63 protein-coding genes and 1 tRNA gene (2 of these 64 running past the window's edge) are annotated in these 57,671 nt (G+C 44.6%); 25 read left to right on the top strand and 39 right to left on the bottom strand.

Translation table 11 applies throughout. The features are described from left to right. The 5 genes from F6K53_RS07595 to F6K53_RS07615 form a co-directional block, all read right to left on the bottom strand. On the bottom strand, positions 1-1,584 hold the 5' portion of the coding sequence (locus tag F6K53_RS07595) for an OmpA family protein (protein ID WP_293024234.1). It extends 828 nt beyond the left edge of the window; the window shows 1,584 of its 2,412 coding nt (coding positions 1-1,584); the start codon lies at positions 1,582-1,584; its stop codon lies beyond the left edge, outside the window. Between the two features lie 148 nt (positions 1,585-1,732). Next, the gene (locus F6K53_RS07600; protein ID WP_293024231.1) at positions 1,733-2,434 is read right to left on the bottom strand and encodes a hypothetical protein; all 702 of its coding nucleotides are present in this window, start codon (positions 2,432-2,434) and stop codon (positions 1,733-1,735) included. Positions 2,435-2,834: 400 nt separating this feature from the next. Next, positions 2,835-3,077 carry a TIGR02450 family Trp-rich protein gene (locus tag F6K53_RS07605; protein WP_008181697.1) on the bottom strand — a complete coding sequence of 81 codons (243 nt, stop codon included), beginning with the start codon at positions 3,075-3,077 and terminating at the stop codon, positions 2,835-2,837. Positions 3,078-3,127: 50 nt separating this feature from the next. Then, complete coding sequence (locus F6K53_RS07610) at positions 3,128-3,715, bottom strand: rhomboid family intramembrane serine protease (protein WP_293024226.1); 588 nt, start codon at positions 3,713-3,715, stop codon at positions 3,128-3,130. A 151-nt stretch (positions 3,716-3,866) separates the two neighbouring features. Continuing rightward, positions 3,867-5,804 (bottom strand): S9 family peptidase, encoded by a 1,938-nt coding sequence (locus F6K53_RS07615; protein ID WP_293024224.1) that lies wholly within the window; start codon positions 5,802-5,804, stop codon positions 3,867-3,869. Positions 5,805-6,079: 275 nt separating this feature from the next. Here F6K53_RS07615 and F6K53_RS07620 point away from each other — a divergent pair, with 275 nt between their 5' ends. After that, complete coding sequence (locus F6K53_RS07620; RefSeq protein ID WP_071103068.1) at positions 6,080-6,298, top strand: DUF4327 family protein; 219 nt, start codon at positions 6,080-6,082, stop codon at positions 6,296-6,298. A gap of 382 nt (positions 6,299-6,680) precedes the next feature. Here F6K53_RS07620 and F6K53_RS07625 read toward each other — a convergent pair whose 3' ends face one another. Together F6K53_RS07625 and F6K53_RS07630 are read right to left on the bottom strand one after the other, a co-directional pair. After that, complete coding sequence (locus tag F6K53_RS07625; RefSeq protein WP_293024221.1) at positions 6,681-7,904, bottom strand: protein kinase; 1,224 nt, start codon at positions 7,902-7,904, stop codon at positions 6,681-6,683. A gap of 200 nt (positions 7,905-8,104) precedes the next feature. Continuing rightward, entirely contained in the window at positions 8,105-10,426 is a 2,322-nt protein-coding gene (locus tag F6K53_RS07630; RefSeq protein WP_293024219.1) for a serine/threonine phosphatase, read from the bottom strand. 421 nt (positions 10,427-10,847) lie between these two features. Here F6K53_RS07630 and F6K53_RS07635 point away from each other — a divergent pair, with 421 nt between their 5' ends. Then, a complete protein-coding gene (locus F6K53_RS07635; protein WP_293068043.1) occupies positions 10,848-11,567 on the top strand; it encodes a pentapeptide repeat-containing protein in 720 nt (239 codons plus the stop codon). Positions 11,568-11,745: 178 nt separating this feature from the next. Here F6K53_RS07635 and F6K53_RS07640 read toward each other — a convergent pair whose 3' ends face one another. Both F6K53_RS07640 and F6K53_RS07645 read right to left on the bottom strand, forming a co-directional pair. After that, entirely contained in the window at positions 11,746-12,222 is a 477-nt protein-coding gene (locus tag F6K53_RS07640) for a TspO/MBR family protein (RefSeq protein ID WP_293024213.1), read from the bottom strand. A gap of 298 nt (positions 12,223-12,520) precedes the next feature. Then, entirely contained in the window at positions 12,521-13,423 is a 903-nt protein-coding gene (locus F6K53_RS07645) for a ParA family protein (RefSeq protein ID WP_364302603.1), read from the bottom strand. A 20-nt stretch (positions 13,424-13,443) separates the two neighbouring features. Between F6K53_RS07645 and F6K53_RS07650 the strand changes: the two genes are divergently transcribed. Beyond that, entirely contained in the window at positions 13,444-14,301 is an 858-nt protein-coding gene (locus tag F6K53_RS07650) for an AAA family ATPase (RefSeq protein WP_293040904.1), read from the top strand. Between the two features lies 1 nt (position 14,302). Here F6K53_RS07650 and F6K53_RS07655 read toward each other — a convergent pair whose 3' ends face one another. Then, entirely contained in the window at positions 14,303-14,500 is a 198-nt protein-coding gene (locus tag F6K53_RS07655; RefSeq protein ID WP_293024209.1) for a hypothetical protein, read from the bottom strand. Between the two features lie 43 nt (positions 14,501-14,543). On the opposite strand from F6K53_RS07655, the gene F6K53_RS07660 reads away from it, so the two are divergent. Beyond that, entirely contained in the window at positions 14,544-14,702 is a 159-nt protein-coding gene (locus F6K53_RS07660; protein ID WP_293024207.1) for a hypothetical protein, read from the top strand. Beyond that, complete coding sequence (locus tag F6K53_RS07665) at positions 14,650-15,276, top strand: TIGR04282 family arsenosugar biosynthesis glycosyltransferase (RefSeq protein ID WP_364302608.1); 627 nt, start codon at positions 14,650-14,652, stop codon at positions 15,274-15,276. Before F6K53_RS07660 ends, F6K53_RS07665 begins: the two co-directional genes overlap by 53 nt. On the opposite strand, the gene F6K53_RS07670 is transcribed toward F6K53_RS07665, so the two are convergent. Together F6K53_RS07670 and F6K53_RS07675 are read right to left on the bottom strand one after the other, a co-directional pair. Further along, entirely contained in the window at positions 15,244-15,366 is a 123-nt protein-coding gene (locus F6K53_RS07670; protein WP_293040908.1) for a hypothetical protein, read from the bottom strand. The two genes, F6K53_RS07665 and F6K53_RS07670, sit on opposite strands and share 33 nt — an antisense overlap. 80 nt (positions 15,367-15,446) lie before the next feature. Then, positions 15,447-16,034 (bottom strand): IS607 family transposase, encoded by a 588-nt coding sequence (locus F6K53_RS07675; protein WP_293024203.1) that lies wholly within the window; start codon positions 16,032-16,034, stop codon positions 15,447-15,449. Positions 16,035-16,196: 162 nt separating this feature from the next. Here F6K53_RS07675 and F6K53_RS07680 point away from each other — a divergent pair, with 162 nt between their 5' ends. Next, positions 16,197-16,883: a TIGR04283 family arsenosugar biosynthesis glycosyltransferase gene (locus F6K53_RS07680; protein WP_293024201.1), complete on the top strand. Its 687-nt coding sequence runs from the start codon at positions 16,197-16,199 to the stop codon at positions 16,881-16,883. Here F6K53_RS07680 and F6K53_RS07685 read toward each other — a convergent pair. Both F6K53_RS07685 and F6K53_RS07690 read right to left on the bottom strand, forming a co-directional pair. Next, positions 16,801-17,112: a hypothetical protein gene (locus tag F6K53_RS07685; protein WP_293024199.1), complete on the bottom strand. Its 312-nt coding sequence runs from the start codon at positions 17,110-17,112 to the stop codon at positions 16,801-16,803. The genes F6K53_RS07680 and F6K53_RS07685 overlap by 83 nt on opposite strands. Beyond that, the gene (locus F6K53_RS07690) at positions 17,102-17,236 is read right to left on the bottom strand and encodes a hypothetical protein (protein WP_293024196.1); all 135 of its coding nucleotides are present in this window, start codon (positions 17,234-17,236) and stop codon (positions 17,102-17,104) included. Before F6K53_RS07690 ends, F6K53_RS07685 begins: the two co-directional genes overlap by 11 nt. Positions 17,237-17,409: 173 nt before the next feature. Between F6K53_RS07690 and F6K53_RS07695 the strand changes: the two genes are divergently transcribed. Together F6K53_RS07695 and lipA are read left to right on the top strand one after the other, a co-directional pair. Next, complete coding sequence (locus F6K53_RS07695; RefSeq protein ID WP_293024193.1) at positions 17,410-17,787, top strand: four helix bundle protein; 378 nt, start codon at positions 17,410-17,412, stop codon at positions 17,785-17,787. A gap of 376 nt (positions 17,788-18,163) precedes the next feature. Continuing rightward, positions 18,164-19,072, top strand: a complete 909-nt coding sequence (gene lipA, locus F6K53_RS07700) for a lipoyl synthase (RefSeq protein WP_293046970.1) — start codon at positions 18,164-18,166, stop codon at positions 19,070-19,072. Positions 19,073-19,323: 251 nt separating this feature from the next. Here the strand turns inward: lipA and F6K53_RS07705 are convergent, their stop codons facing one another. Next, positions 19,324-19,764 (bottom strand): SRPBCC family protein, encoded by a 441-nt coding sequence (locus tag F6K53_RS07705; RefSeq protein WP_293046964.1) that lies wholly within the window; start codon positions 19,762-19,764, stop codon positions 19,324-19,326. Positions 19,765-19,786: 22 nt separating this feature from the next. Next, positions 19,787-19,927, bottom strand: a complete 141-nt coding sequence (locus F6K53_RS07710) for a hypothetical protein (protein ID WP_293068056.1) — start codon at positions 19,925-19,927, stop codon at positions 19,787-19,789. Between the two features lie 110 nt (positions 19,928-20,037). Here F6K53_RS07710 and F6K53_RS07715 point away from each other — a divergent pair, with 110 nt between their 5' ends. Beyond that, positions 20,038-20,178, top strand: a complete 141-nt coding sequence (locus F6K53_RS07715) for a hypothetical protein (protein WP_293068059.1) — start codon at positions 20,038-20,040, stop codon at positions 20,176-20,178. Here F6K53_RS07715 and zds read toward each other — a convergent pair. From zds to F6K53_RS07735, 4 genes are all read right to left on the bottom strand, one after another. Further along, the gene (zds, locus tag F6K53_RS07720; RefSeq protein WP_293046966.1) at positions 20,171-21,607 is read right to left on the bottom strand and encodes a 9,9'-di-cis-zeta-carotene desaturase; all 1,437 of its coding nucleotides are present in this window, start codon (positions 21,605-21,607) and stop codon (positions 20,171-20,173) included. The two genes, F6K53_RS07715 and zds, sit on opposite strands and share 8 nt — an antisense overlap. A 6-nt stretch (positions 21,608-21,613) precedes the next feature. Continuing rightward, a complete protein-coding gene (locus F6K53_RS07725) occupies positions 21,614-21,826 on the bottom strand; it encodes a hypothetical protein (protein WP_293024184.1) in 213 nt (70 codons plus the stop codon). Positions 21,827-22,029: 203 nt separating this feature from the next. Further along, positions 22,030-22,155 (bottom strand): type II toxin-antitoxin system prevent-host-death family antitoxin, encoded by a 126-nt coding sequence (locus F6K53_RS07730; protein ID WP_293068063.1) that lies wholly within the window; start codon positions 22,153-22,155, stop codon positions 22,030-22,032. 155 nt (positions 22,156-22,310) lie between these two features. Further along, positions 22,311-23,213 (bottom strand): Rpn family recombination-promoting nuclease/putative transposase, encoded by a 903-nt coding sequence (locus F6K53_RS07735; RefSeq protein ID WP_293068066.1) that lies wholly within the window; start codon positions 23,211-23,213, stop codon positions 22,311-22,313. A 269-nt stretch (positions 23,214-23,482) separates the two neighbouring features. Between F6K53_RS07735 and F6K53_RS07740 the strand changes: the two genes are divergently transcribed. Then, positions 23,483-23,716 (top strand): hypothetical protein, encoded by a 234-nt coding sequence (locus F6K53_RS07740; RefSeq protein WP_293024179.1) that lies wholly within the window; start codon positions 23,483-23,485, stop codon positions 23,714-23,716. A gap of 345 nt (positions 23,717-24,061) precedes the next feature. On the opposite strand, the gene F6K53_RS07745 is transcribed toward F6K53_RS07740, so the two are convergent. The 3 genes from F6K53_RS07745 to F6K53_RS07755 all read right to left on the bottom strand — a co-directional run bounded on the left by F6K53_RS07745 (position 24,062) and on the right by F6K53_RS07755 (position 26,615). Next, positions 24,062-24,556 (bottom strand): DUF3368 domain-containing protein, encoded by a 495-nt coding sequence (locus F6K53_RS07745; RefSeq protein WP_293024177.1) that lies wholly within the window; start codon positions 24,554-24,556, stop codon positions 24,062-24,064. Further along, entirely contained in the window at positions 24,553-24,801 is a 249-nt protein-coding gene (locus F6K53_RS07750; protein ID WP_293024175.1) for a UPF0175 family protein, read from the bottom strand. Before F6K53_RS07750 ends, F6K53_RS07745 begins: the two co-directional genes overlap by 4 nt. 386 nt (positions 24,802-25,187) lie before the next feature. Continuing rightward, positions 25,188-26,615: a serine/threonine-protein kinase gene (locus tag F6K53_RS07755; protein WP_293024173.1), complete on the bottom strand. Its 1,428-nt coding sequence runs from the start codon at positions 26,613-26,615 to the stop codon at positions 25,188-25,190. Positions 26,616-26,688: 73 nt separating this feature from the next. Between F6K53_RS07755 and F6K53_RS07760 the strand changes: the two genes are divergently transcribed. Together F6K53_RS07760 and F6K53_RS07765 are read left to right on the top strand one after the other, a co-directional pair. Continuing rightward, a complete protein-coding gene (locus tag F6K53_RS07760; RefSeq protein WP_293024171.1) occupies positions 26,689-26,940 on the top strand; it encodes a four helix bundle protein in 252 nt (83 codons plus the stop codon). Next, positions 26,915-27,250: a four helix bundle protein gene (locus F6K53_RS07765; RefSeq protein WP_293068072.1), complete on the top strand. Its 336-nt coding sequence runs from the start codon at positions 26,915-26,917 to the stop codon at positions 27,248-27,250. The genes F6K53_RS07760 and F6K53_RS07765 overlap by 26 nt, the downstream gene beginning before the upstream one ends. Here the strand turns inward: F6K53_RS07765 and F6K53_RS07770 are convergent. The 7 genes from F6K53_RS07770 to nagA form a co-directional block, all read right to left on the bottom strand. After that, complete coding sequence (locus F6K53_RS07770) at positions 27,219-27,377, bottom strand: hypothetical protein (protein ID WP_293024167.1); 159 nt, start codon at positions 27,375-27,377, stop codon at positions 27,219-27,221. The genes F6K53_RS07765 and F6K53_RS07770 overlap by 32 nt on opposite strands. A gap of 6 nt (positions 27,378-27,383) precedes the next feature. Then, entirely contained in the window at positions 27,384-28,355 is a 972-nt protein-coding gene (mdh, locus tag F6K53_RS07775) for a malate dehydrogenase (protein WP_293024165.1), read from the bottom strand. Between the two features lie 98 nt (positions 28,356-28,453). Next, positions 28,454-28,675, bottom strand: a complete 222-nt coding sequence (locus tag F6K53_RS07780; RefSeq protein ID WP_293024163.1) for an NAD(P)H-quinone oxidoreductase subunit O — start codon at positions 28,673-28,675, stop codon at positions 28,454-28,456. A 24-nt stretch (positions 28,676-28,699) separates the two neighbouring features. Further along, positions 28,700-28,900 carry a hypothetical protein gene (locus F6K53_RS07785; protein ID WP_293068077.1) on the bottom strand — a complete coding sequence of 67 codons (201 nt, stop codon included), beginning with the start codon at positions 28,898-28,900 and terminating at the stop codon, positions 28,700-28,702. Between the two features lie 23 nt (positions 28,901-28,923). Then, positions 28,924-29,772 (bottom strand): DNA-formamidopyrimidine glycosylase, encoded by an 849-nt coding sequence (locus tag F6K53_RS07790; protein WP_293024159.1) that lies wholly within the window; start codon positions 29,770-29,772, stop codon positions 28,924-28,926. Between the two features lie 93 nt (positions 29,773-29,865). After that, positions 29,866-30,081, bottom strand: a complete 216-nt coding sequence (locus F6K53_RS07795) for a photosystem I reaction center subunit IV (protein ID WP_293024157.1) — start codon at positions 30,079-30,081, stop codon at positions 29,866-29,868. Between the two features lie 344 nt (positions 30,082-30,425). Continuing rightward, complete coding sequence (gene nagA, locus F6K53_RS07800; protein WP_293080312.1) at positions 30,426-31,634, bottom strand: N-acetylglucosamine-6-phosphate deacetylase; 1,209 nt, start codon at positions 31,632-31,634, stop codon at positions 30,426-30,428. 46 nt (positions 31,635-31,680) lie between these two features. Here nagA and purE point away from each other — a divergent pair, with 46 nt between their 5' ends. From purE to F6K53_RS07820, 4 genes are all read left to right on the top strand, one after another. Then, on the top strand, positions 31,681-32,208 hold the full coding sequence (purE, locus tag F6K53_RS07805; protein WP_293024152.1) for a 5-(carboxyamino)imidazole ribonucleotide mutase: 528 nt from the start codon (positions 31,681-31,683) through the stop codon (positions 32,206-32,208). Positions 32,209-32,520: 312 nt separating this feature from the next. Beyond that, a complete protein-coding gene (gene cysC, locus F6K53_RS07810; RefSeq protein ID WP_293024150.1) occupies positions 32,521-33,057 on the top strand; it encodes an adenylyl-sulfate kinase in 537 nt (178 codons plus the stop codon). A 125-nt stretch (positions 33,058-33,182) separates the two neighbouring features. Then, positions 33,183-34,370 (top strand): sulfate adenylyltransferase, encoded by a 1,188-nt coding sequence (sat, locus tag F6K53_RS07815; RefSeq protein WP_293024147.1) that lies wholly within the window; start codon positions 33,183-33,185, stop codon positions 34,368-34,370. A gap of 608 nt (positions 34,371-34,978) precedes the next feature. After that, the gene (locus tag F6K53_RS07820; RefSeq protein ID WP_293066133.1) at positions 34,979-37,285 is read left to right on the top strand and encodes a caspase family protein; all 2,307 of its coding nucleotides are present in this window, start codon (positions 34,979-34,981) and stop codon (positions 37,283-37,285) included. 218 nt (positions 37,286-37,503) lie between these two features. Here F6K53_RS07820 and F6K53_RS07825 read toward each other — a convergent pair whose 3' ends face one another. From F6K53_RS07825 to F6K53_RS07840, 4 genes are all read right to left on the bottom strand, one after another. After that, positions 37,504-38,070 (bottom strand): Uma2 family endonuclease, encoded by a 567-nt coding sequence (locus tag F6K53_RS07825; RefSeq protein WP_293029288.1) that lies wholly within the window; start codon positions 38,068-38,070, stop codon positions 37,504-37,506. A 26-nt stretch (positions 38,071-38,096) separates the two neighbouring features. Then, positions 38,097-40,679: a sigma 54-interacting transcriptional regulator gene (locus F6K53_RS07830; RefSeq protein WP_293066136.1), complete on the bottom strand. Its 2,583-nt coding sequence runs from the start codon at positions 40,677-40,679 to the stop codon at positions 38,097-38,099. A 251-nt stretch (positions 40,680-40,930) separates the two neighbouring features. Then, positions 40,931-41,003 (bottom strand) — tRNA-Arg (locus tag F6K53_RS07835). A gap of 139 nt (positions 41,004-41,142) precedes the next feature. Next, positions 41,143-42,432, bottom strand: coding sequence for a peptidoglycan DD-metalloendopeptidase family protein (locus F6K53_RS07840; protein WP_293029297.1), 1,290 nt, complete (start codon positions 42,430-42,432; stop codon positions 41,143-41,145). Between the two features lie 300 nt (positions 42,433-42,732). Here F6K53_RS07840 and F6K53_RS07845 point away from each other — a divergent pair, with 300 nt between their 5' ends. Both F6K53_RS07845 and F6K53_RS07850 read left to right on the top strand, forming a co-directional pair. Next, complete coding sequence (locus F6K53_RS07845; protein ID WP_293066141.1) at positions 42,733-42,858, top strand: hypothetical protein; 126 nt, start codon at positions 42,733-42,735, stop codon at positions 42,856-42,858. Positions 42,859-43,439: 581 nt separating this feature from the next. Continuing rightward, complete coding sequence (locus F6K53_RS07850) at positions 43,440-43,703, top strand: hypothetical protein (protein ID WP_293029301.1); 264 nt, start codon at positions 43,440-43,442, stop codon at positions 43,701-43,703. Between the two features lie 668 nt (positions 43,704-44,371). Here F6K53_RS07850 and trmFO read toward each other — a convergent pair. From trmFO to F6K53_RS07865, 3 genes are all read right to left on the bottom strand, one after another. Further along, positions 44,372-45,736: an FADH(2)-oxidizing methylenetetrahydrofolate--tRNA-(uracil(54)-C(5))-methyltransferase TrmFO gene (trmFO, locus tag F6K53_RS07855; protein ID WP_293080317.1), complete on the bottom strand. Its 1,365-nt coding sequence runs from the start codon at positions 45,734-45,736 to the stop codon at positions 44,372-44,374. Continuing rightward, positions 45,729-45,920: a hypothetical protein gene (locus F6K53_RS07860; RefSeq protein WP_293066187.1), complete on the bottom strand. Its 192-nt coding sequence runs from the start codon at positions 45,918-45,920 to the stop codon at positions 45,729-45,731. Before F6K53_RS07860 ends, trmFO begins: the two co-directional genes overlap by 8 nt. Before the next feature lie 102 nt (positions 45,921-46,022). Then, on the bottom strand, positions 46,023-47,525 hold the full coding sequence (locus tag F6K53_RS07865) for a site-2 protease family protein (protein ID WP_293066147.1): 1,503 nt from the start codon (positions 47,523-47,525) through the stop codon (positions 46,023-46,025). A 50-nt stretch (positions 47,526-47,575) separates the two neighbouring features. Here F6K53_RS07865 and F6K53_RS07870 point away from each other — a divergent pair, with 50 nt between their 5' ends. Then, positions 47,576-48,280, top strand: coding sequence for an MBL fold metallo-hydrolase (locus tag F6K53_RS07870; protein WP_293047662.1), 705 nt, complete (start codon positions 47,576-47,578; stop codon positions 48,278-48,280). A 69-nt stretch (positions 48,281-48,349) separates the two neighbouring features. Here the strand turns inward: F6K53_RS07870 and ctpA are convergent, their stop codons facing one another. Further along, positions 48,350-49,585, bottom strand: coding sequence for a carboxyl-terminal processing protease CtpA (gene ctpA, locus F6K53_RS07875; RefSeq protein ID WP_293019720.1), 1,236 nt, complete (start codon positions 49,583-49,585; stop codon positions 48,350-48,352). A 220-nt stretch (positions 49,586-49,805) separates the two neighbouring features. Here ctpA and petB point away from each other — a divergent pair, with 220 nt between their 5' ends. From petB to F6K53_RS07900, 5 genes are all read left to right on the top strand, one after another. Next, positions 49,806-50,474 (top strand): cytochrome b6, encoded by a 669-nt coding sequence (petB, locus tag F6K53_RS07880; RefSeq protein WP_070391575.1) that lies wholly within the window; start codon positions 49,806-49,808, stop codon positions 50,472-50,474. Positions 50,475-50,573: 99 nt separating this feature from the next. Continuing rightward, the gene (gene petD, locus F6K53_RS07885) at positions 50,574-51,056 is read left to right on the top strand and encodes a cytochrome b6-f complex subunit IV (protein WP_075897229.1); all 483 of its coding nucleotides are present in this window, start codon (positions 50,574-50,576) and stop codon (positions 51,054-51,056) included. Between the two features lie 191 nt (positions 51,057-51,247). Then, entirely contained in the window at positions 51,248-52,594 is a 1,347-nt protein-coding gene (locus F6K53_RS07890) for a transposase (protein ID WP_293019724.1), read from the top strand. Between the two features lie 311 nt (positions 52,595-52,905). Continuing rightward, positions 52,906-54,051 (top strand): glycosyltransferase family 4 protein, encoded by a 1,146-nt coding sequence (locus F6K53_RS07895; RefSeq protein ID WP_293066153.1) that lies wholly within the window; start codon positions 52,906-52,908, stop codon positions 54,049-54,051. A 214-nt stretch (positions 54,052-54,265) separates the two neighbouring features. Continuing rightward, entirely contained in the window at positions 54,266-54,646 is a 381-nt protein-coding gene (locus F6K53_RS07900; protein WP_293065745.1) for a hypothetical protein, read from the top strand. A 115-nt stretch (positions 54,647-54,761) separates the two neighbouring features. Here F6K53_RS07900 and F6K53_RS07905 read toward each other — a convergent pair whose 3' ends face one another. Further along, complete coding sequence (locus F6K53_RS07905; protein ID WP_293019728.1) at positions 54,762-55,187, bottom strand: hypothetical protein; 426 nt, start codon at positions 55,185-55,187, stop codon at positions 54,762-54,764. Positions 55,188-55,640: 453 nt separating this feature from the next. Between F6K53_RS07905 and F6K53_RS07910 the strand changes: the two genes are divergently transcribed. Further along, positions 55,641-57,671: the 5' portion of a pentapeptide repeat-containing protein gene (locus tag F6K53_RS07910; protein WP_293066156.1), read on the top strand. It continues 189 nt past the right edge of the window; only the first 2,031 of its 2,220 coding nucleotides appear in the window; its start codon is at positions 55,641-55,643; the stop codon falls past the right edge of the window.

Here is a 57,671-nt window from a genome sequence, read left to right on the forward strand (position 1 = left end):
GCCAACCACCAATAAGGCTGGCGGTTTCTTGCCTTTTTTCCGATTTTCCTGAGTATCACGACGCCCTTGACTAAGGGATTGATCTAATAAATTTTGTAAAATTCCCTTGACTCCCACCGGGATAGTTGTATGATATCCATCAAAAGACTTGATCGGTTTACCATAATGGGTAATAATAGTTTCTAGGCTTTCCCGCAACTGATTAATGAACTGGTGGGTGGGTTCCCCTTGAACTAACACCGCCAGGTAGCAGTATCCCTCTACTTCCAGGATGATCTTGGATGTACCATAGTCAATAGCATCGATTTCTGCCACATCCCCAGACTGAGCGATACAGTCATTGACAAAGCTACGGATAGCGGTGAGCATCCCTGCTACCATATCTGACTCTAGGTGCTGGCTGTCAGAGGGTTGTACCTCAGCAATCACTAAACCAGAGTCTTTATGAATCAAAAAGATCGCTCGCGCCCGAAACAGCATCACCTCCCGAAACAGCAATTCCGCTTCAGAAACTCCCTGCACCTTAGCGCGAATCTTGCGCTTAATTGCTTCAACGCTGAGGGCATTTTCCAGTTTCTCATTGATAGCTCGGATTTCTTCTGCTAAGTATGTGGAAATGGTACTGCCAATGACCGGATACAGAGCATTTACCATGGCGTCTCGCTCAATTATAATCTGTTGCCGGATCGCTGCTGCCATTTCTGGTGCGATCGCAAACCCAACTTCCTCTGGACACTCCATGATCCGGGAGGAAATAGCTATTGGAACTGCCGGAGCGATCGCTTCTCCCACACACACTTTATCCTGTTGAGTTCTGTGGTCAATGACTTCATCAATGATGGGAGTCAGGGAATCGGTAACCGAGGTACTGAACTGAGCTACTGTGAGATCCAGGAGCTTAGCCATCACTGGTAGCAATAGATTAATCAATTCTTGAGGTTGATAAATCCGATGCTCAAGCCTGCCTTGTCTCTGGGCTAGCCTTTCTATCTGGTCACGAAACTCTGCCATTTCTGGAGATATCACCAGTTCTTGTAAAATCTCAGCCAAGGTGTCTAATTCCTGGGAGGTGTCGTGATCAGACTTTGATTGCAGGTCTTGGTTGGTTTTTGTGGTTTCGGATTGGACTAACTTCTCAGCTAATACTGGATCTTCGGAATTTTGAGGCATTTGCGGCAGATGCTCCTTTGGTGTAGGAAGCTGTGGTGATGGGTTCTGATCGGGAAAAACTTTGACACCGAAGGATTGGGGTTGATCCCTTTCTTGAGCTAATGGTTCTTTCTCCTGAACCCTAGACGGGAGGCTGCTACTCCCACGGTCAGTTTGAGGTTCAATAGCCGGAACCTCAAGGTCACCGGATGAATCGGATTGTTTAATAGTGTCTCCCTGATCAGAGGTCATCCCTTGCTGCTTAGAGTTAGGATGTTGGCTAGGTTTATCCCTGTGATCAATAATCTTGAGGTCAACGAGTAAATTAAGTAAATCCTTCAACTCGTCTTCTGTACTCGAATTGACCTCAATTGACTCTGATCTAGAATTTTCCGGCTGAGAGGCATCAGCCGGATTTTGGTTTGAAAATGCCACTGGTGGCTATCCGTTACTATTTAACCTTTTGGAAAAATCAGCGATGCTCAGCAAAGAGCCGCTACGCGAACGCACCTTGATTTAAAACTAATCTTAGCGAGAAAATCAAGTTAATTTTTGTTACTGACATTGCCGGACTGTGCCAAGTCTATTCCAAAGTCTGAGTTTGCTTGATTAACTGGAGATGCTCGTCATCATTAGTAGCAGTTTTCTCCATGACCGTACCATTATGACCTTTGGTCTGTGGTAACCCAGACCACCCATCACTAGCTTCTTTGAGTGCTGGAACCAATTCAGTCCCTTTGAGCCTCAAACCCAACTCTAACAACATGTCTCCGAGATCTGCTTTCGAGGCTTTGGCATCTTTGAGCTGTGCAAATTTAGTTTCCAGCTCGGCCAAGATCTGCTTTCTGAGATTGATCACATCTTGCTGATGCTGTTCTTTAGTTTCTGAAAGTTCCTTCTTTAGGGAGGTTGACTGCTTGTAGACTGTCTCGTCGAGCACCTCAATACTCTTAGAAAACTTTTTGTTGAGCAGCTCAACCCGCTCCTGAATCTCATTCCTCTCTTCGGCTGCAGTTAAACTAAGAGTACTTATTTTTTTTTCCAGGGAATCTACAGCAGCAGCCATTTCTTTTGAGAGAGTCGTTTTGATCTGCTCAACGCGATCGCGTATTTCCTGCTGCCACATAGATAAGTCAGACTCTATCTTCGTGAAGCGAGTATCATACTCTCGCAGCTTAGAGCCTACTATTATATCACGTATCTTCTCAAGATTTCCCAGTCTTTCCCGCATTTCTGCTTTATTGATTCCATCCATGACCATAAAACTCAAATAAACAATAAACACTTAACCATAAACAATTACTAGCTTGCCTTGAATTCAAGGAGCGTGCCATTTATGTTATCAATCAGATGCTGCTGTCAACCGGAACCGTTGTGTGACAAACATCTTTACCCCCATCACTAACGATACAAAATACTTAAAACCTATTACTATTAGCTTAAAGCCAATACCCTTAATCATCTGCACCAAGGATTTCTGCTTGACCGAGTAGGGGGTTGGTCAGGGGAAACTGGAAGCTTGTGGGATTTATGCATGGGCATGAAAGTTCCGTCTTATATCAAGTCCGGTTGAATACCCATCAATCTTGTAGATTGATGGGGAGATAGGGATATCGCCAGATGGGACAGATTTTTAGGAGATTTTGATTCAAAATCCCCGTTGATACTATATCAACGGGGATTGGTTACTCTTCGCTTTCGATTTCGGCTAAAGATTTCCAGCCTGCTTGCCACAAGCCAGGATCTTTAAGCTGTTTAGCATTCAGCCAAAAACGGACATTCGGGTCACAAGAAGCCACCATTTCAGCAAACACCCACTTTCCTTGGTTTTTACGATTGACCACTTGGAAATGCCGCCAGCCCCAAGTTTTCTGTTTAGCTGTCCATTTTGAACCCACAAGATGAGGGAATTTCTGTTTTTGAGCCATTTCCTGTATGGTCTGGTTTCACTTTCCCACTGAGCACTCACAACTTAGCACTACGAAGAGAGTTTACGCCTTGCCAGTAGACGTGCGGCTAGGATACCGCCGATAAAACCAAATAAATGTCCTTGCCAAGATACATGGGGCTGTGAAGGTAAGACACCCCAAACTAAACCACCATAGAGGAAGCCGACTAGAATTGATAGAAAAATTGAGGGTAGGTTTCGTTCAAAGAAGCCTCTAAATAGCAGAAAACCTAGGTAGCCAAAGATCAGCACACTTGCCCCAATGTGAACTGAATTGGGAGCGCCCAACAGCCAAACCCCAAGACCACCAACCACCATGGTGATGCTGGTAACTACGAAAAAGTCGCTAGTTTCTTGCAACATTACAAACCAGCCTAGGACAAGAAAAGGTATAGTGTTGGAAATCAGATGAGAAAAACCACCGTGGAGAAAAGGGGCAAATAAAATACCCCGCAGCCCAATTGGGTTGCGGGGAATGATGCCATATAGATCAAGTTTCCTTCCAAAAATGAATATATCCACCAGCTCTACAATCCACATCAGAGCGACCCATCCACCGAGAATGATTGCCTGAGTTTGTAACTCACTGGTTATTGATTGTCTTTCCTGCCTAGTCATTGTTGATGAGTTTATGGTGAACAATAATATCGAAACCAATAGACAAATACTGACATTGGCTTACTTCGCAGGTGTTGCTCCATGTCTACAGACTAACTTAATTGATCAAGGCAATTAACCAATGACTAATGACTAATAACTCAACTAATAACTAATAATTATAAATATTTACAGGTTCTATCGCCTCTGCTAGCTCAAATCCAAATACCCGGGAGTAAAAATACAACTCCCCTTCCAGAGTCCGTTTAATCGTTTCTGCTTTACGAAAACCGTGTTGCTCCCCTTCATAGGTAACATAGGCTACAGGTAACCCCTTAGCCTTCAAAGCTGCCACCATCATTTCTGCTTGGTTAGGGGGGACTACCTTGTCTTCTAGCCCCTGGAAGAAAATTACAGGACACGAAAGTTGGTCTGTGAAATGAATAGGCGATCGCTGTTGATATAAATCTTTACGTTCTGGATAAGGACCGATCAAGCCATCTAGATACCGGGATTCAAATTTGTGGGTATCCTTGGCTAGTACCTCCAAATCACTTACACCGTAGTAGCTAGCGCCAGCTTTAAACACATCTCGGAATGTCAGAGCAGCTAGAGTTGTATAACCCCCAGCACTTCCCCCTGCAATGGCCAGTCGCTCACCATCAACTAGTCCTTGCTCAGCTAGGTACTTTGCTCCATTGGTGCAGTCATCAACATCCACAATTCCCCAGTTGTTTTTAAGGCGTTGACGATAGTCCCGCCCATAGCCAGTACTGCCTCCATAGTTGACATCTAGGATGGCAAAACCACGAGAGGTCCAGTATTGAATTTTTAGGTTAAAGGTACTGGAAGTCGCTGCCGTAGGTCCACCGTGGCTTTTGACAATTAGGGGTGGTTTTTCGGAGGTTGGTGCAGTGTAGTCTTTGTTTTGTGGTGGGTAGAAGAAACCATAGGCGGTCAGTCCATTAGTTGTGGGAAATGCGATCGCTTCAGGCTGCGATAGATAGCCAGTATCGATAGCTAACTCACGCTTACTCCTCAGTACATTTATTTGTCCATTTGTCAAGTCCAACTGAACAATAGCGCTTGCTTCTGTTACAGAACCAGCGATAAAAACCGCTTGATTATCAGCTACCTTTAGGTCGGAAATACTGGTGTATGGTGTAGCAATCACCGACCGCTGCTTCGTTTTTAGGTCAATACTAGCTAAATGCCAGTTTCCTTCCTGAGTATAGGTACATATGATTCGATTGGCACCATCGAAGCCATAAGTAGACATACCAAAGACCCACTGGGGTAGTCCAAACTCGGCTTCCATTTCACACAGGGGTTCGATTGCCCCTTGGCTTGGTTGCCAGCGGTAGAGATTCCACCAATTAGTGCGATCGCAAACAAAGTAAAGGACACCATCTGGTGACCACTCTGGCTGAAATACCGACTCATCCCCCCCACCAGCAATAGGCTCTGCAACACCTATAGAACCATCGGTTAAGATTGGAGCTACCCATAGTTGAGTACCATCCCAGGGCATATGGGGATGATTCCAGGTTAGCCAAGCGAGTTTAGAGGAATCCGGACTTAGGCGCGGCGAGGAGTAAAAGTCACAGCCAGAGGCTAGCACTTGAATATCTTCACCGTTTTCTTGGCTGATGCTAACCAAGGTATTGACTGGTTCCCCATCCACCGTGTGGTTTTCTCCCACACAGATTATACGTCCTCTTTCCTGGTCAATTACCCCATCACCATAGCGCCAGTTAGCTATGGGGGTTAGGGGTTGGGGTTTGGAGTTTGGGGTTTGTTGGTACAGACGTTGGTCAGCAAAATTAGAGAAGTAAATTTTGCCATCCTTAACCGCAAAACCACCACCACCATACTCGTTAACCCGAGTACGAGCATTGAAGCGCTCGGGAGTCAGATCAACAGTTTTGCCATCAGGGGTGCGTCGCACGATTACATTGCGTCCAGCTTCCGCAGGTCGCCCTTCAATCCAGTAAACATCCTTTTCATCAAGGGCAATGCTGCCCAACCTAACGCTGCTTTGAACAATCATGTCAGCGGTAATAGGGGATTTCCAGGAACCATAGGGAACAAGGTGTGGTGGTTGGGTCATGGAAAAACTGCTGTAATTGCCTCTAACTTGCTTGGGCTCTATCTACTATCATAACCTGACTACGTGTCCATGGTTAGCGTTAAAGTAGGGATTCCCGTACATTTACCCAAATCGGGCTTGCTTAAATGCATCCGATTGCGCTAAAAGAGTATAGAGGGGCTTCCTTGCCGTACAAAACTCTACAGATCGGCGCATTAACGCAAAGGGGAAGCATTGTAGTTCAGGTATTAGCAAAAGCCAATCCAACAACAGAATTGATTTAGAGATTTTAGAGTATGACTCAAACAGTTACTCACCCCATGGTGAAGTTGCAACGCCATGTGCGTTCACTGGCGGAATCCAATATTATTAAACCCAGTGACAGCCTTTGGAAAATTGCCCTGCTCTATGGGGACAAATGGTCCCACTGGAAACAGGAACTGACTGAATTCGGGTTTACCATGCAAGACCCGATCAGTGACTTACTAGCTGTGGAAGCCTGGGACGAAGAATGATCTGATCCAGTGTCAGGTTAAGTACTTATCGATCTCTGTTGTTCGTAAGAATGAAAATTGACATAAAATTGACAATTAAAACTTGTCAGTGGTCAATTTGCTATTAACAATTTGCTATTAACAATAGAAAATTGACAATTGACAAAAGGCGATCAACGGGGATCAACCATTTTTAGAAGTAATTAACCGGACTTGATCTGACTTGTTTCGCTCCCGTTTGGTGTCCACGCTTCAATCGGTGGAGCTTGGCTATGGATGAGGATACAGCGCGGGTAGGGTTAGTATATCCTTTCTTGATTCCCTTGCCCCCCCTTATCCTAATCACTAGGGATCGCCAAATTCTGGCCGTGAAATTTCTGCTCATATTCTAAGACGCCGACTCCTAAATACAAGCAACCAAAGCCTGGATCAGCTCTTTTGCCGTTTGGTAGCGATCGCAAGCTCTTGGTTGGCAAACCCGCTCAATTACTTGCCTTAATTGGGGAGTAACAGTGGGAACGCCTGATACATCAAACCGATATCCTGAACTACGCCTTTGATAATACTTTAGAGGAGCTTCCCCGGTGAGCAGAAATATTAGAGTTGGGCCAATGGCGTAAAGATCCGATTGAGTGCAAGGCTGACCTCGGTCTTGTTCAGGAGCACTATATCCCTCGGCACCAATCCGTGTGCCTGGTATTGTGCCAATTTCTTTAACAGCACCGAAATCCAACATCACAATTCGGTTATCTCGATGGCGCACCATCAAATTCGCGGGCTTAACGTCTCGGTGGATTAGAGGCGGCTGGCGGTCGTGGATGTAGTCTAAGATATCGCAAGTCTGAATCATCCACTCTACTGCCTGGGGCAAGGTGACTGGTCCAGTGCTCAAGACACGTTTTTCTAAATCTTCACCGTGGATCAGAGCCATTGCTAAGTATTTTTTCCCCCCTTCCACAAAAAAGTCGTAATACTGCGGAATTCCGGGATGATTCAGGGTTTTCAGGGTGCGAGCCTCTCGTTCAAACAGTTCTTGAGCCTTGGAAATTTGAGCCATGTCAGCATTCATTTCCTTCAGTACTAGTAGGAGTGGGTATCCATCCTTGCTGTTAACTTTGTCCCAGGCAAGATAAGTGGTTCCCATTCCCCCCTGTCCCAATGTCCGCAAAACATGGTAGTTGCGAATGACTCCCTCGACTGGCACCAAGGGTTGACCACAGTGAATACAGAACAAATTGCCTGGTGCATTGCCTTGGTGTTGGCATGGCTTAGTAGTCTCAGTCAAGGGCTTGGGTGCTAGGGAAGGTAGTTGCTGGGTTTGAACTTGGAATTCCAGCCTCGGACCTTTCTGGGCTAGCTGAATCAGAGCCTTTTCCGGCAGCACCCCCTGGGAAACCAAGACACCATTGAGGAAGGTGCCATTGGCACCCTGATTGACCAACTGCCACATCGGACCCGATGGGGAAGCACTAGCCCTGAGTTCCAGGTGATGTCGTGACACGATCGGGTCATCGACAATCACATCATTATCAGGAGCACGACCAATGCGAATCGTAGATTTGCTCTGAAAGCTCCACTGCTGCACTGGAGTGGGGCTTAACGGATCTAATAGGGTCAGTGTGACCATAGTCAGTTGTCCTTTGTCCAAAGTCCTTTGTGGGTTTTATCCTTTGTCGGTTTTATCCTTTGTCGGTTTTATCCTTTGTCGGTTTTATCCTTTGTCCAAAGTGACTAACCAGAATCTACTGGCAGCTACTAATCACATACAACTAATCACCTAATGACTAATCACATACAACTAATGACTAATCACATACAACTAATCACCTAATGTAATTTTGGTTGAGCCAAGTTTGGTCGCACCTTCACCCGAACTAGGATTAGTGTAATGTTGTCGTGACCATTATGCTCATTTGCCAGCTCAATCAAGTTAGCCAGACCCTGATCGAGGCTAGCTCGGGAACTTAGTAAAGGCGCTAAGTGAGTTTGCCAGTGATTTTCCAACAGGTCATTATCTGACAAACCATCAGAACAAAGTAAGAATATAGTATCTTCTGCGATATCTATGAATTGCACATCCGGATTTAGGAATTGCTCACTGCGCGGTCCAAGGGCTTGAGTTAGTTGATAGGCATCAGGGCGAGAGTAAGCCAGCTCTGGATCTACTCCGTGCTGGATTTCTCGTTGACCCACCTCGTGGTCTATAGTGATTTGCTCTAAGCCCCGTTTGCGAGTTAGACGATAGACCCGACTATCTCCGACATGGACAATCCCTACCTTGGTATTTTGAATCAACATCATGACTAGAGTCGTACCCATGCGACCGCTGCCAGAGCGAGCATTTTGTTGGTTGATATCGAAAATCGCTTGATTTGTTACATATACCGATTTCCTGAGACTATCTTCTGTGGGAAACTCGTCTTGCCAATTTTGTTTAAAGTAATTCTGGAGTACCTCTACTGCCATAGAACTGGCTACTTCCCCAGCCGCATGCCCTCCCATGCCATCGCAGAGAATATATAAACCACGAGCTTGTATAGTTCGACCAATGGGATTTTCCTGCTTTTTGAGTTGGGTCTCGATGCCAAAACAATCCTCATTATGATCTCTTTGATGACCAATATCTGTACTACCGAGATCATCGAGACTCTGCAAGCTCATTGGCAACAGTACCGTTGGCATGTCATCCCCTTGTTGCTCTTTTCCTGGTAGATCAGACAATAATTCCTGGCTATCAGGAGGTTCAGTGTCTGCCGTTGCCATTTCTGAGAGTACAGCCTCAGTTAATTCCATACCGGATTCGTATGGGTCAGATTCTTGTTCGTCAGCAATCCCTTGCAGATGCGATCGCAATTCCTCAATGGTTTCAATTTCCTTAGTACACAACTGCCGGACAACCGTTGACAAGGAGGTAAATTGGGTTCGCTGGGACTCGTTAAATAATCGTTGCCACAGTTGTCCCAAATCCTCTAAGGTTAGCGGATTTTCCTCCATATCCGGATATAGACGCTCCAAACCTAGTGCTTGGTCTTCATCCACCCGGAGATTCGTCAGTTCCAACAGACTCTGACGACAATGCCAAGGCTCTAGAGCTTGCCAAAGCTTTGCCATTTCATCGAGCCAGTATAGGATTTGCAGTTTAGAAAACTCTTCTGACCCCCACAACTTACTCAGTAACTGCCATTCTGAACGGTTTTCTAGCAGGATTATCGCCTTACCATTTTGCTGCCAAACATCATGAATTTCTGGCACACTAGGATAACATAAGTCCTTGAGAGCCAAATAGGGTTTAGCACTCTGTGGGATATCTAGGACTTTCCAAACGTCTACGTTTTCTTTCGAGGAAGGTTTTGGCTGCTCTTGGGTTGTCGATATATCGAATTTCTCTGGAGACAATTTTGTTTGATTAATCAGGGTTTCTAGGGGAGACTTTTGTAACGGTTGGCAGTCCAAAACTGTGACAAAGATACTATGGTCTGTTGTCTTACTTTCCCCTATCTGAGAGAGTTTCTCAGGTTCTAGTACTCTGTAACGCTTACCTTGGTCTAGATAGACAATTGTTGCTGTTTCTGAAGTTGGGTTTTCGAGATTAAGAATTGACCAGGTGGAAGCTTCAGTAGATTGAGGTTTCTTCTGTATTGGGCTAATCTCTAGTAATGGCTCCTCTCCAGATTCTAGTTCCACTTGATCACAGCCACCTCTGTTGTTTATCGATGCTTCATCAGCGTTGACTGTTGATGCTTGGGACAAGGTGCCATCATCCCCTGGCTCTGTTAGTATAGTATCCGATTCCGTTAGCCACTCTTGTCTTGTTTCTAGGAATGATGCTGGCTGGGTTAGTTCCCTCTCGGTCTGGTCAGACTCTGGTTGCGACACCGCTACTGCCGTAGCCTGATCAGTTGAGGACTCTGACACCTCAACTGGGGTTTGAGGAGAATACTGCGGGGAGGTTGCCGAATTTTGCTGCTTAGAAATAATTGCCCTCCAAACCGTTCCTGTGAACGCACCGCAGTTGTGACAAGTTTCAGCATTTAGGGGCACTTGGCTAGCGCATTCATGACAAGTTTTATCGGTTAGGGAAGTTCCACATCGTTGACAAAACTTGTTGGTATTTGGGTTCTCGAACTGACACTGGGGACAAACTAACATAATGGAACTTCCTTAATCCTTAAATTCCGCGCTTTGGTGGGTAACTTTTAAGATTTAATCTAACTGCCATCTAGTTGGCCACGCTGTAATCTATAATGGCAGCTTTTAGCAGCATAGCCTGATTACAATTTTTACGCTCTCGTGCCATGTCATGCTATAATTAAAGAAATTTTTTAAGTAACTATTTTTTTTCTAGGCTACACCCTATAGTCTACCCAGGGAGCATAGGGGGGATAACAACCAAACGGGAAACTAGCTCTATTATCGCTCCCTTATGGCAAAGCCTCTCCTCTTACTACAGCAAACAGCTGCTATTGTTATACACAAAACTTTAAACTTTTTTTGCGGTATGGCTAATAATATATTATATCTATCTCAGTAGAGCTTCTACTCTCGGGTCAATCTGGGCAAGCTTTTGTTTATGAACATTAAGCTATCTTTAATCATTGCTGCTATCTTAGGGGTAACTATAGCAATTGCTCTTCATCTATCATCTGCGCAACCGGTCAGCATATCCCTAAAAACTAATGATAACTCCAGTAATACCATTCAACATCAACAAGCCAAGACAAAAAAGCTTGAATTAATCTTAAAAACTAAGACCTGTGTAGAGTGTGATCTCATGGGTTTTGATTTGAGTGGAGTTGACTTAAGTGGAGTTGACTTTAGCAGAGCTGACTTTAGCCAAGCTAACTTATCCGATAGTAACCTAGAGAAGGCTAAACTCAAAGATGCTAAAGTGATTGGTGCTCGTTTGGAAAATGCGAAGTTAACCTCTGCTGACTTAGATGGCGCTGATTTTAAAGATACTAACTTGAAAGGTGCTGATCTCAGTGATGCTAATCTGCTCAATATCCGATTGGCTAATGCTGATTTAAGTGCTGCTATTCTTAATCGTACTGAGCTTCGAGAAGCTGACTTGACTGGTGCCAATATGGAGCATGCTGACTTGAGTCATGCTAGTATTTATGGTGCAATTTTGAGGGAGGCTAATCTAACTAGTGCCAACCTTTATAAAGCTAATTTGCGTTACGCCAATTTGCAAGATGCGGTATTGAAGGGTACTAATCTAAAAGGTGCTGATTTACAATTTGCGGTTATGCCTGATGGGAAAACTGTTTATGGCACAGATGATTACTAATTTCTGGTAAAAAAAATTAGGAGTTGGTGAATCAAGCGATGAATAGGAGTAGAGTGGGCATCCTGCCCGCCCGAAAATATATTGAAACTGGCAAGATGCCAGTTCCACGCCTGATGCGCCTAGGTCAAGCGCACCTAAAAACGCTTAAAATCATTCCATTATTAAGCAACGCCAAAAATTAGGCTGCTCCTGGATTAAGTCGCCTCATTTGCCAGGTAGTGTAGGTCCCAATCGGACTCCAAAGTATGTAGGGAAGTAGCAACAAAAACGCCACGATAGATACGGGATAAATCAGTAAAGCCAGGATAAGACTTAATAAGGCACCTGTGCCACCAATAATGGTGCCAACTGTGAGGCTACGAAATAGGAACATCACGGGTGTATAAGCGATGGTGATGATTTCTAGTAGTAGATATAAACCCATCAGCAACCAGGTGCTTCGGCTACCTGGGTCATTTTCCCAAACTATATACGCTGACCAAGCACCGCAAATAAAGATAGTTATCCAGATCAGGGGAATTGCTCTCTCGAAGGTGAGCCATCGCGGACGACGTAGGCGATAGAACCATCTGACTCCTTCGGGTGTGGTGATTAAGTTACCAGCAAATGCTACTAGCAGGGTTACCAGTCCAATTACCATCCAAGATTTAATCATGATTTTGGCCTTGCTCCTAAATTCCCAATTTCCTCAAAAATGAGCAAAAATGTCTTGAATATAGCGGTTTTAAAGGGTATGAGGGACAGATTCCTCGGTTTTAGGGAACAGCGGATCTGGGAACAGCGGATCTGGGAACAGCGGATCTGGGAAAAAACCTATGTAGCTTATAGTTATGAAAAGCGCTGTATACTAAAATAATCGAAAAATACGTCTTCCCTCCTCTCCCCACACTCTTACCCCGATTCCCGATTCCCGATTCCCGATTCCCGATTCCCGATTCCACCCTTCTGCTCAACTAGTTCTTAGATTTATTTGTTATAATACTTGATAATTTTTGGATAAATTCTGCCGTGAATTCAGTAAAGGCTTTGGCTCCAGTTGCTTGGGGTTCATTGATGACTACCGGTCGAAACTCATCCACGGCTTTGGCAACCGCAACATTCCTGGGAATTTCTATACTAAAAATTTTGTCTTTCCCAAAATTATCGGTCAATCGGTTCTTGACTTGTGTAGCCATATTGGTGGCGTGACCAAGGGAGAAAAACAGAATCCCAATCAGGGTTATGCCAGAGCGATCGCTTTGTACGAGCTTTTTGATCTGACCTTCTTCCAGGATGCCAATCCCAACCACTGATAAGGGTTCAGGTTTGGCAGGAATGATATAAAAATCACTAGCAATAATTCCACTACGAGTGATAATATTCTCACTTGGAGGGAAATCCAATAGAATAAAATCGTAGGTTTGTTGAACTGGCTCAAGGGCACGCTTAATTAAATAATTCTCTAGCTGATTCCAGTTGTTTTCAAACTCTTGGGGATTATCCTTTGACTGAGAAAACAGCAATGCAGCCAATAGAAAATCATTGTAGGTTTCGATATCCCCTGGCAATAAATCTAGTCCATCGACTCGACAAATATTGCGCTGAATCGCTTGTTCAATGGGAATATATGCCTGAGTGGGTGACTGAATGACTTGATTAATTATTTTTTTTAAGGTTCGGTCTTCCTTCTTGAGTTTAGCAAATTGGACTGGAGGCATCAGGCTTAGGGTAGCATTAATCTGGGTATCGAGATCTACGATTAATACTCGCATGCCATAATCTTTGGCAAGACAGGTAGCAAGGTTGACGGTGGTGGTAGTCTTGCCAACACCGCCTTTCATATTGACTATGGAAATGGTGTATCCCAGTTTTGACAAAAAGAAAGAGGTAATATAACGTGAAAGTCATTGCAGTATACCATAACAAAGGCGGCGTGGGGAAAACCACAACGGTGGTTAACCTAGGGGCAGCTATCCGAAAAAACCGCAAAAAAGTGCTTGTCATCGATCTTGATAGCCAAGCTAATGCTACCTTTGCTACCGGACTGGTTAAATTTCATGACGAAGCATTTGATGATATCAAAGAGTGTAATATTCTCCATGTTTTGCAATCTGAGGAATTCTTCTCAATCTCGGAAGTAGCTAGAAAATCTGAATTCAGCAATCCAGAAATTGATGTGGTTCCTGCTCACATCGATCTGATGAAATATGAACTTGATATGAATCAGCTTGATTTTAGCCTGCTCATGCTGATGGATAAACTAGAGGATGTTAAAACTTACTATGATGTGGTAATTATTGATACCCCTCCCTCTTGGAATTTATATGCTAGAATTGCTTTGATCACTGCTGACTTTTTAATCATTCCTTCAGACCTCAAGCCTTTTTCTAATCAAGGCTTACTGAATGTGAAAGATTTCATCAGAGCGATTAATGGCTATAGAAAACAAGTCAAGATTAAGCCGCCCCTTAAGGTTTTGGGAGTGTTGCCTTGTAAAATAGCAACCAATAATATGTTTATACAGCATACCTTGCCAAAACGGATAAAAGCAATTTCCGAACGATATGGGTTTGATGTGATGAAGAGTGTTATTTTCGATCGAGATGATTTGGCAAAATGTGCTGAACAAGTTGAAAAAGTAGACAATCAGGATATACCGTATCCTGTGTCTGTGTTGGATTATAAGCCCTATTCTATGGCTTCAGAAGAATTTAGGTCTCTTGCCCAAGAAGTTTTGGAAAAAATAGGCATGTAAACTATAGGGTTTGTATTTGATAGGTGAACATAAGATTGATGGTAAATCGGGAATCGGGAATCGGGAATCGGGAATCGTCAATCGAATCGGTAGGGAGTAGGGAGCAGGTAAGAGGTAAGAGGAAATAGGGAACAGTAGTCAAGATATCAAAGGAGTTTTTACTGTTATGATAAATTAAGATTATTTTTCGTGATAGCATTATAAATGCTATATAAAAATCCGTGTAGTAATTGTGATAATTATTGTCCCCTAATCCCGACTCCCGACTCCCGTTCCCCTCCTGGGAGGGGTTAGGGGTGGGTTCCGATTCCCTACTCCCTACTCCCTACTCCCTTTACATTAATGATAATGACAGAACGCCTAATTATTTTCAGCCGCTATCCAGAGCCCGGAAAGACTAAAACCCGGATGATACCAGCTCTAGGAGCGGATGGTGCGGCAAACCTTCAACGTCGGATGACCGAACATACTGTTGCCCAGGTCAAGGAATTAACAACTGGTCGCCCTGTGTCTGTAGAAATCGATTTTGCTGGTGGTAATCAACAGCTAATGGAGAATTGGTTAGGCTCGACTCTGGTCTGTAAACCTCAGAGTGATGGGGATTTGGGCAAGCGAATCACTTCAGCTTTTGAGTTATCGTTTGCGGAAAGCATGACCAAAGTTGTGATAATTGGTATTGATTGCCCCGATTTGAATAGTTCGGTGATGAATCAGGCATTTGAGGCTCTAGACAATCATGATTTAGTACTTGGACCAGCCAAGGATGGTGGCTACTATCTGGTTGGTCTAGGTCGATTGATTCCAGATTTGTTTGTGGGAGTGAGTTGGGGCACATCTGAGGTTTTGCAGCAAACGGTGGATATTGCTAACAGTCTTAACCTAACTATGGCGATGCTTTCCGAGCTTACTGATGTTGACCGCCCAGAGGATTTATGGGTAGTATCAAATTTGATGGGAGTAGGGAGTAGGGAGTAGGGAATCGGGAATCGGGAATCGGGAACAGGGAGTAGGGAGTAGGGAATCGGGAATCGGGAATCGGGAATCGGGAATCGGGAATCGTGGCACAGGCTTCTAGCCTGTGATGTAGCCCATAAGCTGATAGCTGATAGCTGATAGCTGATCACTGATAGCTAATAGCTAATAGCTTACATTTTGGAACTTTTAGCACTATGGAGTTTTTCTGAAAATATTGTAATCAGCTCCATCATGTCTGTAACTAATTCTTGTTCAAGGCTGATGTCTTCTGATGACTTGTTGATAATTATTACTTCTGTCTTGAATTCTTCACACATAGCAAAGACTAATTCAGCGCTAACTCTAAGCAGCCTATCTTTGTGAGTAATGACAAGTCTGCCAACATTCCCCTGCATGATGCGCTTGAGCAGTTTCTGTAAGCCTTTATTTTGGGAATTGATTCCGGCACCTGAATCTTGAATTGTTTCATACTGCCAACCATTAGCAGTACTAAAAGACTCTAAAATTTTGATTTGCTTGACTAAGTCTTCTTTTTGGTCTTGATCTGAAATACGGGCATAGTTAATGGTTATGCGATCATCGATCTGACCGACATTCCGTGGTGTAATGTGTTTGATATCGGCTACATAAAATCGCCGATGGCCACTGGGAGAACGTTGTGACCTAATCTTTCCTGCGTCTGCCCACCTCCTTAAGGTTTTAACTGAGACTCCTAGCTCACTGGCTGCTTCTCCAATACTAATGGTTAACCCTGACATGTTGGATTTCTCACCTTATTTGAATCTAGTTTGTATTTAGTTTACCTTTTATTATATCGCTATTACGTAATAAATGTCTAAATATGGATAGAAATTAAGGGAACATTGGTTATTTCCTAGTCAGGGATGCTAATTTGTCAGAAACAATGCTAAAGCTGTTGCGTGATAGTAAAAATTTCAATTATCATCCCGGTTCTGAATGAGGCTAGTCACATAGCTGATACTTTGGCTACGGTTAGGGAAGCGTCTAATGTGGAAGTGATTGTGGTAGATGGGGGCAGTCATGATGAAACCGTTGCGATCGCACAATCACTGGGTGCTAAGATTATAGCTGCTGGTACCGGTCGCGCTAGTCAAATGAATGCTGGTGCTGCGGTGGCTACCGGAGATATTCTACTGTTTCTCCACGCTGATACCCGTTTACCAAAAGGATTTGATACCTTAGTTCGCGAAGGGTTACAAAACTATGATACCGTGGCTGGTGCTTTTGAATTAGCGATTGATGCTAACCTGCGGGGGGTAAGGCTAATTGAACGGATGGTGAATTTGCGATCGCGTTTTTGCTCTTTGCCTTACGGTGATCAAGCTATCTTTATCAAGACTAAGGTGTTTACAGACCTTGGTGGTTTTCTTAATCTACCGATTATGGAAGATTTTGACTTGATGCGACGCCTCCGCCACCTAGGTAAAATAACTATCCTTAATCAACCTGTCTTAACATCAGGACGCCGCTGGCAGACCTTGGGGGTTGTCAAAACTACATTAATTAACCAACTGGTGATCGTTGCCTATCATTTGGGGGTTTCTCCTCACCGGATTGTGGGTTGGTATCGTCGGGCAAAGGGGTGAAGGAATCGGGAATCGGGAATTGGGAATCGGGAATCGGGAATCGGGAATCGGGAATTGGGAATCGGGAATCGGGAGTCGGGAGTCGGGAGTCGGGAATCGGGAGTCGGGAATCGGGAGTCGGGAATCGGGAGTCGGGAATCGGGAGTGGGGAATCGGGAATTGGGAATCGGGAATTGGGAATCGATGTGTGACTATTTATAAAAAAATAGTGGGTACGCTTAGTATACAAAAGCTAATGATTTTATAAATGGCAAATGTTTTCGGAGACTGACAACCATAATCGGGAATCGGGAATCGGGAATCGGGAATCGGTATATTTTTCGGGTGGTGGATGTTGTATTTGTGATTTTCAAAAAATAGTGGGAACGCTTAGTATACAAAAGCTAATAATTTTATAAATGGCAAATGTTTTCGGAGACTGACAACCATAGCGATCGCTTTTCTACCATAGAGCCACTCCCGACTCCCGACTCCCCACTCCCGATTCCCGATTCCCCACTCCCGACTCCCGAACTCTAGTTTAAGCATGAGCAATTATAATCAAATTCAGTCTTATCGAGATTTGCGAGTTTGGCAAAAGGGAATGGATGTGGCCGAGAGTTGCTATGTGATCACCAGAGAATTCCCTAAACAGGAAATGTATGGGATGACTGCACAGATAAGGAGAGCAGCTGCATCAATTCCTGCTAATATTGCAGAGGGATATGGACGGGAGTATCGAGGAGAATATGTTCAATTTCTTAGAATAGCTCAAGGCTCTCTCAAAGAATTGGAAACCCATCTTTTCTTATCGGTCAGAGTGAAACTGGCTACTTCTGGAAGCATTAATCCGATTATAGATGAGTGTGAAGCTTTAGGAAGAATGCTACGTTCTCTGATTCGGTCATTGCTAGATAACTCATAATTCCGGAGTCGGGAATCGGGAATCGGGAATCGGGAGTGGGGAATCGGGAGGAGTAGATAGTAGACCTATGCGCAAAAGTAGTTTTCTGATAGTGTTTGCATCAATTCTTGTCTACTGTTCTGGTGATCCCCTGTTCCAGACAACTGCCGCGAAGTCAAGTCTTTGTGTGACTAGTTAAACAATAGTAGACTTCGTTTGATGGAAATAGTTTTGTGGAATAGCCATCTTGGTAGAATAGCCATCTAACGTGGAACGGGCATCTTGCCCGTTGCTCCTGTTACAATTCTATTCGACTCCCGATTCCCGATTCCCGATTCCCGATTCCCGATTCCCGATTCCCCACTCCCGATTCCCGACTCCCGACTCCCGATTATCCATGACTACACAAAAACAATGGCGTTCAGAAATTACTGCACTTCCCTCTTGGTTGCGACGTCCTATTGGTAATGCTAGTGACATCTCAACGGTGCAGCGGATTATTAAACAACGGCAAATTCACACCATTTGTGAAGAGGGACGTTGCCCCAACCGAGGTGAGTGCTATTCTCAGAAAACTGCTACATTTTTGTTGATGGGACCGACGTGTACACGGTCTTGTGCATTTTGTCAAGTAGATAAAGGTCATGCTCCCATGGCCCTAGACCCAGAGGAGCCGCAAAAAGTGGCGGAATCGGTACAGTTATTGGGGTTGCGGTATGTGGTGCTGACCTCTGTGGCCAGGGATGATTTACCAGACCAGGGTGCGGGTTGGTTTGTCGCTACGATGGATGCAATCCGCAAACTCAATCCAGGTACTGAGATAGAAGTGCTAACGGCAGATTTCTGGGGGGGTAAAGGTGAGCAGGATCAAACCTCAGCAGAGTTGCAACAGCAACGGATAGCCACGGTGGTGGAGGCCAAGCCAGCCTGTTACAACCACAATATTGAAACAGTGCAGCGGCTACAGGGCAAGGTGCGCCGGGGAGCACAATATCAGCGATCGCTTGATGTGCTCAGCATTGTCAAACAACTCAATCCCACCATTCCCACTAAGTCCGGATTAATGTTGGGCCATGGGGAAACCAAAGCAGAAGTGATTGAGGCGATGGCGGATTTAGGTAAGATTGGATGCGATCGCATCACCCTCGGTCAATATATGCGTCCCTCTCTCCAACATCTGCCGGTACAAAAATACTGGACACCGGAAGAGTTTGATGAGCTAGGTGCGATCGCACGGGATATGGGATTTGCTCATGTTCGTTCGGGTCCTTTGGTCCGTAGTTCGTACCATGCGGGGGAAAGTTGAAGAGCAGGTTGAAGGTTGGTTGGTTGAAGGTTGAAGGTTAGCTGGTTGAAGGTTGAAGGTTAGCTGGTTGAAGGTTGAAGGTTAGCTGGTTGAAGGGTTAATATGATATACTATTAAATCTCCCCATCCCCCCATCTCCCCATCCCCCCATCTCCCATACTCCCCATACTCCCCATCCCCCCATCTCCCATACTCCCCATCTCCCCATACTCCCCATCTCCCCATCTCCCCATCTCCCCATCTCCCCACTCCTAGCCTTTCACTTTAAGAGCATAATCCCGGAATCGTTCTAAATCTTCCTGGATAGTAGACTCAACTAAGTTACCTAAAAATAAGTTATCCATTAACTGACCAAGAATGCCGGGAATGCCGTAAGCGATGGTCAGCTTAACGATACTGCTATCTTTACGGTCGTAGAAGCGGACTGCACCTCGATTGGGCAAACCATCTACTGATTCCCACTGAATAATCTGATGTGGAACTAATTTCAGAATTCGAGAGAGCCAGCTAAACTCAAAACCTGTACTAGCAAGTTTCCACCGGGATAAGTCAGGATCCTCTTCTAGGACTTCCACTGAGTCAATCCACTTCATCCAGCGCGGCATTTGCTCTAAATCTGACCAAAGCTCCCACGCTAATTCAATGGGAACTTCTACTTCAACTTGTACACTATGTTCCAGCCAATCAGACATGGGGTTTTAGGTTCGTAAAGTATTATTGTAGACTTCGCGATAGCAAAGGGAACAGGGAACAGGGAACAGGGAATAGGGAACAGGGAACAGGGAATAGGGAACAGGGAGTAGGGAGTAGGGAGTAGGGAGTAGGGAGTAGGGAGTAGGGAACAAAAATTCTCACAATTGATTTAGTATTGCAATAGGCAATAGGCAATAGGCAAAAGAAACAATAATTGACGGCAACAATATCATAAAAGCGATGCAGTGAGGTAGCGCAGTCAAGGGGAGCCAGTGTGGTCTTACGGGTCTCGCCAAACTCCCCTCTCTTTCCCTGTTCGTTTATCCGCTGTTCCCTGTTCCCTGTTCCCTGTTCCCTGTTCCCTGTTCCCTATTCCCTACTCCCTATTCCCTATTCCCTATTCCCTCAACTAACCAAAGACTCAATCGCCTTAGCAGCACGACGCCCGGATAGGGTAGCTCCTTCCATACTATCGATATAGTCTTGTTGGGTATAGCTACCGGCTAGGAAGAAATTAGGGATTGGTGTCTTTTGGTTAGGGCGATAGGGGTCCATGCCAGGGGCTTCCCGGTATAGAGACTGAGCGAGTTTTACGACACTATACCAGGTCATGGTCAAGTCTCGTGAGGAGGGAAACAAATTATGGACTTGGTGAAGCACATGTTTTGCGATCGCATCATTACTTTGTCGAATAAATGGGTCTCCTGGGGTTAGTACCAACTGCATCAGTGACCCTTCACCGGCTTTGTAATAGTCACCAGGACTAGTCAGAGCTAAATCCGCAAAGCAGGAAAAGTCAGCATCGGGAGTATACAGTAGATTATCCATCCCTGCTGCTTCTTGGAGTTGCTGGCGTTTCTCGGCATCATGAAGCTCTGTCACCCAGCCATCAAATCGTAGTTGAACCGTGGCCACTGGTACCGTATCAAGCTTGTAGATATTATCGAAATCGGACCACTTGCGCCATGATTTGGGTAACAGCCGTTGAACACCAGGCACATCAACCGCACAGACATAGGCATCAGCGGTGATGGTTTCTTCGGTTTCCCCTTTGGCAATCACTAAACCAGTGACTCGGGTTTCCTCTGGGGTTTCGGTAAACAGAATTTCCCTAACTTGGCGGCGAGTGTGGATTTTTGCTCCTCTTTCCTCTAAATAGTTAATAATTGGTTTATGGAGGTACTCATGAGGAGAGCCTTCCAGCATTCGTAGTACCGATGCTTCGGTTCTAGCCGCAAATAACTGGAAAATCGTTAGCATACAACGGGCAGAAATGTTCTCGGTATCGATGAAACCCAGAGCATAGGCAATGGGATTCCACATCCGCTTTAAACTACCGTCGGAACCACCATGACCGCGAAACCAATCAGCGAAACTGACCGCATCTAGGTCACGAATCGTTTTCATTGCGCCATCGAAATCTATCAAGCCACGCACCAGAGGGCTGATCCCCAGGGCAATGGAGTTTTGCAGCTTATCCTGGAGGGAGAGTTGGGAAGTGGTGAAAAAAGCTTTTAGGCCATTAAAGGGAGCACCAGTAATGAAGCGAAAGTCTAGCTCACCCTTGCGTCCATCCTGATTAATAAAAGTGTGAGTATGCTCCTTCAGGCGCAGAAACTGGAACGCTCCCACCTTCTTCATCAGGTCAAACAGGTTGTAATAGCAGCCAAAGAAGACATGCAACCCCATTTCGATGTGATTGCCATCCTTATCTACCCAGCTTCCCACCTTTCCCCCCACAAAGGGACGGGATTCAAAAATTTCCACCTCATGACCAGCATCCACTAATTCTACTGCTGTGGCCATGCCCGCGAGCCCCGCACCAACAATTGCTAAGCGCATTCTCCCTTATCCTTTCAGTTTCTTTACATATTTTAATATATTCCGGGAGTGGGGAGTCGGGAGTGGGGAGTCGGGAATCGGGAGTGGGGAGTAGGGAATCGGGAGTGCGTTCGCGTAGCGTGACCGTAGGTCAATCGCGTTTGAGTGCTGCGGTGGGGTAGCAATCAGTAATATTTCTATAATTTCTTCTTGAACTTGGTAACTTAGCGCGTTTATCATACGTGATGAAGTACCTTCAATTTCAATTTTCTTCTGCCTGCTCCCTGCTCCCTGCTCCCTGCTCCCTCCTCCCTTTAAGCCTAAGCATTCATAATATCCTCCAAAAGCTGCTCACTTTCTGACAGCCCAATAAACCCTTCTTGTTGTTCTTGTTTAGCTTTAATAGCTATAAGTTCGTCTTCTAATTCTAAGAACCTTTCAAATTATTCTATAGAAATAACAACAGCAACATTACGCCCTTTTTTAGTAATTTTTACTGGCTCTCTTCGAGCTAAATCCAACAGTTCACCAAAACGGTTTTTTGCCTCAGATGCTCCAAGGTTTTTCATCACTTTTTAGGTAAAAATACTAGACATTAAGTCTATTTTAGTCAATAGCAGCATTTGATGTAGGGTGGGCAGTGCTTAGCTTCGAGATTGTCAGCTTTTTAATTGGTATCAACTACTGCCCACCATCGGATTAATTTTATTAAAAATTTAGACTTTTAATTAGAGTGCTCTTGCAGCCAGTTGAGTAAGTCCTCACTGGTCTGAAAATCCCAGATGGCTTCTGATAAACGGTTTAGGTCTTCGTTGGTCAAGGCTTCGATTAATGCCAAGCCATTAATCGTTAGTTTGCCAAAGCGGCTCTCAAGCTGTCGCAATAGTAAATTTCTTTCCCCTTCTTCTCGTCCTTGCCTTTTCGCGAAACTCAATGCACCTCGCGCGTCTTCCAAAACCATCTCCTGTTTGCGGAGTTTTTCCACTTCTGACACACTCAACCCCGCTTGATTCGCTATGGTTAAGGCTTTTTCCAGCTGTGGGATTTCCCTGAAGTTGTCAGGAATAATTTCTAAGTTTGGCGCTTCTTTGATAAAATATATCCACTTATCTATCACACTTTCTAAATCTTCCAGTTGCTTAGTAAATTTAGGAAGTTCCACAAACACCAGCTTTAAGTCATTTTCCTGATAAGGTAAGTGGTCTTCTTCCTCTTGAAAGTAAAAACAGCTAATTACTTTATCGCTGGAAGGGAATAACTTAAAATCCGTGATAGTTAAAGCAATGACTGGATTTATATCGAAATATCCCTGTCCCAATTGCAGTTGATTTCCATAGGTTTTGCACAAGTTATAAACCACTCGCTTCTTGAAACCTTCCACATTCCAGAGTTGCATCTCAATGATAACAGTTGTTCCATCCTCTAATACTGCCTTAACATCTAGATAAGTGTCTTTTAAATCTACTACATCCCCCGCGCTATAAGGATCAATAATTTCTAAATCCTGGATGACGTAATTACCAGAGTATATCATAGCATTGAGGAAAGAAATTAGAATATCCTTACTCTGATCTGAACCAAATATTTTCTTGAAAGCAAAGTCAGTTTTAGGACTGATGAATCTCATGGTTTTATACCTTATTATAACAAAAAAATATATATAGTATTTTAACTAAGGGAGCAGGGAGCTTAGCAGCAGGAGTAATAAATGATAAAAGCTATAGCATCTCTACAGAAAATATCAGATATATTACTGGTTATTTACTATTATTTATGACCTATTTATTATTATAGCCATTTTCAATTTATTAATAAAAAAAAATTCCTAAATCCCTTGACAGTAAATTAATTTATGTATATATTAATTATGTAAGCAGTTTTAAGGAATTACTACTGATGAATGACAACCTTCCACCCAACTCCGATGAAAATACCAACCCTGAAAAGCCAGGTCGCAAACCTAAAAAAGTCAAGCACATCTTGGTCGGTTCTCCTAAACAAGTTCGCAAAACAATTAATGCTATCTATTCCCTTAAATACGCCTATCCCGACGAGTGGAGCGCTTTCGAGCCTACCGGAAAATCTGGTCAGGTTACGACTTTTTTGATTCGATACTTATACCTAGACTAGGATAGTAAATTGCCAGGGCGTCGCCCTGGCGACTATCAAGGGTTAAAGTTGTTTTGTGGAGGGGTATATATCAGGATGAAGGATGAGTTGGGAGGTGGTTACTTTCGAGTAGTTGCTGACTAATTCGATAGTTTATCAGTAGCGATTTAGATTTGAGTGCAGCTCAGCTGTACTTGTGGAAGCTTACAAAATAGAAATCGGTCAAGACTTGGGGTTAACCAGAACTTGACCGAATTTTTTTTATTGATTTATTGGTATAGTTAAGCTGTTCATAATTTAGATTGGGATACCTAACAACTGCTGCGAAGTCTAATAACTTCCACCAGCATTAATCAGCCCTGCCCTCTAGATTTCATCCACCATGTCTAAAATCTGATTATATAAGGCTAGAGACACTCTAAACTCTGAGGTAGCAATTAAGGCATCCATCAACGGCTTGACAGCAACGATGAGATTTTGGTGTTTCGCCTCAACTAAAATACCCAGCAATCCAGTAATCCTTAAGCCCAGACGATCGGCTTCTGCTCGACCACGACGCTCATCAATTAATAGCAAGTCAGCATTGATTTCTAGGGCAAGGGCAATCGCCTCAGATTCTCCAGGATCTAAACTCACCTCACTCTGAAGATGTTCAACTACTTCATAGTTAAGCACTTGCCTGACTTCAAGCCAGGAAGCAGATTGAACTTCGAGAGTGCCAGGAACAGGAGGATCAATGTCTGCAAGTTCACGATAGACTGCTTCAGGAATAATGACTTGATTATAGAGTTGAGGCAGAAGCTGCAAGTGTTGAATGGCTGCCAAATTTGTGATTGCTGATGTATCGCTAATAACAATCACAACCGTCCTAACTCCCGCAAATTTTTCAAGTCAATTTCAAAGTCTTCAACATCGTAGTAGTAAAGGGGAATTTTGCGCTGCTTGAGAAATTGGCGAAACTCGTTGGGTTGCATGTGAGCCAGTCGGCTGGCATAGTTCAGTGTTAGGCGACCTGTTTGAAACAAGTGTAATGCAATTTCCTGACGAAACTCACTTGGGGTAAGCTGGGATGCTTCTAGGATTGTGTCTGAAATAACAATACTCATCGCCAAATTGCCTTATCTATCGTATTTCTAACGATAGCTCAAAAACTTTCTGTTTTTACTAGATTTCAGCTAACTTTTACTAGCCCTCCCATAACTGTCTGGCTCATGGAGGTTATTTCGTTTGCGATCGCACAAATCAATGCTGCACCTAAGCCTGGTCAGGGATAGTCGGGGTCAACCTCAAGATCAATAAATTGTAACAATGCAATAGTTTTCCAACACCCTCTTCTCCCTCTTAACTTACTCATCCCACACCCCCCATCGGTTTTTCCTTTAAATTGCGACAATGCAATACTTTTCCAACACCCTCTTCTCCCTCTTAACTTACTCCTCCCACCCTCCCCACACTTCCCACACAACCCACCCTCTCCCCAAAACATCTCACTCTAATTACTCAAATAAGCCTCTTGTTCCAAATTATCCAGTAAATCCTCAGCAATTTGATACCAAGCTGCCCGGAATTGAACATCCTCTTGTTTATCGGAAAGAGTCTTTCCTTTTAATTGTGGATATGTACTATAAAAAAATTGATCAACTTTCTGATAAAAAGTACCTGGATCAATGTTCAAATCTAGACAACGCTGATAGATTTGCTTTTGCCGTTGCTGCTCTGTGTTACTCACAGATGATTGAGAAGGCAATGATGGTATAGATGGCAATTTCCAGGATATCTTGGGTAATTTTGGTGTAGTAAACCCTCCTCTAGCTACTGCTACCGTTCCAAACACTACTAATAAAGCAATGGACATAGAAAGACCAAAAAACTTTAGTTCACGGTTAGTGGATTGCTGTTTGCGATTGAGCACAGCAGTGAACGTTGTTTTAATGGTTTGACCAGGAGCAGCCACTAAGGTAGCAATCTGGGTAAATAGTGTATTTGGTTGTTTATTTGGTAGCTTAGTTGGTAGATTATTTGGTTGTTTAGTTGGTAGATTATTGGGTAGCTTAGTTGGCTGCTGGCTACTTACCGGCTGGGGAATTACGGTTTCTAGGGCTTCACTGACATCTTGGGCTGACTGATACCGTTCTTTAGGAAGATTAGCCAGCATTTTAGCCAAGACCGATTTGAAGCTGGGGCTAATAGTTATCTCTTGCCAAAGCCAGGTGGCGTGATAACTATCATAAAGGTCTAGAGGCTGTTTACCGGTTAGCAATACTAAAGCAGTTACTGCTAAAGCGTAAAGGTCGCTAGTGGCATCAGCTTTACCATATCGTAACTGTTCATCTGGGGAGTAACCCCGTTTGCCCACTTGAGTTCCAATCACGTGTCCGGTTGATTGGACAATGGCAGTGGTTACCATTTCTTTGACACAACCAAAGTCAATTAATACTGGCTTATTGTCAGAATTCCGTTTAATCAGATTATCCGGAGAAATATCCCGATGAATGATCTGCTTAGAATGAATATAATCTAAAACTGGCAAGATGTCTTGGAGCAGTTTAATCACATCTGCTTCCCTAAACTTTTGACCCTGGACTAACAGCTGGTGATAGGTTAACCCTTCGACATAGTCTTGTACTAAAAAGAGATAATTTTTACGACCAATACTGGTTCTAAGTAACTCTCGAAAACAAGGAATTTGGTTATGTCTGAGCTGGTATAGCATCCCAGCTTCTCGCTCAAATAATTCTTGAGCTTTTTGTAACTCATAGTTGTTTTGAAGTTGGGGAGCAAATTCTTTAAGTACACAACGCTCTTGGTAGCGATTAGCATCTTCAGCGAGATAGGTCCGTCCAAAAGTTCCTTGACCTAAGTCGCCTAAGATTGTATAGCGGTCTTTGATAATTGCTCCAGGTTTTAAGGTATTAGACATAATAGCCGCCAATAATTGATAATCTATAACGCTGGGTGTGGGGAGGGTGGGGAGTGTGGGAAGTGTGGGGAGGGTGGGGAGTGTGGGAGGGGTGGGAAGTTACTGGTCATCAGATAGGGGAGTGTGGGAAGATGGAGAGGACAGAAGAGAAGAGCGATGGCAATTAAAGAAGATGGGAAAGATAGGAGCAGAAAACGAAAAAGGTAAAAAGTATTTTAGAACTCATGAAGATTTGGTTATTTATCAATTGGCATTTGAGACAGCGATGCTAATTTTTGAACATTCTAAAAAGTTCCCAGTTGAAGAAAAATATTCATTGTCTTGATGCAATAGCGAGTGGGGGAAACCCCCAAGACCGCGCTGCATCGCTAACTGATCAAATTCGTCGTTCCTCTCGCTCAGTCTGTGCTAATCTCGCAGAAGCTTGGATAAAACGGAGATATAAAGCCGCTTTTGTAGCTAAACTGAATGATTGTGAGGCAGAGGCAGCAGAGACTCAAGTTTGGTTAACCTTTGCGGTGAAATGCCAGTATCTCACGGTCGAACAAGTCAGAGAACTCTACGGAAATTACAATCAAATTCTTAGTGGATTAGTCAAGATGATCACCAATCCAGATAATTGGTTACTCGACTAACTCCCCAAGCTCCCGAAGCTCCCCACACTTCCCCATCTCCCCATCTCCCCATCTCCCCATCTCCCCATCTCCCCATCTCCCCATCTCCCCATCTCCCCACACTTCCCACACTTCCCACACTCCCCACACTCTCTTAATGACCCAGCATCTCTTGTGCCTTCTTAATATTGTCACGAACTGATTCAGCTGATATCTTGAGGGAGGACAGTTCATAATCTGTCAACTTTAATTCCAAAATTTTTTCGATACCTCGACACCCCAATCGGGTGGGTACCCCTATAAAAATATCTTTTAAACCATATTCACCCTGAAGGTAGGCAGCTGCGGTGATTTGGCGGGATTGGTTGTGTAATATTGCTTCTACCATCAAACAGGCAGATGATGCTGGAGCAAAATAAGCACTGCCAGTGCGCATCAGTTCTACAATTTCTGCTCCGCCTCGGCGAGTCCGTTCGATCAGGGCTTCTATCCGGTCTGGTGTCATCAGTTCCGTGATGGGAACACCGCTAACGGTAGAGTAGCGGGGTAGTGGCACCATTAGGTCCCCATGGCCTCCGAGCACTACAGCATTGACATCCGCAACGGATACACCATTTTCCATGGCAATGAATGTCCGGAATCGGGTAGAATCCAACACCCCTGCCATGCCCATGACGCGATGGGGTGGTAAGTCAGTAGCTTGCCAGGCTAGGTAGGTCATCACATCGAGGGGATTGGTGACCACGATTAACATGGCATCTGGGGATTTTGCGATCGCATTTTTAGCCGCTTCCACCACAATTTTGGAATTGATCTGTAGCAGGTCATCCCGACTCATGCCTGGTTTCCGGGGACTTCCTGCCGTAATCACCACCACATCGGAACCAGCAGTATCAGCATAGTCATTAGTTCCGATAATTTGGCAATCGTGACCTTCAATGCCCCTGGCCTCCATTAAATCGAGAGCAATGCCTTGGGGCATACCTGGTTTAATATCCAGGAGTACGACATCGGCCAGATTTTTCTCAGCAATCCGTTGGACAAGAGTACTCCCTACTCTACCACCACCGATTACGGATACACGGTTGTCGTGGCAGGCAATTGGGGAGTTGGGATAGGGTACCATGATCGGAATGGGTAGGGTGGAAATGCGTTCGCGTAGCCGCTCTTAACGAGCATCGTCTTCAAAAGGGATGCTCGTTAAGACGATACTTTTCAGGCCGGTTAAGACGAGATTTCCAACTGGTCAATACGTAACCAAATGTTGGGGGTAGGTACCCGACCAAATTTGACCAGGGCATAATCCCCCTTAATATCAACAATTTCCCCATCGGTTTCAAACAGATAAGAGGAAAAGCGGGGGTCACTTGCTTTTGCTTCCAGGCTACCCTCTAACTGGGCTTGGATAGCCCGAACCAATACTCCCTTTTTAATTTTCCCAGCCATAAAATCTCTTTTGTCTTTCCTCTTCTATTCTATCGGGGGAATGAGAAATCGGGAATCGGGAATCGGGAATCGGGAATCGGGAACAGGGAATTGGGAATCGGGAATCGGGAATCGGGAATTGGGAGTCGGGAGTCGGTAAAAAATCTTGTTTACCTTATTACCATGAGAACCGATAATTACCCTTAATAGAAATCTCCCCATCTCCCCATCTCCCCATCTCCCCACACTTCCCACACTTCCCACACTTATCAACGCTGACAGTTCGGACAAAAGTGAGCTGAGCGACCGACTAACTTGGTTCGCTGGATGGGGGTGCTACAGATACGACAGGGTTCTCCGGTGCGACCATAAACCCAGGCAATCCCCTTATAGTTGCCATTGACTCCCTGGACGTTGATAAAATCACTAAACGTGGTACCACCAGACTCAATCGCTTTTTCCAATACTTGGATAATCGCGATGCTCAGCTTTTCGATCTGCTCTAACCCCAAATCTTTACAAAGGGTTTCTGGTCGAATACCACTCAAGAATAATGCTTCATCGGCATAGATATTACCTATTCCTGCTACCAGGGATTGATCGAGCAAGGCTGTTTTAATCGCACGCTGGCGGTGATGGAGCTTACTAACTAGGTAATCTGTAGAAAATTCCTGGGAAAACGGTTCTGGTCCGAGTTGCTTTAGACCAGTGATAATAGTTTCTGGTAATTGGGATGGCGGAATCCACCACATTCGACCAAAGGTGCGCTGGTCGATAAACCTTAACTCCTGGTTGTTTGGGAAAAACAATCGCACTCGCGTGTGTTTTGGGTGAGGCTGGTCTTGACTTAGCCATAGCAGTTGACCAGTCATCCGGAGGTGAACACCTAACCAACCGGCCTGATCACTGTCTGACTTGCTTAGTTTAGCGAGTAGGTATTTGCCCCGTCGATACCAATCACTAATGGTGACAGTTTTGAGTTGGGCTAAAAAATCTTTCGGAGAAATAGGGTGGGCGATGGTGCGCGATAGTAACACCTCTCCACCCTGGATTTCTTGGCCTGTAGTCACTTGATTTAGACCCAGGCGAATTGTTTCAACTTCTGGTAGTTCCGGCACGATTGAGTGCTTTAGTTAATCAATGGTGAGTGCAAGCGTGTTAACTTAGCACTCTACAGACACCAGGAACTCAAATTCCTGAGTCTGGCTAGGTTAACCAACTACTTCCAGTTCAGTCGGTGCATAGTTATTGGTGTTAACCCCAGAGGGGCTACCGCTGTAGCCAGTATAGTTGACCTTATCAAAGCGGACAATCACTGGGTATTTGATACCACTCTTGTCTATACTAGCCACAGTTCCCACATCGTTATACCAGTAGGATTCTTTTCTTTTAATCCGAACTTTTGCACCACGTTTTAGTTCTGCCATAAAAAAATTTACCTTACGCTCTAGTTCTACAGCGTACTACTCAATTAGGCTTCTCCGTTGACTTAATTGTTTAAGTTTTATTAATTTACCTCTAGGGAGTAGGGAGTAGGGAGTAGGGAGTAGGGAGTAGGGGTAAGAAAATTGACTGTATCTCATGAGTATGATTAACTCTATGATTACCCTTACTAAAAATCTACTACGTTTACCAGGCTTACCACGCTTACCCTGTCTAACACACTCTTCCCCCTATTCCCGACTTCTCGGAGAAGTCTATAGAGTTTCGTAGTAAGCGTAAGGTACATTTAAATTTTCTTCCCTGCTCCCTGCTCCCTGCTCCCTGCTCCCTAAAACCCTGGACTTTGTACCCCAACCAATTGAGAACTCCTATAATCTGACAAACGCTGCCAACTCAGCTTTGATGTTTCCTCATCGAGATGCCAGCGTAATAACTGAGCTGGTTGACCAATGTTGAGGGTTGGTAAACCGATGGCTTGGCGAGGGGAAACCGTTGCGAGGGCAATGCCATTCTCAATGCTACAAATCCCCCACTGGACTAAATTCTCTACCCCTACCAATAATGGCAAGGTTGTCCCAGATAATGTCCCATCTGGTAGCCGTGCTGTCCCATTTTTGACCTCTATCTGGCGGGTGTCCCAGGGATAGACGCCATCGGGTAATCCTATTGGTGCTAGGGCATCGCTAACTAGAAAAATCCCTTGTTCATAACCCCCAGCACGGAGCAGCAATTGGATCATGGTGGAACAAACGTGCTGACCATCGGCAATTAGTCCACACTGGACACCGGGAGTAACTAGGGCAGCTCCGAGTAATCCTGGTTTGCGGTGATGGAGTCCTGGCATGGCATTAAAAGCATGGGTTACCATGGATGCCCCATGTTCAAAGGCGCTTTGGGCTTGCTCTGCTGTAGCTTGGGAGTGACCAAGACTAACGATTATGTTGCGCGATCGCAAATACGGAATCACCTCACCAATGCTATCTAACTCTGGCGCTATGGTAATTAGTTTAACCAGATTACCATAGTATCCCAAAACTTCCTTGACATTTTCAAGAGTAAGTGGTAATAGATACTCAAGAGGATGAGCTCCCCGTTTTTGGGGATTGAGAAAAGGCCCTTCTAGATGGACACCCAAGATGCGGGCGCTTGGGGTCTGGTAAGGTTGGGAAGGGATAAATTTAGCAAAGACAGAAAGCGATCGCTGAATCTTCTCTACAGAAGTAGTCACCAGAGTGGGTAAAAAGTGATCGACACCCTGATGCCAAAGGAATTGACAAATATCCTGGAGTAAAGGGATGTGGTGAAAATCCACATCGGTGAAGGCTAAGCCTAGCCCCCCATTAATCTGCAAATCCACACCCCCTAGGGAGACCCAATCCCCAGCAACGTCAAGGATAGCCGGGTTAGGAAGAGTTTCTAGCTTAGGAAGAGTTTCTGGGTTGGGTGCGATCGCGTCAATAATTCCATGATCATTAATGTGAATATTCTGTAAACCCTGGTAACTAGGGACACGAGCATTGATAATATCTAGAGTCATTAGGGAATGTGGCGAAGTCTAATTCATCTACCATCAAACATGATTCATGACCAATAACCAACCGTTAATTGGGATTATTATGGGCAGCGATTCCGATTTGCCCACCATGCAAAATGCGATCGCAGTATGTGAAGACTTCGGTGTTCCTTCGGAAGTGGCGATTGTCTCCGCCCACCGCACCCCTGAACGGATGGTAAATTATGCCCAAAACGCTCACAAGCGTGGACTCAAAGTTATTATCGCTGGTGCTGGGGGGGCGGCTCATCTGCCTGGGATGGTAGCGGCCCTAACACCCTTGCCTGTAATTGGGGTTCCAGTGTCTAGTCGTCACTTGCAGGGTATCGATTCCCTATACTCAATTGTTCAAATGCCTGGGGGAATTCCCGTCGCTACTGTAGCAATTGGTAATGCCAAGAATGCAGGGTTGTTAGCAGTGCAGATTTTGGGGACTCATCAGCCGGAATTACTAGAGAGAGTGCAGCAGTATCGCCAGAATTTAGCCCAATCAGTGATGGAAAAGCAAGCATTGCTGGATGAGTTAGGTTATCAGCAATACTTAGGGCAGATGAGTTAATCTGGTTGCTGAGACTTTCAGAAGGTTAGCATTGAAAAAGGGCAAAAATACCCATTAAATTGCCATTAGGGTAAGCCACTATAGGGGGGATGTGACAGAAAATAATTCGAGGGCAATCCGACTCGTTCTACTACGTTAAGTTGGGGTATCTCAAAAGCATGCTACGGAAGGGAAGCATCTGTTATAAATGAGCCGAGACTAAAGGCCATAGGACTTACGAGGTTGAGTTTGGTGTTCAGCTGAAATACCAATACCCGATCCACACCAAATCCAACTCATGTCAACAAAAAATCTAGGAGGTAAATAAATTTAATGGAACATCGTGGTGTTACAGTATGGTTAACTGGTCTTAGTGGTGCTGGAAAGACCACTATTACTAAGGCATTAGAAGAAAAACTAAACGCCAAAGGATGTAAGCCCGAAGTCTTGGATGGGGATATCGTCCGTCAGAACTTAACCAAAGGACTCGGATTTAGTAAAGAAGACCGGGATGAAAACATTCGCCGCATTGGCTTTGTTGCCCATCTTTTAACCCGCAATGGAGTTATTGTATTGGTATCCGCTATCTCTCCTTACCGTGAAATTCGAGAGGAGGTCAGGCAAAGGATTGGTGACTTTGTAGAAGTTTATGTTAATGCTCCCCTAAAAGTTTGCGAAGGCCGAGATGTCAAAGGACTTTACAAACGAGCTCGTGATGGAGAAATTAAGAATTTTACTGGTATTGATGACCCCTATGAGCCACCATTAAATCCGGAGGTAGAATGTCGCACTGACCAAGAAGAATTATCAGAAAGTGTGGACAAAGTTCTGAAAAAGCTGGAAGAGTTAAATTATATTTCTAGTACTTGAAGCAGAATCTTTATACCTTAACTAAAGGACTCCACGTACACGCTTTGGAGTGGGAGTCGTATCTTGAGACAATTCTTGAGACAATTCTTGAGACAATTGTAGAACCTAATTATTATTCCTAGAGTATGCAAAGCCCGGTGTTAAGCCATCCTTCACAAACTATCCCAGCTCACGGTGGTCAACTGGTCAACCGTGTCGCTACACCTGAACAACGGCAGGAATTTTTGGATAAAGCTGAATTTCTGCCCAGAGTCACACTGGATAAACGGGCTGTCAGCGACCTTGAAATGATTGCTATCGGTGGCTTTAGTCCCCTGACTGGCTTCATGGCCAAAGAAGACTACGAATCAGTGGTAGACCGGATGCGTCTAGCCAATAACCTACCGTGGTCAGTTCCGATCACCCTCTCGGTTACCTCTGAAGTAGCTGCCCCTCTGCAAGAGGGGGGGTTAGTCCGTTTGGATGATACCAGTGGTCGGTTTATTGGTGTATTAGAACTGACAGAAAAATATTCTTACGACAAAACCCATGAAGCGGTGCAAGTTTACCGCACTGATGAAGACAAGCATCCTGGTGTGAAAGTCGTGTATGACCAGGGAGAGATTAATTTAGCTGGTTCAGTATGGTTACTGGAACGGTTACCCCATCCCCAGTTTCCCTCCTACCAAATCGATCCAGAAAAATCGAGAGCCATGTTCTCGGAACGGGGTTGGAAAACAGTGGTAGGTTTCCAAACCCGTAATCCCATTCATCGGGCTCATGAATATATCATCAAATGTGCTCTAGAAACCGTAGACGGTCTATTCCTTCATCCCTTAGTGGGTGCTACTAAAAGCGACGACATCCCAGCCGATGTGCGCATGCGTTGCTATGAAATCATGTTGGAGAATTATTTTCCCAATGACCGCGTGATTCTGGCAATTAACCCTGCTGCCATGCGTTATGCAGGCCCAAGAGAAGCCATTTTCCATGCTTTGGTACGGAAGAATTATGGCTGTACCCATTTCATTGTAGGACGAGACCACGCTGGTGTGGGAGACTATTACGGCACCTATGATGCCCAACACATTTTTGGTGAGTTTGAGCCAGGTGAGTTGGGGATCATGCCGATGAAGTTTGAGCACGCCTTCTACTGCACTCGCACCCAAGGTATGGCTACCGCCAAGACTAGTCCAAGTACACCGGAGCAGAGGATTCATTTATCCGGTACTAAGGTACGGAAAATGCTGCGTGAGGGAGAATTACCACCACCGGAATTTTCCCGACCTGAAGTGGCAGCAGAACTGGCTAAGGCAATGCACGAGAGGAGTTGAAGGTTGAAGGTTGAAGGTTAGACCGTTGAAGGTTAGACCTTTGAAGGTTAGACCGTTGAAGGTTGAAGGTTAGACTGTTGAAGGTTGGAGGTTAGACCGTTGAAGGTTGGAGGTTAGACCGTTGAAGGTTGGAGGTGAGGCGGTTATTTGGTTATTTGGTTATTTGGTTATTTGGTTATATTCCAAACCTTAAACCTGTAACCTTAAACCTATAACCTTAAACCTATAACCTTCAATCTGTAACCTGTAACCTGTAACCAAATAACCTTCAACCTGTAACCTGTAACCTGTAACCTGTAACCACATAACCTTCAACCTGTAACCTGTAACCTGTAACCAAATAACCTTCAACCTGTAACCTGTAACCTGTAACCAAATAACCTTCAACCTTCAACCTTCAACCTTCAACCTTCAACCAAATAACCTTCAACCTGTAACCTTGGCCTTTCGGCCACGCGCTTCGCAGCAAAGCGGGACGAAGTCCATCGCGTTAAACCTTTAACTAGTGAACTAGTGAACTAGCTCAACTGGGAATCCCACGGCTTGTGGCCGTGGGAGCGCCAATCCTGGTAGGCTGATAGCTGAAATCTGAAAGCTGAAGCGCGGATATGGGACTTAATCGCCGGACTTTTCTGCAAAAAGCTAGTTTGGGATTGGCAACATTAGGAGTAAGTGAAACATTACTATCCCTCCTAGGGAATAGTGGTTTAGCTGTTCCTGGAATAGACCGTTACTTCCAAGTATTAGCACAACCCCTTGGGCGAAAGTTAGCCCTACTAGTGGGTATCAACAAGTATCCTCGTAGCACAGTCTTGGATGGCTGTGTTACTGATGTAGAACTACAACAAGAACTATTGATTCATCGGTTTGGCTTCAACCCGAAGGATATACTGATACTTAAAGATCACCAAGCGACTCGCGAAAATATTGAAACGGCTTTTATTGAACATCTGACGGAGCAAGCGAAAGCGGGTGATGTGGTAGTCTTCCACTTCAGTGGCTTCGGTAGCCAGGTCAAGCTATCTCAAGGGTATCAAACCGATACGTCTGTTGCACTTCAAAATAGCTTGGTTCCAGTAGATGGGAGCCTGACCAAAAAAAAACCTAAGGTAGCCAACGATTTACTGGAAGAAACTCTAGTTTTGCTATTGCGATCGCTCTTCACTGACCAAGTCACTACAGTACTTGATACTAGCCACACGGTAGCTGATAGCCTCCTCCAAGGAAATATTAAGGTACGCTCTAGTACTAACCCACCAGCCCAAGAGGCTAGTCGGGACGAACTGGCTTTTCAAGAGCAACTGCGGCGGCGGATACAGGATTCTGGGAAAGGGATGGTAAACCAGAAATCGGTCTCGGTTGTGCCTGGATCGATGAATCCTATGGCAGGTCTGGTTCTCACCGCTGCTGAACCAAATCAAATGGCCATGGAGGCTAAATGGAATGGTTTCAGTGCTGGCTTATTTACCTATGCTCTTACTCAGTATCTGTGGCAGGCAATACCAACAACGACAAGTCAGGTGAGCCTGAGTCACGCTGGTGTGATGGTTAATCAACTGACAGGTACACAACAACAGCCCAGGCTAGGGGGTCAAAGTAGTCTTGAGCCAATACCTACCTATTATCTGCCCCCTGACCCTAGCATGGGAGCGGATGGTGTGGTCACCGCCGTGGAAGATAATGCTCAAACTGCACAGTTGTGGTTGGCAGGATTACCAGCAACAGTTGTGGATTACTATAGCAATAACTCTGTATTGGAATTAGTCGGTGCTAACTCGGGAGCCTCCCAACTACAAATAACCTCTAAAGATGGTCTGACTGCTAAGGCAAAATTTATTGGTGCTAGTACTGATAATAACAATCAGCTACAAGTTGGGCAGCTGGTGCAAGAAGCTGTCCGGGTGTTACCCCGTAATATTGGTATAACGGTAGCTCTGGATGGGAACCTAGAACGAATTGAACGAGTAGATGCTACCAGTGCCTTTTCTGGTATCTCTGCTGCATCGGTAGTGCAAGCAGGGGAACAACCTGCTGATTACTTGTTTGGCAAAGCACTCTCTTCCACAAATGCTGGGGGAGGGGGTTATGGAATCTTCTATCTCGACGGTCAACCCATACCCAATGGAGTTGGGGAAGCTGGGGTAGCCGTGAAGTCAGCAGCTATGGGATTGGCTGGTAAACTGAACACCTTGCTGGCAGCAAAATTGCTGCGACTAACTGCTAATGATGGGTCTTCCGGTCTAGGTATTCGGGTATCCCTACAGATGATTGAACCAGAGCAAAAGCTAGTGATGCAACTCGAAACATCACGGACGGCTTCCTCCTCACGGGTAGATTTGGTAGCTGAGGGTGAAGCTAAATCTCAGGCTGAGTTGACAAAAACTGTGGCAGAAGCAGGTGTTCCTATTTTGCCGGTAGGGAGTCGTCTCCATTATCAGATCGAAAACTACGGTGACCAACCGATCTATTTCTTGCTATTAGGCTTTAATACCAATGGCAATGCGATCGCACTATATGAACTGCCATTTTTGGAGACATCACAGACTTCAGAAAACTCTCCATCTATCAAAGATGCTGTAATTGCTCCTGGGGAAACCCTAACTCTGCCATCAGCCGTAGCTTCTGTTGGTGGGATTGTCTCAGGTCCTAGTGGAATGGTGGAAATGCAACTGATTTGCAGTCGCTCTCCCTTCACTGAGGCCAGTAAAGCTCTCGACGCTGTGCCATCTCGTCGCGGAATCGGAGCACCAATTGATGATTTGTTTAACCCCTTGGACGTAGCCAAGGCGGTGTTGCAAGACATACATGATGCTAGTGCAAATTCCCTAGATTCTTCCCTCAGTATAGCTGCTGATTCCTACGCCTTGGATGTCAATACTTGGGCAACTCTAAGTTTTCTCTATCGGGTGGTTTAATTTCAGCTTGTTAATTGTCAATTGCTAATTGGCAATTAACAATTGATGCATAAGTGTTTAAGAGGAAATAGGGAACAGGGAACAGGGAACAGGGGGAACAGTGTGAGGAGAGGGAATTTTTTTGTAAAATAACTAAGGATTTCTAGTTATTTTTTTGGTTAAACTATTATTATAACTGTGGTTATTTCAAAAACATAAATTTTATTTATTCTGAGTCATTAACCCTTCTTAGGTAACCTCGCTTTCCCAAACACTTGCTCCGGAGTAAGTTCCAAGCCTTCAAAAAGCGAATCAGTGATCAGCGCAGCTTTGGTATAAGTCCGTGGTGGCGCATCTGGATAAAAAACTGTGATACTTCTCGCCTGAGGATCAACAACCCAAACTCGTAATACTCCCGCTTCTAAATAATCAGTTGCTTTCTCGGCTAATTGCCCAAAGGTTTGTCCCGGTGAGATAATTTCAATGGCTAACTCTGGGGGTACTGGACAAGCCTCATCTTCTATAACTTCTGAGGGCAGACGTTGAACAGAAATGTAGGTTAAATCAGGTACAGGTACCCAGTCTTGACCGTGACGTTGCAAGGCTATTGTCCATTCTGGATTGACTTCACCCTTTTCCTGACACCACTGATCCAAAAGTGTATATAAAGCACCACTTACCCTAGCATGAAAACGTTTAGGAGACATTTTCGGTACTGCAACCCCCTCAACTAATTCATAGGTTACATCGGTCGAAGGCATTGCCAGAAATTCTTCCAGGGTCAGTCTAGTTTTTAGTTTTTGCATTTTTATAAAACCACGATATCATTATATCAAAACCCCACAATAATCCACCACAAACTAATCCCTAAAACTATCGTACTCACATGGTGTGGTAATAACAAACTAAAGGGTTGACGTCCTATCTTATGGGTCAAAAACAGGGATAAAAGTACTCCTGAAATTAACGTAGTTCCCTGCAAGAATGCAATTACTGCTGGATGGGCTACCAACACAGGTAATCCTTCACCACTCAATCCAAACGTAGCAAACATTACCGGTAAAATCCTTCCCCCTTCTCCTAAACCAAGCCGCCAATAATGAGCCAAATTACCAGCTAACACTAATGGTAAATATCCATAAGCTAATTTAACAAAATAACTCGGCTTACGAATTTCTTTTACCTGATATAATCCTACCATTATTCCTTGAGCCAATAGTGGGACAATTGCTGGTAAACTCAACACTGTTACCGAGAGCAAACCATGAGTCCAAAACTGACTCAAATCCCACCCTAACCCCAGGTTTTCTTGCAATTCTGGTAAACGGTGCAAAAACACTGCTCCTAACAATAACAATAACAAAGCTACCTCATAACTGCGAGGCACATGGGTAGTCCACAATTCAATACCTGGAGGACGTAAATTCACTTCTACTGAACGATGGGGACAGGCTTTCAAACAGGTCATGCACAACACACAATCCCGGTTATCTTCCAATTGTGCTGGGTGAGAGTACAAGGGACAGCCATCCGTTTCCATTCCCTCCCCTTTTTCGGGACCACCTTTATAACATTGATAGGTGCTACATTCCGCTGAACATATCCCTTGTTGTGCTCGTAATTCCGTTATCGATAGTTTAGCGAACATGCCATTCATGCCGCCAATGGGACATAAATAGCGGCACCAGAAGCGTCGCTCGAAAATAGCGGAACATATCATCGCACCCGCTGTAATTAATAACAGTAGACAAGCGGAAAGATAAGCGGTATTTTCCAAATCCCACAATTCTTCCCACAATAAAATCAAGAAGAATAAGCCAAACAAAAACCAACCTCCCCACTTTTGAGCCTGTTCTCGGGGCCAACGTTTTAACTTACGGGGAAATAGCCACAGGGATAATTTCTGAGTAACTTCCCCATAAATCATGAATGGACAAACTGCACACCATAACCTACCCACAAAGGGAAAACTAATTAATACTAAGGGCCACCACCACGCCCAGAATAAATTAAGCGCAAAGTTTTCTTGACGATTCTGGGGTCCGATAAATAAAATAGCAACAATAATCGCAAAAGCGGTTAAGGTAAAGCCATAATTAATCCGGTCTGGCCACCAAGGGCTGCGGAGAAAGCGACGTAACCCTGGATAAGAATTTAAGAGATTGAGACGGAATTTATTTTTCTTACTTTGGGAGGGCCAGATAATTTCTTCGGTTACTTCTGAACATCCTTCTAGCTGCACAATGGCTCGTTCAACTAAATTGTATAATTCCCTGAGATTATTGGGAAAATCATACGCCTGTAATCGCCGTAATGCTTCGGGAGTGATCCGGTTTTTATTAATACATTTAGCACGAGATATGATACTAATATAGTAGTTGACTATGTCACCAATGTCGGCTTTTCGTACCCGTAGTGGTGGTACTTTAATCAATTTTTCTGCCACCGAATCAATCTCTGGCAGTTTTCTCTCGGCAATCATGATAATCCGAGCCTGACTAGTAGAGACGTTGGCTGCTGCAACATCTGTATGTTCTGAGGTAGCGCGGTCTTGGGGGTCTCCCCCATGAGCGACTACCGGTTGGGAACGGTTGACTGGAGTATAGGTATTGGTTCTAAGTAAATTAGCGATTTCTGGAATAAGTTCTGGGCTAAGTTCTTGAATATTATTTAATAGTAGAGTTCCTTGACCTAAGGCTTCAATTAACCCAGGTTTTCCCCCTGCACGACCAAATAATTCTGCGACCCTGGCTTGTAATTTAGAGCAATCGACTTTAATCATGGCTTCTCGCCGATAGGGAGAACTAAAATGAATCAAGGCTGCTATGTTATCTTTTTCTAGTCCAGGTTCTCCGAAGATTATCACCGATTCGCGGTTTTCCGCTGCTTGTTTAACTTGCGATCGCAGTCGCACCCCATAGCGACTTTTCCCAATAATCCCCCGTTTAGCTTTACTAACCAGATACGGTCGTAAGATGGTTTGACGCTCTTGTTCATAGGCTAGCTGAGCGGATAACTCTTCTACTTCTTCAGCCAGTTGTTGGGAGAAAGCCTGGGTAATTTCTGGATAGTGTTCCACGAGTGCCCGAAATTCGGAAGCACTGACAAACCAAAACTGACATTCGTTGAGGGTAATTAAGGTTTGCTCAACAGGTTTGTTCAATAATAGAGCTTGTAGATTAATCACTGCCCCAGGGAGTAAACCCACAGCTTGCCAATCCTCAGTATTGCTTTCGATCCGACCTGAGCGGAGAATATATAATCCTGCGGGAGGGGTGTTGGCTAGCACTAAGGTTTGGTTTGCGGGCAAAATCCGCTCTTCCAGCTTAGGTGCTAGATTCTGTAACACCTCCTGAGTCAAAATACTCAGAGCAGTTCGTTGTTTTAGCCACGTCACTAAGTCTGGAATGGTCATGATTGGCTCTGGGATAAACAATGATGGGAAGTTCAGTTAATCAAAATATTATTATGGTTAGGAAAATTTTGTTAATTGTTTATTTTTAATTGTTTATTGTTAACTGAATAATAATTGGGAAGAAGCCCTTTCAAGCTCCCAAATGATAAGTAAATCTACAACTTTCACTATAATCTAGCTCTGGTCGTGCCTAACGCCAGAGCTAGCCCTTTGAAGAATACAATTTAGACTGCTATGTTAATTTATCCAAACGAGCACGGAGGGATTTGAACCCCCGACACCCAGAACCGGAATCTGGTGCTCTATCCACTGAGCTACGCGCCCTTATGCTTGAGTGACTATATCTTAGTTACTCTATCTTATTAGCTTTGATAATAGCACACTATTGCCAGTTTTAACTATACAGGACTTGAGCACCGAGAAGTGTAAACTGTTTGAAATCTGCCTTAGCAAGTGCCATCGGCTAGAGATAACTTGCCGGATCGACAGGTTCACCGTTCTTACGAACCTCAAAATGGAGGTGGGGACCGGTAGAGAAACCCGTAGACCCAACAGTTGCGATCGCATTTCCTCGTTTGACCGATTCTCCCTTACTCACCAATAGTCTACTGGCATGACCATAGAGGGTAGCAATACTGTCGCCATGGTCAATAATTACTGTATTGCCATAGCCACCATACCAACCCGCAAAAATTACTATACCGCTATCTGCTGCTCGAATAGTACTGCCATAACTAGCCCCAAAGTCAATTCCAGAATGGAACCGAGATGTACCTAGAATGGGGTGACGTCGCCAACCAAAACTACTGGTAATGGAGCCATTACTGGGATAAAGCAGCTGACCAGTATTAAAAACAAAAGTTTTGCGAAGCCTTGCCTTCCTAGCTGCCGCAATCTTGTTTTGACGGGCAATCTCTCGTTGAATCAAGATGACAAGATTTTTAGAATCTTCTGCTAACTGGGCTTGGGATGCTTCTAAAGCTTGTCGGTTAGAGTTAAGTCGGTCAATCAGTTGTTGCTGTTTCCTCAGCTGGGCTTCAAACTGCTTCTTTTTGGCTAGGAGTTGTTGTTTAAGTAGGGAAACTCGGTTTTTCTGAGCCTCTATCTCGGTTTTGCGTTGGTTAATGCTGTCGGCTTCAGCTTTTAAACTAGTTAAGATTTTCTGGTCTGTTTGATAGACTAACTTCAATCGGCGGCGTCGAGCCAGAAATTCGTTGATATCTTGACTCTTGAGGAGGAGATTCGACCCAACTTCAGCATTGGGCTGGCGCTGTAGAAAACGCAGTCGAGCAATGATTGCAGCACGCTTTTCGTAATAGCTTCTCTCGGCAATTGCTAAATCCTCCTGCAACTGGTCTAGACGCTGGTTAGCCAGTTGGATTTGCCCATTATAATCCTGGTTAGCCGTATCAGTGGACTTGAGATTAAGCTCAATCACACCCAGCTTCTTCTGGGCAGATTGCTCCACATTAGATATGCGATCGCTTTCCTTAATAATAGTAGACCGTTGCTGCTCAATATGTTGCTGTATCTGTTGCAGGGTATCTACTGCTCCTGGGTTTACTACTTCTGGGTTTACTACTCCTGGGTTGGGTGAGGGAGAAGTACTCCCTGGAATTGTGACGATTAGCAGCCAAAGAACACAGCCTAGACAAACTCTCCCTATCCCGTGTAAGCCATACCAATCCCTAACCTTACCAGACGGGTTGACGTTTTTGGTATAGGTTGCCCTTTGCCGGATTTCCTTAACCACAGACTATCTCAGTATTGTGAACAATCATCGAAAAAATTCCCGAATACAGCTGTCAACGGTTGTAGATCAGTTCTATATAAATTGATGCTGACGAAAGTTAAACACTCCTTGGATATTATCTACTACTACTGGCCGATAGTGAATAGTGAGGGGAAAGCATTAGTGTTGTCATTATGGGGACTGGTGTTTACTATTTAGGTATCGTAAGCTATCAGCTATCAGCTATCAGCTATCAGTTATCAGCTATCACCTATCAGCTATCAGCTAATCCGCTATGTGTCCCAGCGTCGTTCGCACAGCGTGGCCAAACGCGCCCCGCGTGGCCTAAAGGCCAAGGCCAAAGCCTGTGGCACGCTACTTGAGGTGCTTTTGAATAAAACAGGTAAGCATTGGAATAATGCTGAGTTACGTCAGCATCTCAAGTAGCGTGAGCCTTTGGCTGACGGCTGACGGCTGACCTCTGACCTCTGACCTCTGAATGCTTACATTTGAGCTGGGAAATTATACACGAAAGTAAACACCACAAACCCTAGCAACAACCTAAGCACAAACCTCAGTCCTCTAGTCTATTTAAGTAAGGGAAATCAAGTATACAGCGGGTTAAAATTCCGTGAAGTACAGTATATATCTCGTTTTTTAGCAGATTACAACAGGCAACATAAGACTTGATCGTTCTGTTTTCGGTTCCCCTTTACCCGTTCCCTAACTATTCACTTTGGGGGAATTTAGCCCTTTGTTCACTAAAACTGTTACTTTAGCCTAATTTTCGGTAACTCTGTAAATGTAGCTGATCTCAAATCCGGTCAACTAATTATTATATCCCTGATCGGGTAATTGGTAACTCGTAATTGGAAATGAGTAGTTGATGATTCCCCATTCCCCATTACCAAACATAGAGGGAATAGTTAACAAACCAGTAATTAACCGGATTTGATCTCATCAGAGTTTTCAGTCAATCAGACCGAATGAAAACTTGTAATTAACCAATATTAGGATAAAATTTAGTTATGACGGTACTAGCAGGATTTTACGTTTCTGGCGCTCTATACTTTTTTGCGATCTGGTTTCAAGCTTTCCAGAAAGACACTAATTTATCTCCTGAGCAAATCCGCATATCTTGGATAGTGTTGACGATAGCAACCGTTTTTTGGCCAATTGTTGCCCCGATTGCTAATCTGGAGAAGAGTTCTATAAAAAAAGCTTCTTTAGTTCAGGAACAAGATGTGGATGCTAATAAAACAGCGATTTCAGCTAAGCTATCCCGCACTTAATTGGTAAACCTAAATTGAATAATGCTGATATTATATTCGGTAACATCAGTATTGTAAAAATTGGGTAATGGTAAATTGGTAACTTTGATTACTCCCAAGCCATTACCCATTTTCATATCTTGCACTTGCACTTAAAAGCTCTAAAATTTAGTAATATTAATTCAGGAGCTTCGAGTCAGAATAAGTCAAAGTTATGTTGTTGGAATATAAGAGTTCTTAAGAGGTTGTCTGAGAAGTCTAATTTGCTACATCCAAGCCCCCGTTGGTCCCCCAATTTTGGGGGACTTTTAGAAGCAAATTGACTCTTCCCCCAAAGTTGCAGGGCTGTTTCATTCTCGCCAAAAATAGATGGGGAGATGGGGAGATGGGGAGATGGGGAGAATTTTGGACGAATAGTCGTGATTTTGGCCAAATTTATCTAACCCTCCTCGAAGGCCGAATCACGAATTGTTAGTCATTGGAGTTGCTTCCTCCCAACTAATTTGTCAGATTTTAATGACTAAATTGGCGGATTTTTCGGGAAATTTTAGTTGATTTCCCTATCCCCCTATCCCCCTATCCCCCTATCTCCAATAATCGTTAACTTATTAAAGTTTGAAACAGCCCTGCCCCAAAGTTGGGGGGCTAGGGGGGCAAAATGCAGTATCAAAAAACTTTTCAGATATCCTCTAAGCTGCAGATACGCGCAGCCTACTCAACCAACCATCAAGATCTGCCAAAGCGCGATCGCGATATGCTCCATACCGTTCTCGCTTATTCTTTATCCGCACCGCCAATTCGGGCAAAATCCCAAAATTTGGTGGCATAGGCTGAAAATGCTTGGGTGATGCGGAACTGATAAAGTCAAATAACGCTCCCATCATCGTAGTGGGTGGCATCGTTACCAGTTCCAATCCCAATACCAGTCGCGCCGCATTTGTACCAGCCAGCCACCCTCCCGCAGCTGCTGCTGTATAACTTTCTGTTCCTACCAATTGACCAGCTGCCAACAAAGTAGAGCGTTTTTTGAACTGTAGGGTTGGTTGCAATAACTCAGGAGCATTCAGAAAGGTGTTCCGATGCATCACCCCCATGCGCACAAACTCTGCTTCTTCCAAACCGGGAATCAGTCGAAATACCCGTTTCTGCTCACCCCAGCGCAAATTAGTTTGGAATCCTACCATATTCCACAGCTGACCTGTTTTATCTTCCTGTCGCAGCTGTACCACAGCATAAGGACGGTGGTGCTGATTTTCCGGAGCGCGGAAGTCTCCCTTACGGGCATCAAACAGTCCCACTGGCTTCAGAGGACCGTAGCGCATAGTATCTTCCCCCCGACGAGCCATCTCCTCAATCGGTAGACACCCTTCAAAAAACTTAGCAGTTTCTTGCTCAAAGTCTTTCAATTCCGCCTTTTGAGCTGCACACAGTTCCTGCCAGAAGTGACGATACTGCTCCCGATTCATGGGACAATTAAGATAAGCCGCTTCTCCTTTGTCATACCGGGATGCCATAAAAGCAATATCACGATTGATGGATTCCCCCACCACAATCGGTGATGCAGCATCAAAAAAACTAAAGTATTCTAAACCAGTGAACTGTTGCAGGTCTTCGGCTAAAGCAGGACTAGTCAACGGACCGGTTGTCAGTACTACCACCCCTGTGGTAGTAATTTGCGGAACTTCCTCCCGCTGCAACTCGATCAGGGGATGACTAGCTAAGGTTTCAGTCAATTCCCGACTAAATACTGCTCGGTCTACAGCTAAGGCACCCCCAGCTGGAACAGCATGTTGATCAGCTTTGCCAATAATAATTGAATCAAGGCGTCTCAATTCTTCGTGCAACAAACCCGCAGCGCGATCGCTTGATTTAGCACCAAAGGAATTGCTACATACTAATTCTGCCAATTCGACCGTATGATGAGCCGGGGATAGTCGCACTGGTCGCATTTCGTGCAACACCACTGGTACTCCAGCCTGAGCAATTTGCCAAGCGGCTTCTGTACCCGCTAGTCCACCACCGATAACATTTACTTGTTGTTTGTCATTAGTCATTATATAGCAAAGGGAACAGGGAATAGGGAACAGGGAGTCGGGAGTCGGGAGTCGGGAGTCGGGAGTCGGGAGTCGGGAGTAGGGAGTAGGGAGTAGGGAGTAGGGAGTAGGGAGTAGGGAGTAGGGAGTAGGGAGTAGGGAGTAGGGAAAAAAATCCTGTGTACCTGATTTCTATGACAACCACTTTATTCAATTGTTAATTATTAATTGTTAACTGTTAATATCCAACAATTCACAATTAACAATTTTCTAGTCTCAATTTTTACTTCTCAATGTTAAATTTTGACTAAATAGTTAACAACTTAGTGATTGTTCCTGGTACTGGCAAAATAATACTGACTAAAATCAACAAGGCTATAATTCCGCACAAATCTCGCCAGTTGTCAAGTTCGGAAACATCATTAAGGGCTGGTTCATCTGCCACTGGCATGAATAAAATAATAATTGCCCACAGGAGTAATTCTGGCTGGATAAATACTAGGAGCATCATTAAAAGCCGGGTAATTTGACCAATGGTCATACCAGTTCTTTGACCCAACATGGCATGGACGATATGCCCACCATCAAGTTGCCCCACTGGCATTAAATTGAAAGCAGTAACAACTAAACCGACATAACCAGCGACTGCCACAGGATGAAGGTTAATGGCTGTGTTGGAGACAAATTCACTGCCCAATGCCCATTTACTTAGTAAGGTGAGCAAAAAGGAAAATCGGGGATTGAGGGATTCTAGGTTCAAGATTCCTGAAGAGTCAGACAAAGGCACTACAGTGGAATGGGCTAATCCCCACATTAGGATTGGTAGGGTAACCACGAAGCCAACTAGTGGACCAGCAATGCCTATATCAAATAAGGCTTTACGGTTAGGAACAGGAGAGCGTATATGAATAAATGCTCCCAATGTTCCCAAGAAGAAAAAGGGTATCGGGATAAAGTACGGCAGAGTTGTACGCACCTTGTAAACCATTGCGGCAAAATAATGACCGAGTTCATGAATGCTGAGAATTGCCATTAAGGCCAGGGCATAGGGCAGTCCTTGCAGTAAAAGCGCTGGGTCAGTAAGGGGATTTTCTGACACTCCAGCTATCTGAGTGCCCATCCAGGTGGTGGTAAACAAGGTAATGAGCATCAGACCCAATGCTAAACCAGGTCGCGTTAATGATTCAGACCCCCTGTAAGGTTTGGTTGATTTTTTGGTATTGGGCACTAGAGCAAAAAAGGGTTTGCCGCTAAAGCTTTCTTGAAAGACTACGAAGAAGCGATCGCCAAACTCAGCTTCTATATTTGACCGCACGGTACGGTAGGCTTGCTCTGGGTTAGTGCGGAGTTTGCCGCGACACAACACTACTTGAGGTCGGTACTCAATATTTTGGAGATAGTAGATTCCCCAGGGAAAACAATTTCTCAGCTCTGTTTCTTCTTCTCTAGTGATGGGACGAAGGCTTGACTTTTCAGTTGCCGATGAAATTTTGGCGACCGGGTCTGAGGTAGTTGTTTTAGTCGGATTCTCTTTGGTCATTGTTGAATTGGGAGCTGGGCGTCCCCACTGAATCAGCAGCCAGTACAACGGCAAGCAAATGACAAATGGACCGAGCAATAGGGCTGGTGGTATTGGTGTGTTCTCACCATTGAACAGAGTCCAACCAATCCAGACTAGTGGTGGAATCATCATTACCAGCCACAGTAACCAGACTGGTGTCTGAGTGAGGCTAGCAACGCTTCGCTGGATAACGAAGTAAGTGATCACAGCGAGTAAAATAAATGTAAATGGGAGTAGCCAGAGTTCCATGATTAAAGATCACACCGTCTACTAAAAACTACAATTAAACTACAAGCATTGTGCAACCCGATACTCCAGCAAAAGGCGATTTTGATTTTACGCCAAGCGGATCGTCTAATCAGCAACCTGCTGCATCCAAGCCACCACGCCTTGTTCTAGATACCATTTTTGCTTTTCCACCCAATCGAGATACGTTAGGTGGTACGGCTTATATTATTGTAGGAAATTCCTTCAACCTATTGATTGATTGTCCTGCCTGGAATGAGACTAACCAACAATTTTTGCGTGAGCAAGGGGGAGTCTCATCACTGGTAATTACCCATCGGGGTGGTATTGGTAAAGCAAAGGAAATTCAGGAGAGTATGGGGTGCCAAGTCCTGATTCAAGAACAAGAGGCTTACTTACTGCCGGGATTAGACCTAGTTACATTTCACCAGGAGTTGACTATAAATCCCTACTGCTACGTCATTTGGACTCCTGGTCACTCTCCTGGTTCTTCTTGTCTTTACTACACTGGTGCCGGGGGTGTGCTATTTTCTGGGCGTCATTTGCTTCCTAGTAAACAAGGAGAACTGTTGCCCCTGCGAACCCCGAAAACATTTCATTGGCCGAGACAGATTCGGAGTCTGCAATCGTTGCTTGAGCGTTTTACCCCAGAGACTCTTCAATTTATCTGTCCTGGTGCCAATACTGGTTTTTTGCGAGGCAAAGGCGTGATTGACCAAGCTTATCAGCGTTTATCAGCAAGTTTGGGCGAAGTTTAAAAACCCAGAAGAGCTATATATCTGACGCCCTGACCCCCTGATGCTCTGACGCCCTAATCTACAGATAATCTAACTTGCCTTAGCAAGAAAAGTATCAGAGGTTAACAACTTGATTGCTTCCTGATACTGAGTATCTGCTTTTGTTCCCACTTCGCTCAAACTAATTGCTTCTAAAGGCACTTCCAAGTCTGGCTCAATCCCTAATTTATTAATATCCCGGTGATTGGGGGTCTCGTACTTGGCAACGGTAACTGCTAATCCTGACCCATCTATTAGTTCAAATAAGGACTGAATTAACCCTTTGCCAAAGGTTTTTTCCCCGACTAGCTTTGCCCTACCATTGTCCTGTAAAGCCCCAGCTAGAATCTCACTAGCACTGGCGCTGCCTTGATTAACTAATACAACCAAGGGGTCTTCCGTAAGAGCGTCACCATAGGCTTCAAAGCTACCAATGGTGCCTTGGCGGTTAACGGTGTAAACAATAGTGCCTTGATCTAACCAGAGGCGAGCAATTTCAATACCTGCCTGCAAGAGACCCCCTGGATTATTCCTGAGATCAAGAATATAGCCATCTGCACCCATCTCCTTGAGTTTAGCAACGGCGTGGGCAACTTCCATTGGGGCGTTGGCACTAAATTGAGACAGGCGAATATAACCGACTGGGTCTCTATTGTCCTGGGTATCGAGGACAGAATACACTGGGTTTAGGGAAATGCGATCGCGTACTATTTCCACCAATTTTGGCTGTTCTTTCTGGCTTTGAATCTTCAAGGTAACTGTTGTACCAATTGGTCCACGCATCCGCGCTGCCGCTTCATCTAGAGTCATGTCCCTAGTCAGCATGCCATCAATTTCTAGGATGTGATCCCGTGGTCGGATACCGGCTAAATCCGCTGGTGATTGAGCAATTGGGGTGATTACTTCTAACTGACCAGTTTCCACATCAATGGCAATTTGTAGCCCGACACCGGAGAGTTCACCAGAGGTGCTGATTTGCAAACTATGATATTGTTCAGGTCTGAGCAATCGTGTGAAGGGATCCCCAAGACTCCCTAACATTGTTTCTATGGCAGTATAGGTAGCTTCACGATTAGGCAGCCGCTTTTTCAAGGTCTTCTGACGTAACGACCACCAATTTTGATGGTTAAAGGTATCATCAACGTAGGATTGAGAGACAATCCGCCATGCTTGGGAGAAAAGCCTTTCCTCCTGAGAGAAGGCAGCCGCTTTTGGTGTCCAGCAGGCAGACAATAGCATGATTGGCAAGATTAGTAACAGTCCAACCCACAAGGATCGTTTGTGCATGATCAAAATTATTAGAGTACTTGTTAAGTTATATTACCTGTAACCGCTATCAGGTATAATATTAGGGCTGTAACCGCCAGAGTTTACGGCAAATTAATGAAGCAAGTCATGTTAAAATTAACATCATGTAACATATAGGCTGTATTCGTTGTAACTTAGGGAGTTGAAGACTCCGACATTCAACGTCTGACGGCAAAATCCTTTCGGAAACTCTGGCCTCATGTTTTCTAAGCAAATCACTGACTCGAAAGTATACGACTGGTTTGAGGAGCGTCTGGAAATTCAGGCACTTTCCGATGACATCACTTCAAAGTACGTACCTCCCCACGTTAATATTTTTTACTGCCTGGGTGGAATTACTCTAACTTGCTTTATAATCCAGTTTGCTACTGGATTTGCCATGACCTTCTACTACAAGCCGACGGTCGCTGAGGCATTTAGCTCTGTACAGTACATTATGACTGAAGTGAGCTTTGGCTGGCTGATCCGCTCTGTTCACCGCTGGTCTGCCAGCATGATGGTGCTGATGATGATTCTGCACGTCTTCCGGGTCTATCTGACTGGTGGTTTCAAAAAGCCCCGTGAACTGACCTGGGTGACAGGGGTAGTTTTAGCAGTAATTACAGTCTCTTTCGGTGTGACTGGCTACTCCTTGCCTTGGGACCAAGTTGGTTACTGGGCGGTCAAGATTGTATCTGGCGTTCCTGAAGCTATTCCCGTAGTTGGTTCTTTAATCGTCGAACTGCTGCGCGGTGGTACTAGTGTAGGTCAGGGTACTCTGAGTCGCTACTACAGCCTACATACCTTTGTTCTACCCTGGTTTATCGCTGTCTTCATGCTGCTGCACTTCCTGATGATTCGCAAACAGGGCATTTCTGGTCCGTTGTAAATCTGTACTGACTAAAAGTCAGGAAAGTGTTAAAACTAAATGCAAACCTTCCTGCTGCCACCTGCTTACCTTTACTTATTAAGGAGAATAATTTAAGCAATGTCAGTTCTTAAAAAGCCGGATCTAGACGATCCCATTTTACGTGCCAAACTAGCCAAGGGGATGGGTCATAATTATTATGGCGAGCCAGCTTGGCCTAATGACCTCCTCTACGTTTTCCCAGTGGTAATCATGGGTTCCATTGCTCTATGCATTGGTTTAGCTGTGCTCGATCCAGCTATGATTGGTGAGCCAGCAGATCCCTTTGCCACACCGTTAGAAATCCTCCCGGAATGGTATCTATATCCTGTTTTCCAAATTTTGCGGATTCTCCCTAATAAACTTTTGGGTATTGCTGCTATGGGATCAGTTCCCTTGGGTCTGATGCTGGTTCCCTTCATCGAAGGTGTTAACAAATTCCAGAACCCATTCCGCCGTCCAGTGGCAACTACGGTATTTTTATTTGGTACCCTAGTCACCATCTGGCTTGGTGTTGGTGCTACCTTCCCCATTGATCAGTCTTTGACTTTGGGTCTGTTTTAAGATAAGCCTAACCATCAGGCTGATCCTACAACTAGAGTTTGAACAAGACGTGAGACGCATTCCCCCACCTCGTCCAGGTGGGGGTTAGTCCACGCCAACAACAATAGCTAAAAACCTAAAACATCAATCAATCTATTGTCGTCTACATTTTTAGAGGTTAAAATATTAACTAACAATAGAATCATAGACTAGTGAAAACGCCGACCAAAGTCATCAGGACTGATAAATGGAAGCTTAATCCGTCTCCCGGACAAAAAATCTTGTTTTCGGAGACGGTTAAAGTTTATCGTCAGGCTTGTAGGTACTTAGTCGGTATTATCTATACTCATTGGTCTGAGCTTGGTGGCTTGACTGCTGTACAGCTAACTCCTGCTGTCGAAAAGTTGATGCATAAAACAGCCAAGCGTCCAAATATCAAATATCCACAATTCAACAAGGCTTTTTACAAGTTCCCTAGTTACTACCGTCGAGCTGCGATAGCATTTGCCGCTGGACAGGTTAGTAGTTATGTGACTCGATACCGTGAATGGCAGTCTGGTAGTCGAAAAAGAAAAGATAGCAAGCCACCAAGATTAAATGCTGATACTGGCTGCTATCCAGCTTTGTACAAAGGTCAATGTTACAAGCTACATGGTTTTGACCAAATCGAAATCAAGGCTTTTAATGGTAAAGATTGGGTTTGGACTACAGTTCAAATAACTGGTCTAAGAGAGCGTCATAAGATAGCTACAAACAAGATGATGTCCCCTTCGTTGATTTTTAACGTACGGTACTGTCATCTGTCTGTTCCGTTTACTTGCAAACCAGAAAAACGCCAGCCATTGGCTAACATAACTGCGGTAGATTTAGGGATTAATACTACCGCTACCGTAGCAGTTGTAACCCATAGTGGCACTGTAATCCATCGTGATTTTATTCATCTTGGAAGAGACATAGACCGCAGGGACAAACGACTAAAGTCCGTATCAGCAAGAGCATCGAAAACGATGGGAAAAGGAGGAAAACTACATAAAGGTTTTTGCTCTTTGACTTATCAAAAATGCCAAAGAATCAATAACCAAATTGGCCATATTGTTTCCAAGCGGATTGTTGAGATTGCTGAAAAGTTTAACTCGGAAGCCATTGTATTCGAGAATCTTAAAGGGTGGAAGCCCATTGGTGGACGAAAGCGGTCTAATTTAAAACAAAGATTCCACGGATGGCTCAAGGCAAAAATCCGCGACTTCACAGAAATGAAATGGGCTGAATTGGGTGGAAAAGTGATAGAAGTCGTTGCGTCTTATACCTCTAAACTTGCTTTTGATGGCTCTGGTACGGTTAAGAGAAATTCTCAAAAATACTCTTTGGCAACCTTCCCTTCAGGTAAGCGGTTTAATGCCGACTTAAACGGCGCTTACAACATCGGTGCTAGAGGTGTGTTTAAACTCACTCGCAGAAATGACGGTGAGGGTCGTTCCAGCAAAAGTTCTGGACGACCACCTAGAAGCTGGGTTTGCTTGTGTGATTTGTGGGCTGCGGCTAGCCCTAGATTAGCATAAGACACCACCACCTGGCTATCGCCACGCTACGCGAACGGTGATAACCAGGTGGTGGAAGCTTCATCTAGAGTTTGTGGGATTTCCAGTGGTAGCGTGATTAGTCCTGTAAAAAAGCTTTTCTGAAAATCCCACGTACTTTGAGCCGTGGGATTTTTGCTTGATAGGAATTTCAAAGAATTTCCTCAGTGCCAAGAACTTGTAACCCTGTCTCCCATGGCTACAAGTTCTTGGTTCTTTTTCCCTAATATCCCTAATGCTTTTAGAAATAGTTCGAGGGTAAGATAGGTGAATCGAATTCAAAACTAACGAATTTGAGCGACACACAGAAAACCGCATCTAACTACGTATTCATTTTCCTAGAGATTTTTGAGTGTGAAGGGGGCATCCAATCCTACGTCAAAGATATTTTCCAGGCATATTTGTCTGTTGCTGCTAAGACTGTTACCAGTTCTAGCGCTCAAGTATTTTTGCTGCGGGATGGTATTGGTTGTGACAATCCCTTTGATGTCTACCCACTCAAATTCCATTACCTGAAAACTAAGTCTCCTGTGCTAGGGCGTGTTCGCTTAACAATAGCGCTATGGTTTTATTTATGGCAAAAACGTCCCAAGCATGTTTTCTGCGGTCATATCAAACTGGCTCCCCTGACTCAGCTGTTGTGCAATAGTCTGGGGATTCCCTATACAGTTTTGACCTATGGCAAGGAGGTTTGGCAACCCTTACCCCTAAAAGAACGTAATGCCCTAGACCGGGCAGCAGCAATTTGGACTATCAGTCGTTACAGTCGCGATCGCGCTTGTGCTGCCAATAAGCTAAATCCTGAAAAGGTAAAGATGTTGCCTTGTGCTGTTGATGGGAATACTTTTACTCCTGGTCCGAAATCACCAGCCTTAATCGAAAAGTATGGTCTGACTGGTGCTAAGGTGTTGATGACTGTGGCCCGTCTGTGGTCTGGGGATATTTATAAAGGAGTAGATGTTACCATTCAAGCACTTCCTGCGATCGCAAAAATCTTTCCAGAGGTTAAATATCTAGTCATTGGTCGTGGTGATGATCAACCGAGACTGGCACAGCTAGCGAAAGATTTGGGTGTTGCCGAGCGGGTGGTTTTTGCTGGTTTTGTCCCTACACCAGAATTAGTGGAACACTACCGAGTGGCTGATGCCTACGTCATGCCCTCTCAAGAAGGCTTTGGGATTGTATACCTAGAGGCCATGGCTTGTGGTAAACCTGTCCTTTCTGGGGATTCTGATGGTTCTGCTGATCCGTTGCAAGATGGTCAGCTTGGTTGGCAAGTTCCCTATCGAGACCCTGATGCAGTTGCTGCAGCTTGTATTGAAATTCTCAAGGGAGAGGATCAGCGCTGTGATGGTGAGTGGTTACGAGAACAATCCCTAGGGTTATTTAGTAAAGAGGCTCTGACAAAGCGGTTAAAAGAGTTCCTCGATTTTGCTTAAACATTGTTCTGGTTCCCGTACATCCCTATCCTTCTTAGTAATAAAGCCAGAATCAAGCCTGGGAATAGGGAAAGCTTGGTTTATGGGTTTTCAGCTTTGGGTCACAAGCCCCTCGTGGAGCATAAGCAGCGAGGGGGAGTTGCCCTTCAAGTTAAGGCGAATCTGAACTAGGATATAACTACCCGATCATATTTGTTATTGTTAAAAGAAAACAGTGAATCAAAATACCCCGAGACAGTTTCAGTTCAACCTGTCAGGTATGGGCTGTTGGCTAGCGTTCTTCTTAACTTGTTTCTTGCTAGGCACAGTTGGCTTGGGATGGGTAGTCAATGGTTTTTTGATTTTGATTGCTTTTTTAATCATCTCACCAGTGATTGCCTGGTTCGGAGTTCGCTGGTGGCTCAGACGTAATCTAGTGGAAGATCAATGTCCAGTCTGTGCCTATGAGTTTACTGGGTTTAATAATACCCAGTGTCAGTGCCCCAGTTGCGGGGAAGTTTTGAAGATAGAACAGGGTCGTTTTAAGCGCTTAACAGCTCCAGGTACAATTGATGTTGAAGCGGTTGAGGTATCGGTTGAGCAGATTGAAGATTAGAGCATTGACTAATCAACCATAGACTTCGCCGCAGTTGTCAGGCAAAAGGCTTGCACCCAAAAGCCTTACGTACAATAATTATTGACTGTTGAACTTTTCATTCTGCACGCTGGTACTAGGGAGTTTTAGTGATCGATAAGGTATAAGGATGCTGTTCACCATTGCGATCGCCGACGTAGAATGAGTAGCTGCCTTGCTCCCAATATCCCATTTTAACAATATTCCCCCCAGATAAATTATCGGCCTGTGTACATGAGGTACCATTGGGCTCCTGAATCAATAGAGTGGGCTGGCCCTGGCTTTCTAGGTTGAAGCGCAAGTAGGTAAAATCTTGGTTCAAATTAATGACATGATTGGGCTGGTTACTAATCATACCGCATTGGCTCTTGTTTGATCCTCCAGAGTTTCCAGTAACTACGATGGGATCAGGCTGGAATTCAGGCTCAAGGTTGATGGTTTCGGCGCTGGCGACACCAGCGCTACTTAAGCATACAGCTATGGTGATCGGAACAATCATCCAGTGTGGGAATAGTTTAGTCATTGTCATCCCCTAAAGTCTTCTGATCTATTACTAATACACTTGTTCTAGATTACTTGACTATCTCCATTTGAATTTGTTTCGGGTAAGCTATCAGCTATCAGCTATCAGCTATCAGCTATCAGCTATCAGTTATCAGCTATCAGTTATCAGCTAGCATTAAAATGCTGAAGGCTGAGGGCTAAGGGCTGAGGGCTGAAGGCTGACTGCTGATAGCTGACGGGTACCTCACCCAATTTAAAACTGCTATATAATGATGAGGCTTGATTTCATAGCAGTTCAGTGCTATTGCCTTGCAGTTAAGTCTAGACATAGTTAAACATAGTCATCAGGTGTTTGCAAAAAAAAATGGTATCAAGCAAAATCTGCTATAATCTCGGGGAATTTGCTTACTGATCCTTGAAATCAGCGTTTAAAGTCATTACAAAGCAACCATAAGCAGCCTGGTAATTAAATATGGCTAGCCCCACTCTAAAAACAGGTCAACATCGAGAAGGTAGCTGGTATTTTCCGCTGCGACTGAACTTGGTTCTGCCACTGGTGACTAGGCGTTGCGTGGCAGCGCTTTTGGAAGTATCGCTGGTAACTACTAGTGCATTGCTCCCTTACGGGATTGGTTTGTATGCAGAAAAATACTCGAAGGCAGAACCGGTTCCCCTTAACCCAGTGTTGGGGGCAACCCAGAATGCGATCGCAAAAACTCTAGCTTACCCGCGCCTACAACTAACCAAGCGAGTCACTCCCCTGACCAATTTTTTTTGGTGTGCTTCGTTAGTGATGCCAGTAGGAGTAACCCTATGGCAACTTTATCTGCTGGGAAAAACTGGTCAAACTATTCCCAAAGGTTGGTTTGGAGTGCGAGTGGTTACCGCTTCGGGAAAACCGCCTGGTTTGATCGGTGCGGTGTGGCGTGAGGCAGTGGGACGCTGGGGATTACCACTGGGAAGTGCTTATCTACTCTGGCGCTACACTGGAGCGTTTCCCGACTTGTTAATTTTGTTGGGATTGGCAGGATTGATGCTATTGGCAGAGAGTTTTAGTTCTGTATTAAATGCTCAACATCGCAGCCTCCACGACTACATAGCCGGAACTTATGTGTCGGATTCCTCTCGGTTGCTCTTGCCGTACTGGTCAAGTTTTGAATCCTCCCCCTCACCAGAGTATGAAGAGGTTGAGCTAGAGGAGGAAACTGATGGGCAATGGTCTAATCACCAGAAAGCTACCTGGGGTTACCGTAGCGCAACAGTTAATCCCATTACCCTGTACTCAAAATCTCAACAGCACTCCCCCAATCTTTGGTTGTGGATGCGCCGAAATCCTGGTCTTACTCTGCTAATTGTTACCTTTGGCGGGATGGGTTCTGTACTCGGCACGTTTGTGGGTACCCAAATCTATATTCAAAGTCAGGCCAATTGGCGAGCGTTCAATCAGCAGAAAAATCAGGTCTTTCTGACCTTAGTGAAACAATTAAGCTCCACTGATAGCACTGCTCAAGAAGAACGTATGGGATCAATTCTGGCTCTAGGTAGGATAGACGACCATCGTGCTGTACCGTTTCTGGTGGATTTGCTGGGTCAGGAAAATACCCCTAGCTTGATTGATACCCTCCAACAAACCTTGGTCAGTAAAGGTGTTCAACCCCTTCCCCATCTACGAATATTGAATCAATCTTTGGCCAACGACCAGAAAACCCTAACCAGGGAAGGTAAACCAGGGGTTGGGGGAGTGCTAGCGGTGCGGCACCGAGCAACTAAGCAAGCTATCTCGAAAATTCTGACTATCTACGACGGTCAAGTGCATAATGCTAACCTGAGCTATATTAACCTCAGTAAGGTTAATCAGGGTTATGGCTATTTTAATCCAATTCTGAACAATCTGAATTTGTCGGGCATTAATTTCCGCTACGCTAATTTGTCCGGTGCTAATTTGCAGGGTAGTCGCTTCTATGGCCCTGGTGAGGATGAACATTTTGGCACTTTTGATGATTGGGTCAGTGACTTTAGCGGAGCTGATCTCAGAGAAGTTAACCTAACTGGTGCTATTCTCGACAATGTCTTGATGAATCGCACCAATTTAATCGGGGCAACCCTGAACCGAGCAAGGTTTTATAACGGTAGCCTGATCGGTGCTAATCTCAGCAGTGCCCAGCTGATTAATGCTGATTTCCGTAGAGCTATCTTAGAAAATGCTAGCCTCACAGGAGCTAATTTGGGGGAAGCAAAATTCAGTCTCTCTAGTCTTCATGGTGCTCGTTTGGGCAAAGTTAGTGCTGTGGGGAGTGATTTCTCTTCTGCTGATTTAAGTCAATCAAGCTGGCAAGGAGCGAATCTTTCTAGGGCAAATTTGAGTAATGCTAATCTCAAAAATGTTGATTTCAATTCAACCCAATTGGTAGGGGCTAATTTACGCAATGCCCAGCTGTACAATGCTAAGCTACGTCACGCTAATCTAAGTGCTGCGGATTTGCGAGGGGCTAATTTAGCTGGA

This window comes from Moorena sp. SIO4A1, assembly GCF_010672065.1.
Classification (GTDB): domain Bacteria; phylum Cyanobacteriota; class Cyanobacteriia; order Cyanobacteriales; family Coleofasciculaceae; genus Moorena.

Coding starts and splice junctions, on each gene's coding strand:
- F6K53_RS07605 (WP_008181697.1), bottom strand. CDS start 3,077: ATGGCTCAAAAACAGAAATTCCCTCATCTTGTGGGTTCAAAATGGACA.
- F6K53_RS07610 (WP_293024226.1), bottom strand. CDS start 3,715: ATGACTAGGCAGGAAAGACAATCAATAACCAGTGAGTTACAAACTCAG.
- F6K53_RS07615 (WP_293024224.1), bottom strand. CDS start 5,804: ATGACCCAACCACCACACCTTGTTCCCTATGGTTCCTGGAAATCCCCT.
- F6K53_RS07620 (WP_071103068.1), top strand. CDS start 6,080: ATGACTCAAACAGTTACTCACCCCATGGTGAAGTTGCAACGCCATGTG.
- F6K53_RS07625 (WP_293024221.1), bottom strand. CDS start 7,904: ATGGTCACACTGACCCTATTAGATCCGTTAAGCCCCACTCCAGTGCAG.
- F6K53_RS07630 (WP_293024219.1), bottom strand. CDS start 10,426: ATGTTAGTTTGTCCCCAGTGTCAGTTCGAGAACCCAAATACCAACAAG.
- F6K53_RS07635 (WP_293068043.1), top strand. CDS start 10,848: ATGAACATTAAGCTATCTTTAATCATTGCTGCTATCTTAGGGGTAACT.
- F6K53_RS07640 (WP_293024213.1), bottom strand. CDS start 12,222: ATGATTAAATCTTGGATGGTAATTGGACTGGTAACCCTGCTAGTAGCA.
- F6K53_RS07655 (WP_293024209.1), bottom strand. CDS start 14,500: ATGCTATCACGAAAAATAATCTTAATTTATCATAACAGTAAAAACTCC.
- F6K53_RS07665 (WP_364302608.1), top strand. CDS start 14,650: ATGACAGAACGCCTAATTATTTTCAGCCGCTATCCAGAGCCCGGAAAG.
- F6K53_RS07675 (WP_293024203.1), bottom strand. CDS start 16,034: ATGTCAGGGTTAACCATTAGTATTGGAGAAGCAGCCAGTGAGCTAGGA.
- F6K53_RS07695 (WP_293024193.1), top strand. CDS start 17,410: ATGAGCAATTATAATCAAATTCAGTCTTATCGAGATTTGCGAGTTTGG.
- lipA (WP_293046970.1), top strand. CDS start 18,164: ATGACTACACAAAAACAATGGCGTTCAGAAATTACTGCACTTCCCTCT.
- F6K53_RS07705 (WP_293046964.1), bottom strand. CDS start 19,764: ATGTCTGATTGGCTGGAACATAGTGTACAAGTTGAAGTAGAAGTTCCC.
- zds (WP_293046966.1), bottom strand. CDS start 21,607: ATGCGCTTAGCAATTGTTGGTGCGGGGCTCGCGGGCATGGCCACAGCA.
- F6K53_RS07725 (WP_293024184.1), bottom strand. CDS start 21,826: ATGATAAACGCGCTAAGTTACCAAGTTCAAGAAGAAATTATAGAAATA.
- F6K53_RS07730 (WP_293068063.1), bottom strand. CDS start 22,155: ATGAAAAACCTTGGAGCATCTGAGGCAAAAAACCGTTTTGGTGAACTG.
- F6K53_RS07735 (WP_293068066.1), bottom strand. CDS start 23,213: ATGAGATTCATCAGTCCTAAAACTGACTTTGCTTTCAAGAAAATATTT.
- F6K53_RS07740 (WP_293024179.1), top strand. CDS start 23,483: ATGAATGACAACCTTCCACCCAACTCCGATGAAAATACCAACCCTGAA.
- F6K53_RS07750 (WP_293024175.1), bottom strand. CDS start 24,801: ATGAGTATTGTTATTTCAGACACAATCCTAGAAGCATCCCAGCTTACC.
- F6K53_RS07755 (WP_293024173.1), bottom strand. CDS start 26,615: ATGTCTAATACCTTAAAACCTGGAGCAATTATCAAAGACCGCTATACA.
- mdh (WP_293024165.1), bottom strand. CDS start 28,355: ATGGTACCCTATCCCAACTCCCCAATTGCCTGCCACGACAACCGTGTA.
- F6K53_RS07780 (WP_293024163.1), bottom strand. CDS start 28,675: ATGGCTGGGAAAATTAAAAAGGGAGTATTGGTTCGGGCTATCCAAGCC.
- F6K53_RS07795 (WP_293024157.1), bottom strand. CDS start 30,081: ATGGCAGAACTAAAACGTGGTGCAAAAGTTCGGATTAAAAGAAAAGAA.
- nagA (WP_293080312.1), bottom strand. CDS start 31,634: ATGACTCTAGATATTATCAATGCTCGTGTCCCTAGTTACCAGGGTTTA.
- purE (WP_293024152.1), top strand. CDS start 31,681: ATGACCAATAACCAACCGTTAATTGGGATTATTATGGGCAGCGATTCC.
- cysC (WP_293024150.1), top strand. CDS start 32,521: ATGGAACATCGTGGTGTTACAGTATGGTTAACTGGTCTTAGTGGTGCT.
- sat (WP_293024147.1), top strand. CDS start 33,183: ATGCAAAGCCCGGTGTTAAGCCATCCTTCACAAACTATCCCAGCTCAC.
- F6K53_RS07820 (WP_293066133.1), top strand. CDS start 34,979: ATGGGACTTAATCGCCGGACTTTTCTGCAAAAAGCTAGTTTGGGATTG.
- F6K53_RS07825 (WP_293029288.1), bottom strand. CDS start 38,070: ATGCAAAAACTAAAAACTAGACTGACCCTGGAAGAATTTCTGGCAATG.
- F6K53_RS07830 (WP_293066136.1), bottom strand. CDS start 40,679: ATGACCATTCCAGACTTAGTGACGTGGCTAAAACAACGAACTGCTCTG.
- F6K53_RS07850 (WP_293029301.1), top strand. CDS start 43,440: ATGACGGTACTAGCAGGATTTTACGTTTCTGGCGCTCTATACTTTTTT.
- trmFO (WP_293080317.1), bottom strand. CDS start 45,736: ATGACTAATGACAAACAACAAGTAAATGTTATCGGTGGTGGACTAGCG.
- F6K53_RS07865 (WP_293066147.1), bottom strand. CDS start 47,525: ATGGAACTCTGGCTACTCCCATTTACATTTATTTTACTCGCTGTGATC.
- ctpA (WP_293019720.1), bottom strand. CDS start 49,585: ATGCACAAACGATCCTTGTGGGTTGGACTGTTACTAATCTTGCCAATC.
- petB (WP_070391575.1), top strand. CDS start 49,806: ATGTTTTCTAAGCAAATCACTGACTCGAAAGTATACGACTGGTTTGAG.
- petD (WP_075897229.1), top strand. CDS start 50,574: ATGTCAGTTCTTAAAAAGCCGGATCTAGACGATCCCATTTTACGTGCC.
- F6K53_RS07905 (WP_293019728.1), bottom strand. CDS start 55,187: ATGACTAAACTATTCCCACACTGGATGATTGTTCCGATCACCATAGCT.